We start from the raw sequence: 57,671 nt of genomic DNA, 5'->3' as shown, positions 1-57,671 counted from the left end.
ATCCAGAAGTGCAGCAAGATCCCGCTTTTCAAAAAATTGTTGCTACGTCTGATGGACTAGCTAAAGCAACAAGTATTTTAAATAATAGCCAACAACAATTAACACAAGGTGCGCAGAAGCTTGCAAATGGTCAGCATAAGGTTGAAGAAGGTATGAATACATTCGGAGTTAAGTTAAATGAAGCTACTGCTGGAACGAAAAAAATAGCAGATGGTGCTACAAATTTAGCTAGTGGATTTACGAAATGGGGAGCTGGATTTACATCATTACAAGAAGGTGTAAATCAACTTGCGAGTGGCGGAACAGAGCTGAATCATGGTGCTGATCAGTTAACGAACGGACTTGTTAAACTTGATGATGGTGCGAAAGAACTTTCTAGGAAATTAGGAGAGGGCGCAGAGAAGATAGCGGATATTCGTAATGATGATGCACGCAATACGATGTTCTCAGAGCCAGTTCAGTTAGTGAAGTCAACAGTTTCTGACGTGCCTAATTACGGTTCAGGTATTGCACCATATTTCTTATCGCTTGCATTTTATGTTGGCGGAATTATGGCATCGAATATTTTACCGCTTGGTCGCAGACAAAATATGAAGGTAAGCGGAACGGTACATTTTATTAATAAACTAGGATTGGTATATTTAATTGGACTTATTCAAGCGCTACTCGTAGATGTAGTTGTGCTAGGTGTTATGAAATTAGAAGTCGCAAGTGTGCCACTTTTTGTTTTATCAAGTATTGTTATTTCCTTTACGTTCATGACATTTATTCTTATGCTAGTAACAGTATTTGGTCTTGTTGGAAAGTTCTTAGCGGTAACCCTTCTTGTCCTGCAATTAGCGACGAGCGGAGGTACTTTCCCAGGAGAATTAAATATAGCTGTTCTTAGTAAAATTGGACAATTTCTCCCAATGTCTCATTCTCTTAGAGGATTACAAGATGTTATTTCTTTAGGAGATTGGTCGCAATTACAAATGCAAATTTTAATATTGTTATGTTATCTCGTTGTTGCCGGTGGAATTGCTTGGATTACGAGTCATATACAGCATAGAGAAACGAATGTAGAACAAGTTTCTTAAGATGAAATAAGCTATCCGATTTTTTCGGATAGCTTATTTTTTATTTACGTTCCATTACTGCAAAGTAATTATTTTCATTATCAGCAAAGTTGAATGCTCTACCAGTAGGTAAATCTACAACCTGTCCAACTGTGACATTTTTCTCAGAAAGATCTTTATATAGACGGTCTAAGTCATTTGAGAAGAACATAAGTGAAGGTGTATTTAGGTTTAGTTCAGGTTGCATCTTCGCGATTAACGCTTTATCGTGAAGGACGATGCTTGTTCCTGCTTCTTTCGCCGGTGCAATTTCAATCCAGCGGAATCCGTTTCCGTTATTTTCTTCCGCAATGATTTGGAACCCTACTTTTTCTGTCCAAAATTGTACTGTTTCGTCTTGGTTATTTACATATAGCATAATTTGTCCAACTTGATTAATCATAGGTGTCTCTCGCTTTCTTTTTATATGCGTATTATTATATCAAATATATGGCTTGAATAGTTTTTTATGATTTTTTCGGAATACAACCTTCGTCCATTTCACCTTTGTTGTAGGAGAAGGCCCTGTAATCCAAATATGAAATGGTATTGTGCTACAAATGACCATTGTTGAAATAGAGATAATGGCCGTTAACACAAATAGTAATAGGGTATATAATATAGTATTTTCTTGCAGCGTGAATAAGGAAAGAAGTTTTGTACATAGTTGCAAGAAGAATAAATGAGCTAAATAAGCACCATACGTGTAATTTCCAATGAAACGTAACGTTTTATATAAGAAACCACGACGCTGTACTATCATAATAGATAACACATACAGTATGATAATTTCGCATACGATATATAAAAACATAGATGGTTTTAAATAGGTAGAAACAGTTAAATGAATAGAGTTTGCTCCGTAAAAACTAAACAACTCATAATTGATGAATAAAAATAAGATGAAAAATAATATTGTTATAAGCGGGATATGTTTCATGACGAATAGCCGCCAAGTTTTTAGTGCTACAGCGGCGATGCCGCCCATAACGAAATAGAATGAGTAGAATAGAAATGATCGATCTGTATAATGTAAAATTGTTGAACTTGTTAATTTTTCTCCATTAAAAATATAGTGAGAAGAGAACCACATTAATAGAAAATATAGGCAAGCGAAAAAGGTCATATATTTATATATGTCTTTTTTATTTTCTGTTCGTTTTTGAAACCAATAAAAAAGTGTGCATAGTAAAGGGAACAATAAGTGAATTTGGAACATCATAATAACGTACCAAAGATGGGGCGCGGCTGTTCCGAGTAATAAACTTTTTATTCCGCCTTGTAACGTAATAAGATCATTTGTTGTTAATAAGTAAAGAATAGACCAAAAGAAATAAGGAATGAGTAAGTGTGTCGCTTTTTCAGAAATATATTCTTTATATACTAATTGCTTCGTATAGTGACGAATTAAGTGAAATCCAACGATAAATATGAATGCTGGTGCTGAGAATTTTGCAATATTAAATAGCATGCCCATAATGAGGGATTGCTCAAGTAAGACATTTCCTTGCTTCATTGTATATAATAACGAACTTTGCAAAACGACAGCGAGAAATGCAATGCTTTGCAAAACTTTAAATTCAGGTGCGCTTTGTGTCATCGTGTTCATCTCCTTTTCCATACATGATTATAGTACGGAGAATGGATAATGGATGTGGAATATTTGTGAAGATTGTAACAAATTTGTGGCGAGAGGAGCTATCAACTTATCAACAAATAACGAAAGAAAGAGGATGCTCTAAACGAGCATCCTCTTTCTATTAAGCAAATTTGTTTTTGATCCAATTCTTACCTTCTACAAGGCGAGCTGTCATTACCGCACAAGCGTTATCTGCTGTTACGTTTAACATCGTTGCAGGTGGATCAATGATTGTACTAATTGCTGCGATAATTGGCAGTGCTTCTGGCGGGAAACCGTATAGAGATACAATTAACATTTCACCGATCATACCGCCGCCGGGAATAGCACCCATTACTGTTCCTACTAATAGAGAAACAACAAGTGCGATTGCTAATGTTTTCGGTCCTTCGAATTCCATGTTGAAAATACCGAATAAGAAAGCAATTTTTAATACGCCACCTAAAACAGAGCCGTCTTTATGAAGTGTAGAACCAAGAAGGACAACTGTTTCACGAACGTCTGAAGAAATACCCATTTTCTTCGTTGCTTCTAAGTTCGCTGGAATACTTGCGGCACTACTACAAGTTGCAAGTGATGTAACTGTAGGAGAGACCATGTTCTTCCAAAATACTTGTACACCTTGTTTGCGACCTGCAAGGTATGCATAGAATGTGAAGAATACAAAGAAATAAATGAGAGAAGCAGGATAGTATACCATTGCTGCTCGGAAGTAAGTTCCAAGAAGTTGTGGTCCGAATTCGCCAACTAATGCTGCAAAGTAAGCAGCAAGTCCGATTGGGGCGTAGTACATAATGAAAGATACAACCTTCATTGAAATCTCTGCACCAGCCTGTAGGAATGTAGCGAATGGCTTTCCTTTTTCGCCAACTGCTGAAGTTGCAATCCCCATTAAGATAGAGAAGAAAATAAGAGCTAACATATTTTCACGAGATAGTAACTTCGAGAAGTCAGATACTGTTAAAATACCGACGATTTGATCTGCAACACTAACAGCTTTGCCGGCTTTGTCAGGTTGTGTTAGTTCTAGTACAACACCTTGTGCTGGCGGGAATATTTTCACAACAATAATCATAAAAATAGCAGCTAAAATACTTGTAAATAAGAAAGTCCCAGCCATACTAGACATAATTTTACCGAAACGTTTTAATCCATCCATATTAGCAATAGACGATGCGATGCTAAAGAACACTAGAGGTACAACAATCGTAAACATTAAGTTTAAGAAAATGTCACCAAGCGGCTTTAAAGCAACTGCATCGGCACCCATGAAATAACCAATGAAACCACCAATTAGGATAGAAGATAATAAAATAAGTGGAAAGCGATATGCCTTCATAAATATATCCTCCTATCAATTAAAAAAAGTCATACTGAATCATTATAGCGAGTTAGAGTTCTCTTTACTAGGAGAATACGGATAAATGGAATAGCGCGAAAACCAAGAAATTTTTGTTTTTAAGCTCGGCATACAGCAGGAAATCTAGACATATATATTTGTAACCTAGTGGTGGCAAGGAGTGCACCATAATTTAGGTAGAGAAAAAAGGGGAGGGAAGCGGGATGAATATTTTACTTTGCTGTGCAGCGGGAATGTCTTCCAGTTTGATTGTTACAAAGATGGAGAAAGCAGCAGAGACAAGAGGGATAGAAGTAACAATCTGGGCAGTATCAGGTTCTGAAGTGAATAGTCATATTGATAAAGCTGATGTCCTTTTACTTGGACCGCAAGTACGTTATTTATTACCGAAAATGAAAGAATTATGTAAGGATAAAGGGATACCTGTTGATGTCATTCAATCTGTTCATTACGGACTTTGTAATGGAGAAGCTATCTTGCAAGCAGCTTTGTCAATGAAACCATGAGGAGAGTGGGATAGATGATACGGTTTTTAGAGAAGTATGTGATGCCGGTAGCAGGGAAGGTTGCAGAGCAGAGGCATTTACAAGCAATTCGAGATGGAATTATTTTAACGATGCCTTTCTTAATTATTGGATCGTTTTTCCTCATTATTAGTGCACTGCCGATACCCGGATATAACGAGTTTATGGCAGGTTTGTTTGGTGAGAATTGGCAGAGAGCTTTAGGGTATCCAGTTAGTGCAACTTTTAATATAATGGCTTTAATAGCTGTTTTTGGAATCGCTTACAGGCTTGGAGAGTATTATAAAGTGGATGCTTTAGCATCCGGGGCATTGTCGCTTGTGACGTTTTTACTTGCGACGCCATTTCAAGTTGCATATATTATACCAAGTACAAAAGAAAGTGTACTTGTAGAAGGCGCTATCCCAGCTGCATTAATGGGAAGCCAAGGGTTATTTGTAGCAATGATTATTGCACTTATATCTACTGAACTGTATCGATTTATTGTACAAAAAAAGATAATTATAAAGATGCCAGAGACAGTTCCACCAGCTGTCACGCGTTCATTTGCGGCACTTGTTCCAGGATTTATTGTTGTAACAGTTATTTGGATTTTACGCTTAATTATAGAAAATACTTCTTTTGGCAGTATCCATAATATTGTAGGACAAATTTTACAGGAACCACTTAGTGTACTTGGTGCTAGTCTTTGGGGCGCAATAATAGCAGTTATTCTCGTTCATGTTCTTTGGTCGTGTGGAATTCATGGTGCTACTATTGTTGGTGGTGTAATGAGCCCCGTTTGGTTGTCGTTAATGGATCAAAACCGAGTCGCTTTTCAAGCTGGGCAAGATGTACCAAATACGATTACGGCACAGTTTTTTGACTTATGGATTTATATGGGCGGTTCTGGTGCAACGCTTGCTCTAGTTGTCGGAATGTTACTATTTGCACGAAGTCAACAATTAAAAAGTTTAGGGAGATTGTCAATTGCACCTGGTATATTTAATATTAATGAGATGGTAACTTTTGGTATGCCGATTGTAATGAACCCACTTTTACTAATTCCATTCATATTAGTTCCAGTTGTGTTAACAATTGTTTCTTACTTTGCAATGGAATGGGGATGGGTCGCACGTCCGAGTGGGGCCGCTGTACCTTGGACGACACCTATTCTTTTTAGTGGATATTTAGGATCGGGCGGGAAAATTTCAGGTGTTATTTTGCAACTTGTTAACTTTGCGCTAGCATTCTTCATTTATTTACCGTTCTTAAAAATATGGGATAAACAAAAACTGGCGGAAGAAAAGGGGGAGTAAAGAACTAAAATGGATACGATAGAGACGAAAGCTTTTCATTTAATCTTGCATGGGGGGAAACGCGAGAAGTTGTTCAATGGAAGCAATTGATTGTGCGAAGCGTGGGGAGTTTACAGAAGCTGAAGCTAAATTACAAGAAGCACTAGAGGAATTAAAAGAGGCGCACCGTGTACAAACGGAGCTTATCCAGAAAGAAGCTGGTGGCGAAAAGACCGAAGTTACTCTTTTAATGGTACACGCGCAAGATCATTTAATGAATGCAATTACGGTGAAAGAATTAGCGAGTGAGTTTGTAGAGTTATATAGGAAGATGTCGGTGGATGAATGAACCTTGCTTATGCAAGGTTTTTTTATCTTGAATTAACGGGCAGTAAAACACCCACTAATTAAAATTTCATTTTATGTATGTGCCTGTACCATCAGCGAAATGTTCATCCCACTGATGGTATTTTACAATCCTCCTTTTTTCGGATGAGTAAGAGTTATAATTAATCGGCAGTAACAATTTCTCCTATACCACGAATTAATCTTTTTATATGCATCCGCTCCGGTTTTAATATATTTACGATATAATCAATCGATATTTGTGGTTCAACGGTTGTACCGCAAGTATAACAGTCAATAGCTGCAAAATTTTGTTCCGGGTAAGTGTGAATGGAAAGATGGCTTTCTGATAATAACACTAATACAGTAACACCATATGGCTGGAACTCTTTTTTACTTACGTTTAAAACATGGGCACCAGAGTAATCTGCAGCTGTAACTAGATGATATTCTAAAAATTGCATATCATCTAATAGGGAAAAGTCCACTCCCCACAAATCTACTATTATATGCTTGCCAAAAGTAGAATATTCCATAGGGTAGCACTCCTTATTATAATATTGTCAAAACTTCATTTCCTGTTTGTAGCATTGATGTAAGATAAGATTTGATTCTGAATTTAAAAGAGCGAGGTTACGTTGTTCTAAATGTTCTTCTTTAAATTGAAATAAAGGAAAAAGAAGAGCAGGCAATGTTCGAGGAGTTGGTACTACATATAATTGTTCAATTTGATCGAGTACATGTGCAGAATTAGTAGCAAGATGAAATCCCCAGTCAGTTCCGAAAGAAGGAACGATTGTATGATAACTCTTCACAGTTAATCCAGCGTGTTCAATTGTATTACCGATACTCCAATATACTAGAGGTGCATCAGCAGGTGAATTAGATTGACAGACGAAAGCACCATCTTCTGTTAAGAATGTAGCTATACGAGCAAATAGTTCGCTTGTATATAAAGTACTTAATAATTCTGTCGCTGGGTCTGGAAAATCAATAATGATTACATCGTATAAAGATGAAGGTGAATTTAGAAATTCTTTTGCATCGCATACGTGCACGTTCACACGATTATCAAAAAAAGCATTTTTGTTTAAAGATACTATTTCTGGAACATTACGTGCCATATTAATCATTGCCTCGTCTAAATCAACAAGGTCTACATGTAGCACAGTTTCATATTTCAAAACTTCTCGTAAGGCAAGGCCATCGCCACCACCTAATATGAGAACACGTTTTGGATCAATTACTTTTGCCATAATCGGATGTACAAGTGCTTCATGATAAATTTGCTCATCAACGGAACTGAATTGTAGTTGCTTGTCCAAGTATAAGCGAACATCGTTTACTTGGACTAAATTAATATTTTGATAATTACTCTTTTCTTCAAATAGGCTCGTATGTTCACCAGCTTGTATTTCCTTTAGAGAAATTTCATCCCACACATCTAAGCTGTGTGAATCTGTAGGTACTATAGTTACATTTTCCGATTGTACTTGCTTATCTTGCTTATTCTGCTCATCCTGTTTGTCTTGTATATCATGCTTGTCCTGCTGTTCTAGTTCAAATTTGTCAGAGTCTAATTCAGAACGCTTGTCTTTTTTATAGCTTGTTATTCTATAAATCTTTATTTTGCTTTTTTTTCTATGTTTTGGCATAGGAATCCCCTTTCGAATTGTGTTATTTTATTCTATTTTATTTTATGTAATCTAGTAGAGTTTGCTTGGACAATAGAATAGATAGAAGACTGAGCCCAAGAAAATGTTGTTTTTTACTAGATTCCTACGATAAAAAAGTTTTTTTAGTGTTTTTTCATATTAAACACAACTAGACAACTAAACACTAATCTATTTTCATACAGTTATGTGTTAAAAGCGTGTTGTTTTATAACACACTGTGTGTTTTTTGGACGACACACTAATTGAAAGCGTTAACACACAAAGAAAATAGTCGAAAAAGTGCTGATTTTAGTGCTTTTAAAAAGTTGGCACGCTAATTGCATTAATAAATAGCGTAAAGAAAAATAAATAAAACATAAATTTTTTATACTACACAAGGGGGATTTTCAAATGAATATTTTATTATGTTGCTCAGCAGGGATGTCTACAAGTTTACTAGTTACAAAAATGGAAGCGGCTGCAAAAGCTCGCGGTTTAGAAGGCAAGATTTGGGCTGTATCTGGGGATGCAGTAAAAACGAATATCGATCAAGCAGATGTATTATTACTAGGACCACAAGTTCGTTACATGCTTTCTTCAATGAAAACGCTTGCTGATGAGAGAAACGTTGGAATCGACGTTATCAATCCAATGCACTACGGCATGATGAATGGAGAAGCAGTTTTAGATCACGCATTAACACTTAAAAAATAATTAGGGGGGAAGCGAAATGCAAAAGTTTATTGCATTCATGGAGAAATATATTGTTCCTGTCGCTGGTAAAATCGGGTCGCAACGTCATTTAGCTGCGATCCGTGACGGATTTATCGCAGTTATGCCACTTATTTTAGTTGGTGCACTGGCATCACTAATTAATGGTTTTCCATCTGAGGCTTTCCAAGATTTCATGAAAGGTTTGTTTGGTGAAACGTGGAAACAAGTTGGCGGTGGAATGTGGACTGGTTCTTTCGCGATTCTAGCACTAATCATAGCATTTACAACAAGTTATAACTTAGCAAAATCTTACGGCGTTGATGGTTTGTCAGCAGGTATTATTTCATTTGGTGCGTTAATTATTCTTACGCCAACAACACCGAAAGAAGGCGGATTGAACTTAGCTTGGACAGGTGCACAAGGGTTATTCGTAGCAATTATTGTAGCACTCCTTGTTACTGAAGTATTCCGTTTCTTCGTACAAAGAAACATTACTTTTAAAATGCCTGATGGAGTACCACCAGCAGTTTTAAGATCTTTCGCAGCTATAGTTCCAGCATTTGTTATCTTAACAGTAGTTGCAGGTATTCAATTAGCAGTGAAGTTAGCTGGTACAAGTGTTCATGAATTTATCTTTAATACGATTCAATCACCACTGCAAAGTTTAGCAGGGACATTACCAAGTGCAATTGTCATTGTACTCCTTGTTCATCTTCTTTGGTTCTTCGGTTTACATGGTCCAAATATCGTTGGTGGTATTATTGAGCCGTTATACTTACCAGCATTAGAGAAAAATATGAAGTTATTCCAAGGTGGCACATCTGCATTTGATGTTCCAAATATTGTTACAAAACCATTCTTTGATACTTTCGTATATCTTGGTGGTTCTGGTGCAACATTAGCGTTCTTAGTAGTTGTATTACTTGTAGCAAAAAGTGCACAATTACGCGGTGTATCTCGTTTATCAATTGGTCCTGGTGCATTTAACATTAACGAACCAGTAATCTTTGGTACACCAATTATTTTAAATCCAGTTTTATTCTTGCCGTTTATCATAACACCAATTGTATTAGTAATTACTTCTTATACAGCTATATCTATTGGTTGGGTACCAAAAACAGTTGCAATGATTCCATGGGCAACACCACCAATTATTAGTGGTTATCTTGTAACAGGTGGACATCTTTCAGGTGCAATTCTACAGTTATTCAACTTTGTAATTGCGATGGTAATCTACTATCCATTCGTTGTATTATGCGACCGTTCTGTTGTTCGTACTGAAAAAGCAGCAGCACAAGGAAATAATAATTCTGTACCTATGTAACATAGTAATTGTTCTCACAGACAACATAATCTGTGAGAACAATTACCTTTATATCATGTTCAAAAAGATGAAAAACATCTATATGAACACTAAACTATCATTAATAAATTCATACTTTAATAGACATGTTCAAACTGAAGGGGTATTTAAATCGGTTGAACCTTATAGAGAGGGCGGTAATTATGATGACTACAGCAGAACAAATTCCATTCCAATTGATTTTAAATAGTGGTAACGCACGAAGCTTTGCGATGGAGGCACTTCAATTTGCCAAACAGGGGAAAATGGCAGAAGCAGATGAAGCGATGGTAAAGGCAAAAGAAGCGATTAATGAAGCGCATCATTTCCAAACAGAGCTCATACAATCAGAAGCAAGAGGAGAAAAAACAGAGGTTAGTGTTCTTTTAATTCACGCACAAGATCATTTAATGAATGCGATTACAGTGAAAGAATTAGCAGCAGAGTTTATCGATCTTTATAAAAAGCTTGAAGCGAAAGGGGAATAAAGCATGACTGGAATTAAAATTGCTACAATCGGCGGTGGATCTAGTTATACACCAGAGTTAATTGAAGGATTTATTAAGCGTTATGATGAGCTTCCTGTTCGTGAAATTTGGTTAGTAGATATTGAGGCAGGAAAAGAAAAGTTAGAAATCGTTGGTAACTTAGCGAAACGTATGGTGAAAAAATCAGGCTTACCAATCGAGGTACATTTAACACTTGATCGCCGTGAGGCATTAAAAGATGCTGACTTCGTAACAACACAACTTCGCGTTGGTTTATTAGAAGCACGTGCAAAAGATGAAGCAATTCCGTTAAAGTATGATGTAATCGGTCAGGAAACGAATGGTCCTGGTGGTTTATTCAAAGCATTGAGAACGATTCCTGTTATTTTAGATATTTGTAAGGATATGGAGGAGCTCTGTCCAAATGCATGGTTAATTAACTTTGCAAATCCAGCTGGTATGGTAACAGAGGCTGTCCTTCGTTATACAAATATTCAAAGAGTAGTTGGTCTATGTAACGTTCCAATCGGAATTCGTATGGGTCTTGCAAGATTACTTGAAGTAGATGCAAGTCGTGTTCACGTTGATTTCGCAGGTTTAAATCATATGGTATACGGACTAGATGTATACTTAGATGGCGTAAGTGTAATGGACCGTGTGTTAGAGCTTGTGACAGATCCAGAAAAACAAATTACGATGGAAAATATCGCAGCGCTTAACTGGGAGCCAGACTTTATTCGCGGACTTCGTGCGATTCCATGTCCATACCATCGTTATTACTACAAAACACGTGAAATGTTAGAAGAAGAGAAAGAAGCTTCTGTTGAAAAAGGTACACGTGCAGAAGTAGTAAAACAATTAGAAAATGATTTATTTGAGTTATATAAAGACCCGAACTTAGATATTAAACCACCACAATTAGAAAAACGTGGCGGAGCTTATTATAGTGATGCAGCATGTAGCTTAATTACGTCTATTTACAATAATAAAGGTGATATCCAGCCTGTTAATACACGAAACAACGGAACAATTGCAAGCTTACCACATGATTCAGCTGTTGAAGTGAACTGTATTATTACGAAAGAAGGCCCAAAACCAATTGCAGTTGGAGACCTTCCAGTACCAGTTCGCGGTTTAGTACAACAAATTAAATCATTCGAGCGCACAACAATTGAAGCTGCTGTTACAGGGGATTATCATAAGGCGCTGCTTGCTATGACAATCAATCCACTTGTACCATCAGATAAAGTTGCAAAACAAATTTTAGATGAAATGTTGGAAGCACATAAAGAGTATCTTCCACAGTTCTTTAAAAAGGTAGAGAAGTAAAAGCGGCGCTATTTAGCCCGCTTTTTTTATTCTATTAGGAGGTATTATGATGATTAAGTTAATTGTAAATGCAGATGATTTCGGTCTTACAGAAGGTACAAATTACGGCATTATTGATGGGCATATAAATGGACTTGTAAATTCAACGACGATGATGATGAATATGCCAGGAACAGAGCATGCGGTACGCTTAGCGAAAGAGTATAACCTACTCGGAGTAGGCGTACATCTCGTATTAACGGCAGGAGAACCACTGTTAAAGGATGTACCGTCACTCGTAGGGGAAAACGGATCGTTTCATAAACAAAGTGTTGTAAGGGAAGGGAATATAAATCCAGAAGAAGTTGAGAGAGAATGGACTGCTCAAATTGAGAAGTTTTTATCTTACGGATTAACACCAACTCATTTAGATAGTCATCATCATGTGCATGGTTTACCGATTTTACATGATGTTCTTGAGAGATTAGCGGCTAAATATAATGTTCCGATTCGTCGTTGTGAGGAAGATAGAGCGGTGCATCCATTTTCTGATGTGTTTTACAGTGACTTTTATGCGGATGGTGTGACGGAAGATTACTTTGTGAAGTTAAAAGAAAGAGTACAAGGTGAACAAACGGTAGAAATTATGGTTCATCCAGCTTATATTGATCCAGAGCTTGTGAAGCGTTCTTCTTACGTAATGGATCGTGTGAAGGAATTGCGTATTTTAACAGAGAGTGAGTTGCCAGAAGGCATAGAGCTTGTGAAGTTTTAATAGAAAAAACGACGGCTACATCATGCCGTCGTTTTTTCTATTTATAAAATGGACAGAATATATCCGCCAAAGGCTCCCAGTATAACGATAACCCAAGGTGGTGTTTTCCAAAAAGCTAGTAAGCAAAAAAGAAGCGAAGCGAAAACGAAATCTGAAGCATTTATAACTGTACTCGTCCAAATAGGATCATAAAAAGCGGCAATTAAAATACCAACAACTGCGGCGTTAACACCAAGTAGTGCGCCTTGTATGAATGATATTTTTCTCACACTGTTCCAAAATGGTAAAACACCAATAACGAGTAAGAAAGCAGGGAGGAAAATCGCAATTGTTGCGAGTATTGCCCCAAGCGTCCCGTTTAACACTGCTCCTATATACGAGGCGAATGTAAATAGTGGTCCTGGTACTGCTTGTGTTAATCCGTATCCAGCTAGGAACTGTTCTTTCGTCATCATTCCGTTTTGTACGAACTCACCTTCAAGAAGGGGCAGCACGACGTGTCCTCCTCCAAATACAAGTGCGCCAGAGCGATAGAAACTATCAAATAAAGCGATGTAATAAGAAAACGGTCTTAATATCGGTAGCAGTAGTAATAGTCCAAAGAATAAGACGAGACAAGAAACTGCTATCTTTTTTGAAATAGGTACTTTTATATTTTGAGATTGGCTAATTGGTTGGTTGCGATATAAAAACCAACCGATAAAGCCACATATTATAATAAGGATGACTTGTGTCCAACTACTTGGCCATAATAAGGCAATTGCGGCAGTTACAATCGCAATCGTCGCACGGTTGCGATCTGGAGTTAACTTTCGCGCCATTCCCCATATGGCATGAGCGACAATAGCTACTGCTACAAGTTTTAGTCCATGAATCCAGCCAGCACTTCCAAGATCGAACTGATTAAGGAATGAGGCGAAGAAAACCAAAACAAGTACAGACGGTAAAGTGAATCCAATCCATGAAATAATAGCTCCTAATAGTCCGCCTCTTAATAATCCAACCCCCATACCGACTTGACTGCTGGCAGGACCAGGAAGGAATTGACATAGCGCTACTAAATCTCCATAGCTTCGTTCATCCATCCATTTTCTTTTTTGCACGTATTCGTGGTGAAAATAGCCGAGATGAGCGACAGGACCGCCGAATGAAGTAAGTCCTAATTTAAATGAGACGAGAAAAATCTCTAATAATGTGTGAAAGATGTGTTTGTTTTTTTTCAAAATAACCTCCTATAATGTTTTTCTATGTGCATTATACAAGAGACTTTCAATCTACAGGAATGATTTTAATGTAAAGATTTTGTGAATCTTTTCTTTGTAATTAAAATTGAAAAAGTCATAAATGATTATGTCTAAACCATAAAGTAGTAGAAGTAGTGCTGGGAAATTTATATAAGGAGAATGCCTTATGACAACACATTTCTTTGCCAGGTTAACAGGTAAGAGGGAAGTGCCTCCTGTAAATACAGAAGCTTTTGGGGTAGCAGAGTTTATTTTTAGTGATGATTTAACGAAATTGCATTACAGAGTAATACTAAAAAATATAGAAAAGGTTACATCGTGTCAAATTCATTTAGGGAAGTCTACTCAAATTGGTCCTGTTGTTTTATATTTGTATGGTCCACTGGAGCAAGGGATTAGTTTGAACGAGGGAAGTATTACTGGTGTAGTGAATGTAGAGGATTTTGAGGGACCTTTACAAGGGAAATCATTTGTACATTTACTTCAAGAAATTATTCAAGCAAATGTATATGTTAATGTCCATACGAAATCACAAAAAAGAGGAGAAATAAGAGGGCGAGTTAGAAAAGTAAAGAAGTAGAGGAAAAGGCTGTCCATATGTTGGAACAGCCTTTTCTCATTATATAAGGTGCTAGTTTTAGCGATTATTGTCGGTAAATCGATATGTTTTGAAAATCGCCGATATAACTCACGTTACGGTCGATATTTTTAAAAACGGCCTCAATTAATTTTTAACAGGCTGATTTTTAATAAAGAAGTCCATAACGTAAAATACTTCGTCATCAGGTATTTGTATTTCAAATGTATTTTCAATCGGTTGCAATGCTTTTTTTACTTTCATATACATCCAGTATTCATCTTGTCTTCTTTTCTCTTTATCAGGGTGAGGAAGAAGGCTTTCTCCTTTTTGAAGACGGTCAACCATACAGCTCATATGCAGAATAACCCCCATTAAGCTATCAGGAGTTAGCTGTAAGGAAATTAATTCTTGAATTGTATTTAATGCGTAACGAATTGTTTTAATCAGTAATGCCCCATCGTTACGCTGCATTTGTTGTTCAAGAATATCCGCCATTTTTGCATATGTTTCTTCATACGTAATTAATTCTTGAATGGGCTGAATCGCTGTGTAGTTTACGATGTCTTGGAAATGATATGTTAAGCACGGCACTTGCACATCGAAATTCGTGACGATACAAATGATATTACGCTCTTTTTTTATGTTCTCGATCATTTTCGTTAAATCTTTTTCATGGACGATACTAATCGGAATAATTTCAATTAAGTCTTTATCAAATCGTAAATAGTTCTCTAACATTTTTTGAATAGCTAAAGCACTTCCTTCACCAGTTAAACAAGCTGTTAAAATAACAGATTTCATTGGAGAGAGAGGTTTTTTCTTTTCTTCTTGTACGTTTAAGTAAAACGGTGTTAAATTTTTTACTGTTTCATACAGCGCATCTAATGAATAACCGAGCTGAGCTTTTCGAGCTGCTTCTAGTGCATGTGGTGTGCTCGTCATCGAGAGAACACGTACAGGGATTTTGAACTCCGTTTCTAATATGTCACCGATATAAGCAAGTGACCCCATATCGACAAGTAAGAGAAGCCCATTTACATTTTGTAGTGTTTTCATATACACTTTCACACGTTCCAAGAAATCTTTCGGTGATTCGTGTAACGGCATATCAATACCGGTTACTTCCTCAATGCCGAGAAGTTCGTTTGCAACGTTTGCCATTTCAGTTGCGATACCATTACCGTGTGCTAATATTAATACTTTTACTTCTGTTTGTGAGGCAGGAATTGGATCAACAACGAAGAACATTGTTAAAAAGCCAGCTTCATCAATAGGCATTGTTATTTGTAATTCTTCCTCCAGTAGTTGAATGCATTGCATAGCTACGGAAAAAGCTTCTTTATATTTCGTACGAATTTGATTTAATTGTGGGTGATGTATTTGTTTTCCGCTTTGTAAACGTTGTAGAGTTGTCTGTACATGTAAACTTAAAGCAAGAAATACTTTTTCATCAAACGTCTTAGATAAATGCTTTTCAGCAAGTTCCGCTATTTTTTCACATACGGAAACGATATTACGATCCACAATTTTAAAAACATTTTCATGGCTTGTTTTTTTGGATATTTGGTTAAAATATTGTACGAAAAAGCTTTGAACATCATTTTCTATTAGTAATTCTAATTCTTCCTCTTCAATACCACGTGCTTGAAGTTCTTCGTATTTATAATCAATATAATCGTAAATAGAAGAGCGTTTTTCATCTTCTGTTTTATGATTACTCCAACCTTCCTCACCTGTAAATACAAATGTTTCATTTGGTATTTGGTATAAGTGACGGCTCTTTCTTTCAATGAACAACCCTTCTTTCATATACCAAGGTAAATCTGTACTTGAAACATAGACAGAATCACGTTTCTTTGTGACCAAATCAGAATAGGCTTTCGCACATGCAATTTGAACATCTGTTTTTAATTGACCGATGTTATTGGGACAATTGTAAAAGACGAAAGCACGCATTGCATTTGGGCTAACGTGAATGTCTTTTCGCAGACGAATTGCTTCATTTGTGAAAAATAGCTGTAGTAAAGCAAAGCGCTCTTTATGTGTACGCTCACGAAGTGGTGGCAGCGTAACAGTCATCGGTATACGTCTTGTAAATGTTTTTAATAAAAATGAATTTGGTTCTTCTGTTGTTGCAGTAATGATTAATACTTGTGCTTTACGTTCGTTCTCTGTTTCTCCAAGGCGGCGGTATACTCCGCGGTCAATAAAGGTGAAAAGCATTTCTTGTCCCTCTGGAGGCAGGCGATGTACTTCATCTAAGAAAAGAATTCCTTCATGTGCTTTTTCAATTAACCCTTTTTGATCACTTGCTCCTGTATAAGCTCCTTTTTTAATCCCAAATAATTGCCCGAGTAGTAACTGGGGATTATTTGCATAATCAGCACAGTTAAAGACGATAAATGGTGCATCTTTGGGAAGCTGTTCAACTTCAATTGCATATTCGTGCATTAAAGAAGCAAACATAGACTTTCCGACCCCTGTTTCTCCCAGTAGTAAAGTATGCATACCGTTTGGAGGATAGAGAATAGAAGCTTTCGCTTTTTCAATTGCAATTTTAAGGCTCGTATTTTCAATTGCAAATGTATCTAATGAAGTTATGCCTTTTGAATGCGTTTCCAACGAAGTGTTCGTTTCTATGTAAAAACGAACAGGTCGCGTATTTGTTTTTAATAAACGTTTATCTTTTACAAGTTTGTTTAAATCGCTACTTACATTGGCACGATCTAGTTGCAGAAATGTAGCGAGTTCTGATGCGGTTACACCTTCTGTATAATTGCCTTTTTGTATTGCGTTAAAAATGAGATCTATTCGTTTCATTTCTATTCACCTCGAAACTTCATCACTATTTAAAATTTTACACAAAAATGGGAAGGGTGGGAAGAGAAAAATAAAACAGCTTTAGCACATAGGCACTAAAGCTGTTACAATCTTGTGTCTTTCCAAAAATTTACCTTGAGATGAGAAGAAGGATTATAGGGAAGAAGTTTGTATCCTTGTGACTGTAAATAATCAATTACTTTTGGCAGTATTTGTACGGTTACACTCGAATCATGCATTAAAATGACTTCGACTTGTTCATCACTTTGATTACGTACTCTTTCGAGTATGGCAGAAGGGTTGTCATAGCTTTTCCAGTCGTATGTATCGATCGTCCAATCCCACATTTTATACTGGGCCGATACAAGTGCGTCACGGTAATTCTTTTTTAAGTAAGGCATACTACCATATGGAACGCGAACGAGATGTGTATTTAATTTCGTAACTTGCTGGACAATGCTTTGTGTTTGCTCCATTTCTGCAATTAAAGTGGAAGGGTCACCAGTGTAAAGGCGTTTTACATCATGTGACATACTGTGAAGTCCGATATAATGTCCGTCTTTAATTAATCGTTGCATTGTCTTTTTATAATGTGGTACTTTTCCACCAATAACAAAGAAAGTTGCTTTTCCGTTCTTTTCTTTTAAGATGTTTAAAATTTGTGTAGTATATTTGTTTGGTCCGTCATCAAATGTTAAGTACGCAATTTTTTGTGTAGGAGAAGTTGTTCCAGTATTTGGATGATATTCAGCAGGAATAATAGTTGTTGCTTCAGTATTAGATGATACGTACATAGTAATCGTTAAAAATAAAATAATACATTGAAATACTCGCTTGATCATAACATTCACCCTCAGTTTGACAATCAAGATGTAAAAAAGAAAACTTGATACTTTTCTTATTATGTATATCTTTCTCCAATAGAGGAACTCTCAAACAATCTATATTTTGGAAATATAAAATGAGAATAAAAAATAGCATCCTCTTATAAGAAAGAGGATGCTATTTGAATATTTCATAATTGAAAAGGCTATACTACAATTAGTCTTCGCGTTTTTTCACTTTTTTATAAAAGGAAATGATTGGTTTGTAGCGTTCATGTACAAGCCCGATTATTTCAGCAATGATTTCTGTGAAGAAAATCAAAGCGAAAAGAAGAATAATGGATAGCCATAACGTTGCACTAGTGAAAATAATGGCATTTACACTAAAGAAAATACCGAATGCGTATATAATTAGTACCGTTTTGCGATGAGAGAATCCCATTGCAAGTAAGCGGTGATGTAAATGCGATTTATCTGGTGCTGAAATAGGTTTTTTATTTACGATACGACGGATGATTGCAAAGATCGTATCAAATATAGGTACACCTAAAATGATAATTGGAACGATAAAACTGAATAACGTTACACTTTTGTATAATCCAAGTAACGATATAACAGAAATACAGTATCCTAAAAATAGTGCTCCTGTATCTCCCATGAAAATTTTTGCTGGATGGAAGTTGTAGAATAAAAATCCAATTGTACTTGCTAATATAATTAATGCGAGTGGCAAGATAATAGCTGTTCCAGTACCCCATGGGCTAGTGAAGGCCATATATGCTAGCGTTGCAAGTACGATAGATGAAATCCCAGCAGATAATCCATCTAAGCCGTCAATTAAGTTGATTGCATTTGTAATACCTACAAGCCAAAATACTGTAATTGGATAAGCAAGCCATCCAAGTTCAGTATCCCCAAGGAATGGGATATATAATACTTGCACTAATAATCCACTTTTTACAATCATAATGGCAACTAACAGTTGTCCACCGAATTTTACTCTCGCAGATAACTCGTACATATCATCTAAAATTCCGATGATTACAATGATAATCGCACCTAGCGTTATCGATAACATTCTTTGCTCATATAAGCCGCCGACAACAAATCCTACAGCTACACCAATAAATATTGCTAACCCGCCAAGACGTGGCATAATCTTTTGGTGCACTTTACGTGCGTTTGGCTTATCTGTCGCTCCTATTTTAAAAGCTAATTTAATAACTAAAGGAGTAACGACGAGTACAGTGATGAAAGATGCCAAAATGGCATAAATCACTTGTGAGTCCATTAATACCCCACCCTTTATAGTCTAACGTAATTTTTTTTTGAAAATATATTTATCTGAAAATTATGATGTTTATTTACAGGCTCATAACATATGGTATCACAAAAAGATTAGAATTCAATCTTTTTTTCTTTTTACGGTTAATGGAAGCGAATAGAATATATGACAATTGTATATAGAATGTTGAATCATATGAGAAGGTTAATCGTACTGGACTTCGGAATGTGACATTTCCTCTTTTTCTTCGATAGTGAATACTTTTATTTCAGTATTATAAGTGTTGCACGTAGAAATGAGTAAGTTTCGTGTTAAAATGTGGGAATTTATTACGCGTGACCTGGCAGCCTAATTCTCACTGATTAAGTTTTACTTTATAGTGCATTTAATTTTACAAAAACTTTAAAAAAAGTAAGGGAAGTAATTCATATAATGAAGAAGGAAAAGGGTTTTCTCATTTTTAATATGAGAGGGGGAAGCGCAGGGAGAGTTCTATATTTCATATCTTTTCTATTGTGAATTCCTGTGCGAAAAGGAAATGAAAATTACGATAGTAGGTACTGGATATGTTGGATTGATTACAGGAGTAGGATTGGCAAAATTAGGGCATTCAGTTACATGTTTTGATATAGATGATGAAAAAATTGAACGGATAAAACAAGGGGATTTACCTATTTATGAGGTTAGATTACATGAATTAATAAATTATGCATATGAGAATAATGCTTTAACTTTTACATCAAATAAAGAAGAGGCATTTGATGATGTAGAGTTTATATTTATTGCAGTTGGAACACCACCTTTATTAGATGGGACGGCAGATTTAACGTATATTCAGAGTGCTTGTAACGATATTGGATTATATGCGACGAACGATATTATTGTTGTTACGAAAAGTACAGTTCCAGTAGGTACAAATGATGTAATGAAGGGATGGATTGAGGAGAAGTTAAAAGGGAGGCATACAGTACATATCGTATCGAATCCAGAGTTTTTGCGTGAAGGTTCAGGTATTTATGATTTCTTTCATGGAGATCGTATTGTAATTGGAGCGGATAGTGAGGAAGTAGCAAGAAGAGTAGAGAGTTTGTATAGTGAATTATGTTTAGAGACGTATGTTACAGATATTAAAAGTGCAGAGATGATTAAATACGCGTCGAATGCCTTTTTAGCTACAAAGATTAGTTTCATTAATGAAATTTCAAATATATGTGAGAAGGTAGGCGCGAATGTATTGGATGTTGCCAAAGGGATGGGAATGGATAAGAGAATTGGTGCATCTTTTTTAAATGCGGGCATTGGCTACGGAGGATCGTGTTTTCCGAAAGATACGAAAGCGCTGGTGCAAATTGCGGGAAATGTTGCTCATGATTTTCGTTTGTTAAAAGCGGTTATTGAAGTAAATAATAAGCAACAGCTGCTATTGATTGAAAAAGCGAAAAAAGTTATGAATATGAATAAAAAGCGGATTGCAGTTCTTGGCGCATCCTTTAAACCGAATACGGATGATATTAGAGAGGCATCATCTCTTATTATAATAGAAGCATTACTTAATATAGGTGCAGATATTGTTCTTTACGACCCAAAAGCAATTCAATATGTGAAAAATATATTTGGAGATGCTATACAATATAGTAGATGTATAGATGAATCGATTAGAGATGCGAGTGCGGTTTTTATCGTAACAGAATGGGAAGATATTCAAGCTTATCCGTTAGGAAAGTACGTACAACTTATGAGGGAGCCTATTTTATTTGATGGGAGAAATTGTTATACTGATGAAGATGTTAAGAAACAAAAGATAGATTATTACTCGGTGGGAAGAAAAAGTATTTGTAATAGAAAAGTTTCTGTTATGCGTTAAAAAAGGATGTACTCATGTATATTTTTATATGTCATAATAGAAGCTGTAATTAGTGAAAGAAAAGAGGCAATCACATGACTGAACGTTTAAAAGTAATGACAATTTTCGGGACACGTCCAGAAGCAATTAAAATGGCACCTCTTGTATTAGAGTTGCAAAAACACCCAGAAAAAATTGAATCGATTGTGACTGTAACAGCACAGCATCGCCAAATGTTAGATCAAGTATTAAGTATCTTTGGAATTACGCCAGATTTCGATTTAAATATCATGAAAGACCGCCAAACTTTAATTGATGTTACAACGCGTGGTTTAGAAGGTTTGGATAAAGTAATGAAAGAAGCGAAGCCGGATATTGTACTTGTACATGGTGATACAACAACAACATTTATTGCAAGCTTAGCTGCTTTTTATAATCAAATTCCAGTAGGTCATGTTGAGGCGGGCCTTCGTACGTGGGATAAGTATTCTCCATACCCAGAAGAGATGAATCGTCAATTAACAGGTGTAATGGCGGATCTTCATTTCTCACCAACAGCAAAATCAGCAACGAACTTACAGAAGGAAAATAAAGATGAGTCACGTATTTTCATTACAGGAAATACAGCGATTGACGCGCTACAAACGACTGTAAAAGAAACATATAGTCATCCTGTACTAGAGAAACTTGGGAATGATCGTCTTGTACTTATGACAGCTCACCGTCGTGAAAACTTAGGTGAACCGATGCGTAATATGTTCCGTGCAATTAAGCGTCTTGTTGATAAGCATGAAGATGTACAAGTTGTGTACCCTGTTCATATGAACCCTGTTGTTCGTGAAATAGCAAATGAAATTTTAGGTGAACATAACCGTATTCATTTAATTGAGCCGCTAGATGTAATTGATTTCCACAATGTTGCAGCTCGTTCATACTTAATGTTAACGGATTCTGGTGGTGTACAAGAAGAAGCTCCATCACTTGGGGTACCAGTTCTTGTTCTTCGTGATACAACAGAGCGCCCTGAAGGTATTGAAGCAGGTACGCTGAAATTAGCAGGAACAGACGAAGAGACAATCTTTGGTCTTGCTGATGAGTTGTTATCAGATAAAGAAGCCCATGATAAGATGGCGAAAGCATCTAACCCTTATGGTGATGGTCGTGCATCAGAGCGTATTGTAGAAGCGATTTTACAACACTTTAATAAGTAAATAAAAAGGGCCCAATCGGATAGATTGGGCCCTTTTTTTTACGGCTGATTGCGCATAATCCACTCTGCATGAGCATTTGTAGAAGGTGGCGGATCAGTTGGTGTTTTATTTTGGTTTGTCTCTTTTTTTGTTTGTTCGTTAGAGTTAGAACTTGAATTTAAATCAGGATTTGAGTTGTTTTTTGTAGTTGGATTTTTTGCTTTTTCTCCTAATTCTTTTTCAATTTCGTTACGCACCGTTTCTACACTGATTGGATCTGGAAGGAAGTAATAAATACCGCCTATCTTTTTGTCTTCGCCTTCAAGCTTTAACGTTTGCATTGTAGAAGGATCAAATCCAGAAAGTTTATTGTAAAGAGCAAGTCCGTCTGAAATAGGAATGTCGGTTTTTATATATTTTCCAACGACAGCTGTTAAATCTTTAATTTTAAATACAGTAGAGGTGGAGTTTAGTTTATGAGCAACAGCGGCCAGTAATTGTCTTTGTCTAGCAGCTCGACCATAATCGCCATTTGGATCTTGCTTTCGCATACGGACGTAAGCAAGTGCTTCTTCACCGTTTAAGTTTTGCTGTCCTTGCTTAAATTGAATTTTTTTGTAGTAATCCACGTCAGAGCGCTCCCAGAAATCGAAGGGTACGTCAACGGTAACGCCGCCAACAGCATCAACGATACCTTTAAAGCCTTGGAAATCAATTTTCAGATAATGGTCTACAGGAACTTTTAGAAAGCCTTCGACAGTTTTGATTGCCATTTCTTCTCCGCCGTAAGCATGGGCAGCGTTAATTTTGTCTTCCTTATTTTTGCCAACAATTTTAACTCGAGAATCACGAGGAATACTCATAAGTGAAATCTTTTGCGTTTTTGGATTGACTGTTGCAAACATTAATGAGTCTGTACGACCATTTTGACCATCTGTCGCATAATCTTCTATACCCATAATGAGAATTGTAAAAGGTTCTTTTGTAATTTCTACATCTTTGTTTCTTAAATCTGATTTTTCACGAGTAAAACCACTATACATCCCCATAAGAGAAGAGTAAGAATTTAACACATAAACTCCTATGCTGCCAAATAAAAATGCGAAAATAAGGAAGAAGAAAAGTTTCCTTCTTCGCTTCTTTTTTATTCTGCTATTTTGGAGATGATAATAACGTTCTTCCATATATAATCTCCTTAGTTCGTTAGTTCATTTGTAGGGAAGTAATTCACTACATTAATCTTTGAAGGTGATAAATTGGTTATGCTTAGATAACATCTTGTTCCAAGTACAACATATCTCCTTCTGTAATTGTACATTTCCCGTTTGTTAATTCAATCATCCAATCTGTAAATGCTTGTTTGCCGTCTTCTTCTACATACGTATCAAATGTGACATTTTCTAGATAATGTATATCTTTAATGGCATATTTTGAATTGCGTAATTCATTTTCCACTTTGCCAAGTAATGTGTAATCAATCTCGGTTTGCATCACACGCATTAGTTTTCGCTGGACAACACCGACATGATTAACGCCTTCGCTTGTACACTTTCCATATGCACGAATTAATCCACCTGCACCAAGTTTAATGCCACCAAAATAGCGTGTTACGACAACGACGGTATCTTTTAGTCCACGTTTTTTAAGTACTTCCAGCATTGGTACGCCAGCTGTACCGCTAGGCTCACCGTCATCATTTGCTTTTTGAATATGATCTTGTTCGCCAATTAAATAAGCGGAACAATTATGTGTTGCATTCCAATGTTGTTTTTTTATTTTTTGTATAAATTCTTGAGCCTCTTCCTCAGTCGTTGCTCGGCTAATATAACAAATAAATCTTGATTTTTGAATGACGATTTCGTGTTCGCCGTAGTCTTTGATTGTTAAATATTGTAATAGCACTTGTGTACGCCCCTATCTATCAAAATGACTAGTACTTTCCATTTTAAAAGCGAGCCTTTTTATATTCAAACATTTTTTCTAAATATGCTGAAGTTTTTGGTGAGTATTTTATCTTTTTGTTGTAATTTGTCGAGATGGTAGGTATAATTTCAACCGGCATTTTCATGTATGGATGCACCATTTGTAGTTTTCGTGTAAAATTAGGAAATAAAACTTTTTATAAGGCAGGTACGAAAATGAAAATAGCTATTGTTACTGATAGTACGGCATATATACCGAAGCAAATTCGTGATGAACTCAATATATATATGATTCCATTAAACGTTGTGTTTGGAACAGAATCTTATCAAGAAGAAGCTGAAATTTCAGCAGATGATTTTTATGTGAAAGTACGTGAACAAGAGGAACTTCCAAAAACTTCTCAACCAGCAATCGGAAAGTTTGTTGAGCTATATGAAGAACTAGCTAAAGATTATGATGCAGTTATTAGTATTCACCTATCAAGTGGAATTAGTGGTACATATCAAACATCAACGACAGCTGGACAGATGGTAGAGGGTATTGATGTATACACGTATGACTCTGAAATTAGTTGTGAAGTACAAGGATTTTATGTGCGTGAAGGTGCAAAGTTAGCAAGTGAAGGAAAGAACCCAAAAGAAATTATCGCTCGTTTTGATGAAATGAAGAAAACGATGGACGCCTATTTTGTAGTTGATGATTTACATCATTTACAGCGTGGTGGTCGATTGAATAGCGCGCAAGCTTTCATCGGCAGTCTGTTACAAGTGAAGCCAGTTTTATATTTTAGAGATAAAATCATTATTCCGTTTGAAAAGATTCGTACACGTAAAAAAGCATTAAAACGTATCATTGAAATTTTTGATGAACAAGCAAGTAAAGGTGTACCTATGGAAGCAGTTATCATTCATGCGCAACGTGAAGAGGAAGCGAATGAATGGAAGAAAGAATTAGAAGCAAAATATCCTCACGTCACAATTCGTACAGGTTATTTTGGAGCTGTAATTGGTACACACTTAGGTGAAGGTGCATTAGGTCTTGGATGGTATACGAAGTAATAAAGATATAAAAAGCTCTCTTTTTAAGAGGGTTTTTTTACGGGTATGTTACGTTTAGTTGACAAGTTAATATTTGGAAATGGTAAAATGTACGTAAAATAAAATAATGAGGAAAGTTTTATAACTTACTTTTTACAAGAAACTATATTATAATAGAAGAGAGGTGAAACATATGGAGCATAATTCTTGTTTATGTCCAAAGTTTGAGTCAGCTTTTACTCTGCTTAGTAAGAAGTGGACTGGCTTAATTATTAAATCTTTGCTTGAAGAGTCGAAACGTTTTAGAGAAATCGCAGATATTATCCCAAATATGAGCGATCGTATGTTGTCAGAGCGTTTAAAGGAATTGGAAAGCGAGGGCATTGTAGTTCGTAATGTCTATCCAGAAGTACCAGTTCGAATCGAGTATGGCTTAACTGACAAGGGAAAAGCGTTAGAAAGTGTTATGGATGAGGTCCAAAATTGGGCTGAGAAATGGATGAAGTAGTATTTCATTTGTATTCGTATTCGTATTCGTATATTTAATAAAACGTAAGGGATTCCTTACGTTTTTTCTTTGTTTATAGAAGTGAGAAAAGTATATAAATTTCTACACATACATACAAAAATATACGCATTTTGCGCTAGAGCTACATATAATATTACATTTGTTTTACAAAAACGTAACATTAGCAAAAAAAATCCCGAATTATGGTATAAATTTTATAGGTTATATACGGAAAAAGAAAAAAGAAAGCGGTGTAAAAAATAAAATGAAAAAGCTAAAAATGGCATCTTGTGCATTAGTTGCAGGATTAATGTTTTCTGGGCTAACACCAAATGTATTTGCAGAAGATAAAATTTCTGACGTGAAATCACAAATTAACACACAAAATGACACTTTACATAAACAACAACAAGAACGTGATGAATTACAAAAGCAAATGAATGACTTAAACAAAACAATTCAAGGTTTAGATAAATCTGTTCAAGAGAATGCTGCAAAGCTTGATGAAACAATGAAAAAAGTTTCTGATACTGAGCAATTAATTGAAAAGAAAAATAAAGATATTGCAGAATTACAAACAAAGATTGCAAAACGTGAAGAACTATTAAGAAAGCGTTTAGTTGCACTTCAAGAACAACCAAATACGAACGTTGTAACAGAAGTTCTTGTAAACTCTAAAAACATTGCAGATTTAGTTGATCGTTTAACTTCTGTTTCTAAAATTCTTGAGTCTGATGAAGATATCATGAAAACACAACAAGAAGATCAAGCTAGTGTGAAAAAAGATGTTGCAACGGTAAAAGAGAAACAAAAAGAATTAAAAGAAGCACAAGCTCAAATTGAAACTGCTAAGAAAGATCTTGACGCTGAAAAAGCGAAAAAAGAAACTGCAGTAAATGATTTAAGCGGTAAAATGGAAACAGTTGTAACTACAATGACAAGTACGGAAAGCCAATTAAAAGAGCTTGAACAACAGGCATTAAAATTACAACAAATTGCTGAAAAAGAAGCGCAAGAAAAAGCTGCACAAGAAGCTGCTGCTCAAAAGCAAGCAGAGCAAGCTGCTAAAGACGCGCAAGCTCAGCCAGCACAGCAACCAGCGGCGGCTCAACCAGCACAAACGCAAGCTCAACCAGCAGCTCCAGCAAATAATGCTGTACAAGCTCCAAAAGAAGAGTCTAAAAAAGAAGAACCTAAAAAAGAAGAAGCGAAAAAACCAGCACCAGTAGTAACAAATGATGGTGGCGGAAGACAAGATGTTGTTGAAAAAGCTAAAGGCTTAGTAGGTCTAAAATACGTATGGGGTAGTGCGTCAATTTCAAACGGTGGTTTTGACTGCAGTGGTTTAATCTCTTACGTTTACGGTTTAGGTCGTCAAGATACTAGAAGTCTATGGAGTTCTGTACAAAAAATCAGCCCATCTGAAGCAAAACCAGGAGACCTTATCTTCTTACAAGGCACATATAGAGCGGGCGTATCTCACGTTGGAATTTACATTGGTGGCGGTCAAATGATTCATGCTGCTGATGAGTCAACAGGCGTTGCTTATGGTAGCGTAAATAGCTCTTACAACCAAAAACATTTCTTAGGTTACGGAAGATTATAGAATTATAATTCAATAAAAAAAGTGTATAAAGTCGATAGCTTACTATTTTATAAGTAGGTTATCGGCTTTTTTGAGTTTTTACGAGATGATGAGAAAGGTTTATAGTAGTGCTGGAGGTGATTGTTGATGGTAGCGGGGAAACAGTTGCTATTAGAAGAACTTTCTTCAGATTTACAGAGGAAATTAAACGATTTGAAAAAGAAGGGAGAGATCGTATGTGTACAAGGTGTAAAAAAGAAGAATTCTAAATATATGTGCCAACGCTGTGGAAATGTAGATCGGCGGCTATTTGCGTCGTTTTTATGTAAAAGGTGCAGTAAAGTGTGCACATATTGCCGGAAGTGTATAACGATGGGGAGAGTAAGTGAATGTACTGTACTTGTTCGCGGGATTGCTGAAAGAAAGAGAGAAAAGAATTCAAATTTGTTACAGTGGAACGGGACGTTGTCTACTGGCCAGAATTTGGCGGCGCAAGGAGTTATAGAGGCTATTAAGCAAAAAGAATCATTTTTTATTTGGGCTGTATGCGGGGCTGGGAAAACAGAGATGTTGTTTTACGGTATTAACGAAGCGCTTCAAAAAGGAGAAAGAGTTTGTATCGCAACGCCAAGAACGGATGTTGTTTTGGAATTAGCACCGAGATTACAAGAAGTATTTCCATATATAAAGGTAGTGGCTTTATATGGAGGGAGTGTAGATAAAGAAAAAGATGCAGTATTAGTCGTTGCGACCACGCATCAATTATTACGTTATTATAGGGCGTTTCATGTCATAGTTGTAGATGAGATAGATGCTTTTCCATATTGTGCAGATCAAATGTTACAGTACGCGGTAAAACAAGCGATGAAAGAAAAAGCGGCGCGTATTTATTTAACTGCGACTCCAGATGAAACGTGGAAGCGAAAATTTAGAAAAGGTGAACAAAAAGGTGTTATTGTTTCTGGACGATATCACCGTCATCCGTTGCCAGTTCCTCTATTTTGCTGGTGCGGAAATTGGAAGAAAAGCCTCAACCGTGAAAGAATTCCTCGAGTTTTACTACAATGGTTAAAGATGCACTTAAACAAAAAGTATCCTGTTTTTTTATTCGTTCCCCATGTACGATATATAGAAGAAATAAGCTCGTTATTGAAATCATTGCATAATAAAGTTGAAGGGGTACATGCAGAAGATCCGATGAGAAAAGAGAAAGTCGCAGCGTTCAGAAAGGGAGAAATCCCATTATTAGTTACAACGACAATTTTAGAGCGAGGCGTAACGGTGAAAAATTTGCAAGTTGCAGTTTTAGGGGCGGAAGAAGAAATATTTTCAGAAAGTGCGCTCGTACAAATTGCGGGCCGAGCAGGGCGGAGCTTTGAAGCACCGTATGGAGAGGTCATTTATTTTCACTATGGCAAGACAAAGGCGATGGTGCGCGCGAAAAAACATATTCAAGGTATGAATAAAAATGCGAAAGAACAAGGATTGATCGATTAATGCATTGTTTACTTTGTGATGAGTGTTTTGTAGAAAAGGTTAGTTGGTACACTTTTTTTGTAAAGTGTCATAGAAAATATATATGTGATAGATGTGAGCAGAAACTTTCCTATATTATAGGAGAAATTTGCATGGAGTGCGGGCGACCTTTAGAATTTGTTCCTGCCTCATTTCAAGAAGACGGTATTTGTATAGATTGTATAAGGTGGATGAAAGAGGAGAAGTATCGTTCTTTTAAAAACCGTTCGTTATATATGTATGATGAGATGAAAGAAATAGTAGCGCAGTTTAAGTTTCGGGGGGATGCAGAGTTAGTGCACATTTTTTATCGTCCTTTTCGAAGTTTATTTCAAAAGTGTTTTGCCAATGTTTCAACTGTTATCGCTGTTCCGCTTAGTAAGGAAAGGGAAGTTGAACGTGGTTTTAATCAAGCTGAGTTATTAGCAACTTGTTTGCCTGTCAAAATTTCTTATCCATCATTAAGAAGAAGGGAAACAGAAAAGCAAAGTAAGAAGACACGTAAAGAAAGGGTGTCAGGAAGCAATCCTTTTTATTTTCAGGGAGAAGAGATGTTTTCTGGGCAACATATTTTACTCGTTGATGACGTGTATACGACAGGGATTACGGTCAGGCAAATCGGAAGTTTGTTATATGAAAGAGGGGCAAGGGAAGTATCTAGTTTGACACTTTGTAGAAGTTAATATGGCAGTGTCGAAAGGGATAAGAAAAAGGCGATAAGTCTTCTTTGACTTCATATGTTGTCATTCGTTATAGTCAAAATATGGGGCGAATACCCTGATTTTTAGAGTGAAGGGAATGGAATGAACATGCAAGGAAGAGTGAAATGGTTCAATGCAGAAAAGGGATTTGGGTTTATTGAGCGTGAAGATGGTGACGATGTATTTGTCCATTTTTCTGCTATTCAACAAGATGGGTATAAGTCATTGGAAGAAGGGCAACAAGTAGAGTTTGACATTGTAGATGGAGCACGTGGACCACAAGCAGCTAATGTTGTGAAACTGTAGGGTATATTGTTTTGGGAAGAGAAAGCTGCGTTTGTGGCAACGTTATATATATGTAGTAGAACCTCTTGTTTTTCGCAAGGGGTTTTTGTTATAGGGTAAGTTGTCAAAAAGTTGTTTCTTTTCTGTAACGAATTGTCCACAGAAATATTCGTTATTCACGATGTTAATAGGATAAAATAAAGATAGAAACGATGCATCTTTTCATTTCAACAAAAAACGATAAAAAAATCGCAATTCCACTAATTTTTTTAAAAAAGTTAGAAGGAGTTTTTAAGCCAATGTCGAAATTATAGTACATAGGCTTGAAAGGAGGAATTCATCTATGAAATTCAACATTCGTGGTGAAAATATTGAAGTAACTCCAGCATTAAAGGAATATGTAGAGAAAAAACTAAGTAAGTTAGAGCGTTATTTTGATACATTCCCAGAGATTAAAGTTAATTTAAAAGTATACTCTGACAAGCAACGTGTCGAGGTAACAATTCCATTTACTGATTTATTACTTCGTGCAGAAGAAACTAATAGCGATATGTACGCTGCTATCGATTTAGTAGTTGATAAAATTGAGCGACAAATTCGTAAACATAAAACAAAAGTAAATCGTAAGTTACGTGAGAAAGGTTCTATAAAAACGAACTTTATCCTTCCAGAAGCAGTAGCTGTTTTGGATGAGGTAGAAGAAGATGAATTAGAACTTGTACGTACAAAACGATTCGATTTAAAGCCGATGGACGTTGAAGAGGCAATCCTACAAATGGATATGCTAGGACATAATTTCTTCGTCTTCACAAATGCTGATACAAACGAAACTAATGTTGTATATGGCCGTAAGGATGGGAAATACGGTTTAATCGAAACTAAATAATAATTCGAAAGCGCAGCCAAATGAGGCTGCGCTTTTTTTGCTGAAAATAGATTTTTAAAAAACTTTTCTTAATTTAGAACGAGACAATCGGCCGATTGTTGTCATAGTTATAAGACAAGTGTTACAATTATCATTAGGTATATACATTTTAGTTTTTTTAATTAGGAGAAAAATTGGCATAACATACATTTGATTTTTATAACGACTGATTGTAATAGAGAAAAAGAAAAACAATCGGAAGTTTTATTTTAATAAAAAGAGGAGCGTATTTCCTATGATCGGTATTTTAAAAAAGGTGTTTGATGTAAATCAACGCCAAATTAAACGTATGCAAAAGACAGTTGAGCAAATTGATGCATTAGAGTCATCTATTAAGCCACTAACTGATGAACAATTAAAAGGAAAGACGCTTGAATTTAAAGAACGTCTAACAAAAGGTGAAACAGTAGATGATTTACTACCTGAAGCTTTTGCAGTTGTTCGCGAAGCGGCAACTCGTGTTCTTGGAATGCGTCCATATGGCGTACAGTTAATGGGTGGTATTGCCTTACATGAAGGGAATATTTCTGAGATGAAAACGGGTGAAGGTAAAACGTTAACATCTACATTACCTGTATATTTAAATGCTTTAACAGGAAAAGGTGTTCACGTTGTTACAGTCAATGAATATTTAGCACAACGTGATGCGAGCGAAATGGGACAACTTCATGAGTTCCTTGGCTTAACGGTAGGAATTAACTTAAATAGTATGTCACGCGAAGAGAAACAAGAGGCTTATGCTGCTGATATTACGTATAGCACAAATAATGAGCTTGGATTCGATTACTTACGTGATAACATGGTTTTATATAAAGAGCAGTGCGTTCAACGTCCACTTCACTTTGCTATTATCGATGAAGTCGATTCTATTTTAGTCGATGAAGCACGTACGCCGCTTATTATTTCAGGACAAGCTCAAAAATCAACAGAGCTATACATGTTTGCAAATGCATTTGTTCGTACGTTAGAAAATGAAAAAGATTATTCATTTGATGTGAAAACGAAAAATGTAATGCTAACAGAAGATGGTATTACGAAAGCAGAGAAAGCTTTCCATATTGAAAACTTATTCGATTTAAAACATGTAGCACTTCTTCACCATATTAATCAGGGGCTTCGTGCACACGTTGTTATGCATCGTGATACAGATTATGTTGTACAAGAAGGCGAAATCGTAATTGTAGACCAATTCACTGGTCGTCTTATGAAAGGTCGTCGTTATAGCGAAGGATTACACCAAGCGATTGAAGCAAAAGAAGGTGTAGAAATTCAAAATGAAAGCATGACGCTTGCAACAATTACATTCCAGAACTACTTCCGTATGTATGAAAAATTATCTGGTATGACTGGTACAGCGAAAACAGAGGAAGAGGAATTCCGTAACATTTACAATATGAACGTTATTGTAATTCCGACAAACAAACCGATTATTCGTGATGATCGTGCCGATTTAATCTTTAAATCAATGGAAGGTAAGTTCAATGCTGTTGTTGAGGATATTGTAAATCGTCATAAAAAAGGACAACCTGTTCTTGTAGGTACAGTTGCAATTGAAACTTCAGAGCTTATTTCAAAAATGTTAACGCGTAAAGGTGTACGTCATAACATCTTAAATGCGAAAAACCATGCTCGTGAAGCAGATATCATTGCAGAGGCTGGTATGAAAGGTGCTGTAACAATCGCGACGAACATGGCAGGTCGTGGTACAGATATTAAGCTTGGAGACGATGTGAAAAACGTTGGTTTAGCAGTTATCGGTACAGAGCGTCACGAAAGTCGTCGTATTGATAATCAGTTACGTGGTCGTGCTGGTCGTCAAGGGGACCCTGGTGTTACGCAATTCTACTTATCGATGGAAGATGAATTAATGCGCCGATTTGGTTCAGATAATATGAAAGCAATGATGGACCGCCTTGGTATGGATGATTCTCAGCCGATTGAAAGTAAAATGGTTTCTCGTGCGGTAGAATCTGCACAAAAACGTGTTGAAGGAAATAACTATGATGCACGTAAGCAGTTACTGCAATATGATGATGTACTTCGTCAGCAACGTGAAGTTATTTACAAACAGCGTCAAGAGGTAATGGAGTCTGACAACTTACGCGGCATTATTGAAGGTATGATGAAATCTACAGTAGAACGTGCTGTTGCTCTTCATACACAAGAGGAAATTGAAGAAGATTGGAACATTAAAGGTCTTGTTGACTACTTAAATACAAACCTTCTTCAAGACGGAGATGTAAAAGAAGAAGAATTACGTCGCCTTGCTCCTGAGGAAATGAGCGAGCCAATTATTGCGAAATTAATTGAGCGATACAATGAAAAAGAAAAGCTTATGCCAGAAGAGCAAATGCGTGAGTTTGAGAAGGTTGTTGTATTCCGCGTTGTAGATACGAAATGGACAGAGCATATTGATGCGATGGATCACCTTCGTGAAGGTATTCATTTACGTGCTTACGGTCAAATCGATCCACTTCGTGAGTACCAAATGGAAGGATTCGCGATGTTCGAGTCAATGGTTGCTTCTATTGAAGAGGAAATTTCTCGTTACATTATGAAAGCTGAAATTGAACAAAACTTAGAACGTCAAGAAGTTGTTCAAGGTGAAGCTGTTCATCCTTCTAGCGATGGCGAAGAAGCAAAGAAAAAGCCAGTTGTAAAAGGTGACCAAGTGGGCCGCAACGATTTATGTAAATGTGGTAGCGGTAAAAAATATAAAAACTGCTGTGGTATCGTTCAGTAATATAGGACGGTAGCTTAGGCTGTTTTGCAAACTTTTATATCAAAAATGTATAATTAAGAAGGATTAAACTCTCTCCGTAATAAGTGGAGAGAGTTTCCCTTGTTTTCATACGAAAGTAACAGCAATTACATAGAGGTGAAGGAAATGGAATTAGTAGAAATTAGACAGGAATTAGAGAAAATGGCTAAGCGATTAGCGGCTTTTAGGGGGTCTCTTTGACCTCCCTACTAAGGAGAAACAAATTGCAGAATTAGAAGAGAAAATGATGGGCGCAGGATTTTGGGATGACCAACAAGGCGCACAAGCTGTAATTAATGAAGCGAATGCGTTAAAAGATATGGTTGGAAAGTTCCGTCAGTTAGATGAGACGTTCGAAAATTTAGAAATCACGCATGAGCTTTTAAAAGAAGAGTATGATGAAGATTTACATGAGGAATTAGAATCAGAAGTAAAAGGCTTAATTCAAGAAATGAATGAGTATGAGCTTCAGTTACTATTAAGTGATCCTTATGATAAAAATAATGCGATTTTAGAATTACATCCAGGTGCAGGTGGAACTGAGTCACAAGACTGGGGTTCTATGCTATTACGTATGTACACACGCTGGGCTGAAAAACGCGGATTCAAAGTAGAAACGGTTGACTATTTACCAGGTGATGAAGCTGGTATTAAGAGTGTAACTTTATTAATTAAAGGTCATAACGCTTACGGTTACTTAAAAGCAGAGAAAGGTGTACATCGTCTTGTACGTATTTCACCATTCGATTCTTCAGGGCGTCGTCATACATCATTCGTATCTTGTGAAGTTGTACCAGAGTTCAATGATGAAGTTGAAATCGAAGTACGTACAGAAGATTTAAAAATTGATACGTACCGAGCAAGTGGAGCTGGTGGACAGCACGTAAATACGACAGATTCAGCAGTTCGTATTACACATACACCGACAAATACGGTTGTAACATGTCAGTCGGAGCGTTCTCAAATTAAAAACCGTGAGCATGCGATGAAAATGTTAAAAGCGAAATTATATCAAAAGAAACTAGAAGAGCAACAAGCAGAATTAGATGAAATTCGCGGAGAGCAAAAAGAAATCGGATGGGGTAGCCAAATCCGTTCTTACGTATTCCACCCGTATTCTCTTGTAAAAGACCATCGTACAAATACGGAGGTTGGTAACGTACAAGCTGTTATGGATGGAGAGATTGATCCATTTATTGATGCTTACTTACGTTCTCGCATCTAATAAGCGAAAAAAAGCCAACGAAATTGTTGGCGCATGCTGAGGACAATAGAGGATATAAAGAATTTGATTTTATTTTTATAGATGAAGTAAAGAGGAAGAGAAGTTGGAAACGACAACTTCTCTTTTTGATGGGATTATATGTAGATTACAATGCTGTATATTGTTTTGTAAAAAGTAGAGAATAGTAAAATAGAGCGGTAATATGGTAAAGATTTATATAGAACTTTTCTAATTTTCCTTTTAAAAAGGATGCTTTATAGAAGTTTTTTAAGTTGTTCACAGAATTGAAACAACTTATGAAAGCTTTATTTTATCAAGGTTCTCACTGTATTTTTGAGGAATATGAAATACACCTTAGTTTTTCTATATAAAGATAATGCTTATAATGAAAATGAGTGTGTTAGGAATAAAAAGAATATCAACAATGGGGAGCGATAGAAGTGAAAAAGAAATTGTTGGCTATTGCGCTAGGGACATCGGTTGTTTTTGCTTTAGGAGCATGCGGAAATAAAGAAGAGAGTAAGTCTTCGAAACAGTCTGCAAGTACAGACAGCGCAGAACAAATTTTCCAAAGAAGTTGTGCGGGATGTCACGCAACAGATTTATCAGGGGCAACTGGACCTGATTTAAGAAAAGTAGGCGGTAAGTACGACGCTGCAGATATCGAAGAGATTATTAAAAAAGGCCGCGGTTCAATGTCACCAGGACTTATTCAAGGTGAAGATGCGAAAAAAGTGTCTGAATGGTTAGCTGAACATAAATAAAAGAGGTGAAATGGACGAGTTGATAATATAGTCAACTCGTTTTCCTTTTTTCTGGTATGTAACATAACTGTAACAAAAATGTATCCAAATTGGAAACCGTTTGATGTTACAATGGGGTTTGTAGAATTTTGCTGAAATATATTACATAGAGTGGTATTGCTTATGAGAAAGCATAAGTAAACTATCTTCAACAAGGATGACTAAATGAAAATGAAGGATGTCTTTTGTTTTCAGATGTACAGAAAAGTATTTCGAAAAAAATCATTAAGTATTGGGTGATAAATAATGATAAAAATGACGAATGTTTATAAGGAGTACCCGAATGGTATGAAAGCCATTGCTGGTCTTACAGTTAACATTAAACAAGGTGAATTCGTATACGTAGTTGGACCGAGTGGAGCCGGAAAATCTACATTTATTAAAATGATGTATCGTGAAGAGAAACCATCTACAGGATCTATTAATGTAAATGGACTTACTATCGAAACATTGGCAGAAAGAGACGTTCCGTATTTTCGTCGTCAATTAGGCGTGATTTTCCAAGATTTCAAATTGCTACCTAAATTAACGGTATATGAGAATGTTTCGTTTGCTTTAGAAGTAATTGAAGAAGAACCGGATGCAATTCGTGAGCGTGTAACAGAAGTTCTAGGTCTTGTAGGCCTTGAAGATCGTGCAGACGCACTTCCAAGTGAGCTTTCGGGCGGGGAGCAACAACGTGTGGCTATTGCAAGAGCAATTGTAAATAGACCAAAGGTTGTAATTGCCGATGAGCCAACAGGTAACTTAGATATTGAAACAGCTCTTGATATTATGAATATTTTTACTCGCATTAATGAGCGCGGCACAACGATTGTTATGGCGACGCATAATGCAGATATCGTAAATACAATCCGTCATCGTGTGATCGCGATTGAAGGCGGAAAAATTGTTCGAGATGAGATTGAGGGAGGATACGGATATGAAGGCTAAGACCCTTAGTCGACATTTGCGAGAAGGTGTAAAGAATCTATCACGTAACGGATGGATGACATTTGCTTCTGTTAGTGCAGTAACAGTTACATTATTACTTGTAGGTGTCTTTTTAACAGCGATTATGAATATGAACCATTTTGCGACGAAAGTAGAGCAAGATGTAGAGATTCGTGTACACATTGATCCAGCTGCAAAAGAAGCGGATCAAAAGAAATTAGAAGAAGATATGAGTAAGATTGCAAAAGTAGATTCTATTAAATATTCTTCTAAAGAAGAAGAGTTAAAACGTTTAATTAAAAGCTTAGGTGATAGTGGAAAAACGTTTGAGTTATTTGAACAAGATAACCCACTTAAAAACGTATTCGTTGTAAAAGCGAAAGAACCAACCGATACAGCGACAATCGCGAAGAAGGTTGAAAAAATGCAGTTTGTTAGTAATGTTCAGTACGGAAAAGGACAAGTTGAACGATTATTTGATACTGTAAAAACTGGTCGTAACATTGGGATTGCGTTAATTGCTGGTCTTTTATTCACAGCGATGTTCTTAATCTCTAATACAATTAAAATTACAATTTATGCTCGTAGTACAGAAATTGAAATTATGAAACTTGTTGGTGCAACAAACTGGTTTATTCGTTGGCCATTCTTGCTAGAGGGATTATTCTTAGGAGTATTAGGATCAATTATTCCAATTGGCCTAATTCTAATTACGTATAATTCGTTGCAAGGTGTGTTTAATGAAAAACTTGGCGGAACAATTTTCGAGCTTCTACCATACAGTCCGTTCGTATTCCAATTAGCTGGTTTACTAGTGTTAATCGGTGCTTTAATCGGTATGTGGGGAAGTGTAATGTCAATTCGTCGCTTCTTAAAAGTATAAAAAGTTGCAAACATAATTCGTACAAGCTTATCATATAGTAGAAATAGGTAAAGGCATCACACACTGTGTGATGCCTTTTGCTACACCACCTGTGTGTTTTGGAAAGGGGAATTCCGCATTGAAACGTAGAGTTGCAATTATTGGAATGGTTGTTGCATTTTTAATTGGTGCTGGCGGAATGTTTGCAGGCATGTCTGTATTTGGGGTTAACCCATCAGAAGTAACGCAAACAATTTCGAGTGGGAATGCTAGCACTGCGCAAGGGAATTTGGCAAAAATTAATGAGGCGTATGCACTAATTGATTCACGTTATGTGGAAGACGTGAAAGATGAAAAGTTAGTTGAAGGTGCAATACAAGGTATGTTGTCTACGCTGAAGGACCCTTATTCCACGTATATGGATAAAGAAACAGCCAAACAGTTTAGTGAATCGCTTGATCCCGAATTAGAGGGGATTGGGGCTGAGGTGAACAAGACGGACGGTAAGCTTATTATCGTATCGCCAATTAAAGGTTCACCAGCAGAAAAGATAGGAATTAAACCGAATGACCAAATTTTATCTGTAGATGGAAACAGTGTGAAAGACTTATCACGTGAAGAAGCAGTATTAAAAATTCGTGGTAAAAAGGGAACGACTGTCGCAATTGAAATTAAACGTGCGGGAGTAACTGATCCGATTGTATTTAAAATTAAGCGTGAAAAGATTCCGATCTTTACAGTGTTTAGTTCTGTGAAGCAAGAGAGCGGAAAAGATATCGGTTATATGCAAATCACTTCTTTTGCTGAAAATACAGCGAAAGAATTTAAGGATCAGTTAAAAGAGTTAGAGAAGAAGAATATAAAAGGCTTAGTTATTGACGTGCGTGGTAATCCTGGTGGCTACTTAAATAGTGTAGAAGATATACTAGGGGAAATTATGACGAATAAAAAGCCGATGCTACAAGTAGAGCAGCGAAATGGTGAGAAGAAGAAATTCTCTACGGAACTGAAAGAGAGAAAACCATATCCAATTTCAGTATTAATTGATAATGGAAGTGCTTCTGCTTCAGAGATTTTAGCGGGTGCGCTAAAAGAAGGGGAAGGATACGATTTAATTGGTGAAAAGACATTTGGTAAAGGTACTGTCCAGCAAGCTGTTCCATTTAAAGACGGCAGCAACATTAAATTAACGATGTTTAAATGGTTAACACCGGATGGGAACTGGATTCATAAAAAAGGAATCGCGCCAACAGTAGAAGTGAAGCAACCAAATTATTATCATGCGACACCAATTCAAATTGAAAAAACACTTTCATACAATTCAAATGATGTACAAGTAAAACATGCTCAAGAAATGCTTAAGAGCTTAGGTTATGTACCAGGTCGTGAAGATGGATACTTTAGTAAAGAGACAGAATCGGCTTTGAAAGCATTCCAAAATGCAAATGAAATGGAAGCGACAGGACAGCTTGATAAAAAGACAGCTGAAGCGATTCAAACTAAAATTATCGAAAAAATCCGTTCTGGAGAAAATGATCTACAATTACAGTCAGCATTAAAATTAATGGCAAAATAAGAAGAAATACAGGCAGTTTGCTGCCTGTATTTTTTTGTGTTAAACAAACGTTTGTTTAGTTATGATAATATAAAAAGAAAGAATGATATAAATGGTGGTGAATGAGTTCGTGGAGGCGTGGATTTTTGAAATAATGCGGGCAGTTGGACGTTTTTTCTTACACCCTGCTGTCTATATATTTGTAATAAGTAGTATCTTCGTTGGATACTTACGTATGTTAAGAGAACGAAAAGATTTTTCTTTTAAAGTTTATGATATTTGGTTTGAACTGCGAACCTCTCTATTTGCAGGGATTGGATACGGATTAGTAGTATCTATTATCACGATTGGGCTTGGACTTGTTGTTTCTAAAGCAAGCTTATGGGCCATTTTAATTTGGACGTTACTATTTGGATTAACGGCTATGTATCGATATTTATCGGCGGCTTATACATTTAGCATTGCGATTGTATGTGTTCTATTATCTTCTAAGCTACCAGTTTCCTTTTTACAGCTTCGAGAAGGTGAAGAGAGTACCATTGTATCCCTTGTTATTTTACTAGGCGTTATGCTTATTGTAGAAGGCTTATTGATTTCGAAAAACGCAGTAGGATATTCGACGCCGAGGCTTAGGCAGGGGAAGCGTGGATTAAAGATTGGTTTACACGAATCAAAGCGTTTATGGATCGTTCCTATTTTTATTCTTGTACCGGGTGATGCGGTAACGCAGTTTATTTCATGGTGGCCTGTCGTTTCAATAGGTTCAAATACATATTCTCTATTCCTCGTTCCATTTTTAATTGGATTTATGAGAAGGATTAGAAGTTATGAGCCGACGGAAGCTTTATTATTTACAGGAAGACGTGTGTACGGATTAGCAGGACTTGTGCTCGTTTTAGGAATCGCAAGTTACTGGTGGCACGTACTTGCAATTATCGCGATGGGAGTCGCTATGCTTGGGCGTTTCACAATTTCGATGCAAGAAAAAATTGCCGATGAAACAAGACCAGCGTATTTTGCTGCACGCAATGATGGGCTCGTTGTACTAGATACAATTCCAAATACAATTGGAGCAGAGCTGAAATTACTGCCTGGAGAAATTATTACGAAAGTAAATGGAGTCATCCCAAAAAGCGCCGAGGAATTTTATGATGCGCTTCAAACGAAGACGACAGGAGCATTTTGTAAATTAGAAGTATTAGATACAAATGGTGAGCTTCGTCTTGCACAAACTGCATTATATGCTGGTGGACATCACGAATTAGGTATTGTATTCGTTGAACAGGAGCATGAGTGGGATTCGGAAGCGATGTAATAGAAGGAATGGTATCACCTTGTGGTGGTACCTTTTTTGTTTTTGGGAGATGGGAGAGTAGTTAGTAAATGAAATTTATATCGGCGATTTTCCGAATATATCAGCGCAACTTGAAATATATCGGCGATTTTGCAAATATATCAGCGCAACTCGAAATATATCGGGGATTATTCGAATATATCGACTTTCCAGCAAAAAACGACAACTATCGCAAAGCTTATTTTCAGTTTCATAGACGGATAACTTGAATAATTATTTGATAATGGTTATCATTTAGGGAGTCTTTTTAATTTTGGAAAATGGAGGTAAGATATGCTGCGTAAATTTTTCTCGTACTATAAACCGTATAAAGGTTTATTTATACTCGACTTTTCTTGTGCGGTTGTCGCAGGATTATTAGAACTCGGCTTCCCGCTTATCGTAAATCAATTTATTGATAAGTTATTGCCAGGGCAAAACTGGACGCTTATTTTATGGGCTTGTTTCGGTTTACTCGCAGTTTATATGTTAAATGCAGGCTTACAATATGTCGTTACATATTGGGGACATATGCTTGGTGTTAACATTGAAACAGATATGAGGCAGAAATTATTTGATCATATTCAAAAGCTATCATTCAGATTTTTTGATAATAATAAAACAGGTCATTTAATTTCACGCCTTACAAACGATTTAATGGAAATTGGGGAAATTGCTCACCATGGACCAGAAGATCTATTTATCGCCGTAATGACTTTAGTTGGGGCATTCTCATTTATGATGATGATCAACTGGAAGTTAGCGTTATTAACGTTCTTCGTCATTCCATTCCTATTATGGTTAGCACTTTACTTTAATAAAAAAATGACAGGTACATTTAGACGTTTATTCTCAGACGTTGCTGATTTTAATGCATGCATTGAGAACAATGTTGGTGGTATTCGCGTTGTACAAGCATTCGGAAATGAAAAGTTTGAGAAAGAGCAATTTGCTGTTAACAACGCTCGTTTCCGTACAACAAAATTAATGGCGTATAAAATTATGGCGTTAAATTCGTCGATTAGTTATATGCTCATGCGTCTCGTAACGCTCTTCGTCTTAATATGCGGTACATGGTTTGTGCTGCAAGGAGAATTAACGTACGGTGGATTTATCGGATTCGTTCTATTAACGAATATTTTCTTCCGCCCAATTGAAAAAATTAACGCGGTAATCGAAAGCTATCCGAAAGGAATCGCCGGTTTTAAAAGATATGTAGAGCTTCTTGAAACAGAGCCTGACATTGTAGACTCTAAAGATGCAATGGAAGTGAAGCATGTACACGGTGATATTCAATATAACAACATTACGTTTGGATATGAAAACAAAGAACCGATTTTAAATGACATTAGTTTGAAAATACATGCAGGTGAAACAGTTGCGTTCGTTGGACCATCAGGAGCTGGGAAAACGACGTTATGTAGCCTATTACCACGTTTTTATGAACAATCATCTGGATCGATTCAAATTGATGGAATTGATACGAAAGATATGACATTATCTTCACTTCGTAAGCAAATTGGAATTGTGCAGCAAGACGTGTTCTTATTCTCAGGAACAATTCGTGAAAATATCGCTTACGGAAATTTAAAAGCATCAGAAGCTGAAATTTGGCAGGCAGTAAAACGTGCGCAATTAGAAGATTTAATTTACTCACAGCCAGACGGTTTAGATACTGTTATCGGTGAGCGCGGCGTGAAACTTTCAGGTGGACAAAAGCAGCGTCTAGCTATTGCTCGTATGTTCTTGAAAAACCCTCCAATTTTAATATTGGATGAAGCAACTTCTGCATTAGATACAGAGACAGAACTTGCGATTCAAAAATCGCTTGCGGAGCTATCTGTTGGCCGTACAACATTAGTTATCGCTCACAGACTTGCAACGATTAAAAATGCAGATCGCATCGTCGTTGTAAATAAAGATGGTATTGCAGAACAAGGTTCACATAATGAATTAATTGAGCAAGGTGGAGGATACAGTAGGTTATACGAAGCTCAGTTTAGTTCGTAAATATAATTTGTACAGAATTAGTGCACCATAAGTAGGTGAAAATCTCATATGGGAGGCTATAAAGTATGATTGTAACAACAACGTCTACAATTCAAGGAAAAGAAATTATTGAGTACATCGATATTGTCAATGGAGAAGCGATTATGGGCGCGAATATCGTTCGTGACCTTTTCGCCTCCGTCCGTGACGTTGTCGGCGGTCGTGCGGGTGCTTATGAAAGTAAATTAAAAGAAGCACGCGACATCGCAATGGAAGAAATGAAAACTTTTGCAAGACAAAAAAATGCAAATGCAATTGTTGGTATCGACGTGGATTACGAGGTAGTTCGCGAAGGAATGCTAATGGTTGCTGTGAGCGGGACTGCTGTCCGTATCTAAAATGAAAAGCCGTGCTGATGCACGGCTTTTTGTATTCTATGTCGAAGATTCAATATTTCTTGGGAAATGTGGAATGCCCCGTCGATATATAGGGAAGACATTAGAGTGCTTCTTTACATTTTTGAATTTGAGTTAATAATTTTGCGTATTCTTGTTCGAGAGATGTGATGTCATCGTGATGATTTGGAATGGAAATCCGGCCGATGACTTCTGTTAATTTTGTTTGTAATCGTAACATTTCTTGCTCAGTAACGTTTACAGAATCTCCGGTGGTTCTTTTTGTGTATTGCTCGTAATTACCGTGGAAGATTCTTGGTTCATTCTCATCTACGTGTAGAATATGGTCTGCAACAGAGCGAATAAAGGCACGGTCATGGCTAATGAAAAGTATTGTGCCAGGATATTCTTGTAACATGGTTTCTAATTCTTCTTGCGTCGCTAAGTCTAAATAGTTTGTCGGTTCATCTAGCAGAAGCATATTATAGTTTCCTAAAAATACTTTTGCGAGTGCAACCTTCATTCGTTCACCCCCGCTTAGAACGTGCACAGGTTTATGAACATCCTCACGGCGGAATAGAAGTCGTGCAAGTATTGTGCGAACGAATGCTTCTGTATAGTTTGTTTCTTCTAGAACATTTTCTAAAATGGTTTTATCTGTTTTTAAAATAGATAATGTTTGTTCGAAGTATCCAATTTTACAACTTTTCGATAGCTGCATGCCACGCTCGTTTGTGAGAAGCATGTTGAACAAAGTGGTTTTGCCGCTTCCATTTGCCCCTAAAACGGCAAGCTTTGCACCAGGGGCAATAGTTCCATTCATATTTTTAAATAGTATACGGTCGCCTATTTTCTTTGTTGCTTTATTGAATTGTACTGCCACCTTACTATGAATGGGTGTATGGTATTGCACGTCAAATTGAGCTTGAGAAAGATCCTTTGGCTTTTCCTTCTTTTCTAGTTTTTCGAGACGTGTCTCTAATGCTTTTGCTGCTTTACTAACCTGTTCTTGGCCATGAGCCCCACTTAACCTATAAAGTCTAGATTCAGATGAACTGAACCGTGTTGGGATTTTTGTCATGTTAGAAGCACGTTGCTTTCTTTGTAGAATGGACTGTTCTAAACGATTTTTTTCTTGTATATATTGCTCATATTCTGCTTGTTTTTGTATTCGTTCACGTTCTTTTTGTTTTCGATAGTTTGAATAATTACCTTTGTACTCTTGAATAATACCGTCTTCAATTTCAATAATTTTGGTACATATATTATCTAGAAATTCACGGTCATGCGATATTAAAACAAGTGCCCCTTTATAAGATGAAAGTGCCTTTTCTAATTGCTCTGTACCGACCATATCTAAGTGGCTTGTTGGTTCATCAGCGAATAAAATGCCTGCATTTTGTTCGAGAGCATGCGCAATCTTTAGTCGCATTCGTTCACCGCCGCTCATTGCGTCGGTAACGTTTGAAATACTCCATTTTCCTTTTGCGAGAGAAGAAGCGGTTTCTGGTAGTTCTTCGCTGAGCTGAGGAATGATGGCGATAGAACTATGATGAGTTACTATGCCTCTGTCAGCTTCTATTTCTTTACTTAATATTTGTAATAACGTAGATTTACCAGCTCCGTTGACTCCGACAATTCCTATGCGATCCTGTGCTTGAATTTCCAGTGATGGTAATGTAAATAGTGTGCGATCACCAAAGCTCTTTTCAATATTACGTGCGAATAAAATAGTCATAAAAAAACCTCCCTAGTTTCACTAGAGAGGATAAACGTCGCCCTTGTATGTAAAAAATCGTACATAAATAAACGATTTTTTACATGATCGTTTCGAAAGAAAGTATCGACAAATGGACAGACTAATCCCCTGCTAGTTTTCATCATTTTTGTTCACTATTTGTGATGGATGAAATAAATAAGAGAATTAGAACTTCATTGGTCAAAGTACCTTCCTTTCATAATATTACTTTTATTGTATGCGCATACAAAAGGGTTTGTCAAACTTATTTCTGTTCGCTATTTTTGAATTTATTATTATACAATTGTGCTTTTGCCAGCGCCTCAGCATCGTTTTTAATTTCATCCAGTCCATTCGCATCTCCAATAACATAACCTTCAAATGAAGAACCAACAAAATCAAAGATATATTGGAATTGAGCAATAAGCGGTAATGCTTTTAGCTTTGGATTATCCCCGCCAACGATGACAACATACATTTTTTTGCCTTTCATTTTTTCTTTGAAATGAAGAGATGTATCGCGCAAGCTTTGTGACCAGCGATCAACAAAGTTTTTCATATGTCCACTCATTCCGTACCAATATAATGGTGTAGCAAAGATAATCGTGTCGTGCTCTAGCATGCGTTTGGTTAACTGCTCATAGTCATCATTTACGGATTGGAATCCTTCTGCATCATGACGTTGGTCTGTAATAGGATAGACGGTATGATCACGCAAATAAATTTGTTCTGTTTCAATGTCCTCTATCATCATATGTGTTAAAGCTTCTGTATTTCCGTTTTGTCTTGAACTGCCATGTATAACAAACATGTAATCATTCCTTTTCTTTTGCATGTTTTAGGAGTGAAACGTGTTTTTGCAAATTCGTTTGGATGTTGGAAAGTAATGTGATTTGCTTTGTTACTTCATTGAGTTTATCTTCGTAAAGCGTAAGGATACTGCTGCACGGATTGTCGTACAGGTGCGGTTCAATTTCAAGGCAGCGCAACATCCTTGCCGTCTCTTCTAAATTTAAGCCAATTTGTAAGTACATTTGAATAAGCTCCACTTTTTCGATGGCACTTTCATCAAAATCACGGTAGCCATTTGCAAGGCGCTTAGAAGGGAGTAAGCCCTTTTCTTCGTAATGTCTTAGTGATCTTTCACTAACGCCAGTTTCTTTTGATAATTCTCCAATTCGCAATGTATTTCACTCCTTTTACATGTATTGTAAACCTTCACACTAATGTGAAGGTCAACTCTGTTTTTTCGCAAAAGAATCTACATGATTTAAGAACACTTGAATGGCTTTAGATGGAATGAAATATTTACCGCGCACGATGGAAAACGGACGGATTAGTTGTTCATTTGGAACTTCGACGTGGAATAGTTCTTTTGCTAATAGCTCTTTCCGTACAGTCCAATCAGAAAGGATAGCGATGCCAAGCCCGGCACTAACAGCTTCCTTTACGCTTTGGATACTACTGAATGTAAAGAATCGTTTCATTTTTAAATGGTGTTGATGAATAAAGCGGTCACTATAAGCGCGTGTACCAGAACCACTTTCTCTTAATACCCATACTTGATCTTGGAGTGTACTTTCATTTATTTCATTTGTGCGGAGTAATGGATGATTTGGCGGGACGACGAGCTTCATTTCATCTTGCATAAATGTTTCAACATCTACGTCGGCGTATACGACTTGTCCTTCCACTAGGCCGATATCAATTTGATTAGAGCGAAGGCTTTGCAAAACGTCTTCTGTATTTGAGATGAAAGTATGAACTTCGACGTGTGGATTTTCATTCGCATAGTTAGCCAGTATTTTTGGAAGTAAGTATTCGCCAATTGTAAAACTAGCACCAATGCGAAGTGTTCCTGTTACAACGTTATGTAGTTCATTAATTTCTTGTTTAGCATCTTCGTAAAGAGAGAGCATTTGCTTTGCATGTATATATAATATGTTTCCAGCTTCAGTAACTTGGACGTGCTTCGGGGAGCGTTGAATAAGCGTAGTGCCAAATTCGTTTTCTAAGTTGCGTATATGCATACTTACTCCAGGCTGTGAAAGGTTTAATAATTCTGCTGCACGGGAGAAGTGTTTCTGTTCAACGACAGTAACAAAAATTTTTAAAATGTCTACGTTCATATAATGGGCTCCTTTCTTTTTCTATCATCTTATCATAAGTATTTCTGATGATAGAGATTTGGTATTGGTATTAAACTTATTATAGAAACTCTCTTATAATGTAAGTAGAAAGAACATGCATGTTCCAATACGATTATTGGAGTGGTTCAAAATGGAACAAACACTTGTTATACAAAAGAAGAAGCGTTTTGGATTTTCGCAAGGAATTGGGATTACATTATTAATCGCAATTGCCGCGAAATATTTAGCAGAGCTTCCATTTTTAAATATTATGGGACAATTAGTAATTGCTATTCTAATTGGGATGGTTTGGCGCGCTGCAATTGGAGTTCCTCACGATGCGATAGCAGGAACGAACTTTGCGAGTAAGAAGTTGCTGCGCTTTGGGATCATCTTACTTGGAATGCGATTAAATCTTGTTGATATTGCGAAGGCGGGACCGAAAGTATTGGTCATCGCGGCGGTTGTTATTACATTTACTATTTTTGTTGTATACGGACTAACGAAAGTATTTAAAGTAGAAAAGAAACTTGGGATTTTAACAGCATGCGGTACGGCAATTTGCGGCGCAGCCGCGGTCGTGGCAATTGCACCGCAAGTGAAAGCGAAGGACGATGAAACAGCAGTTGGGGCAGCAATCATCGCGATTTTAGGTACCATATTTACGCTTATTTATACGTTATTATATCCAGTGCTTGGTTTATCTCCGTACGGTTATGGTGTATTCTCAGGTGCGACGCTTCATGAAATCGCTCATGTCATCGCAGCTGCGGCGCCAGGAGGAAGTACTGCTGTAGACATCGCAGTTATTGTGAAGTTAACGCGCGTAGCAATGCTTGTGCCAGTAGCGATTTTAATTGGTCTATGGTTTGGTAAGAGTGAAGGTAGCAAAGAAAAGAAATCGTGGCGCGAACTTCCAATACCATGGTTCATTTTCGGGTTCTTAGCGATGAGTGCAGTGCATTCACTCGGGATTATTCCAGAAGTTGTTGCGGGATACATTGTTGTTCTTGCTTACATGCTTATCGCAATGGCGATGGCAGGGCTCGGTTTAAATGTAGAGTTTAAAACGTTCCGTAAATTAGGAAGTAAAGCATTCGTGGCAGGGCTGATTGGCTCGGTTTGCTTATCGGTTCTTGGATACGTTCTTGTATATGCGTTAGGATTTATGTAGTAGAGGAGAAAGCTGTTCCCGAAGGTATTTGGGGACAGCTTTTTCTTATGATTATAGTAGCGCTACGGATGTCGATATATTTGAAAAATCGCCGATATAAATGGAGTTGCGCTGATATATTTGGGAAATCGCCGATATAATTTAAGTTGCGCTGATATATTTAAAAAATCGCTGATATAAATTGAATTACTCTTGTACTTTGTTAGAGTAGATGTTCAATGAAATGTTTTTCTAAAATTTGTAAAGATATCTTTACTTGTAACTGGAAAATATTTATAATTCAAGTAAAGATATCTTTACTTTTGAAGGTGGATCCTATGGGTGTAAAAAATAAAATAAAAGAGTTAAGAAAGCAACATCATATAACGCAAGTTGAAATGGCAAAGGCGATGCAAGTGACGCGGCAGACGATAGTGGCGATTGAAAATCATCATTACAATCCGAGTCTAGAGTTATCTTTAAAAATTGCCAAATATTTTGGAGTGAAGGTGGAGGAAATATTTACGCTGGAGTAAGGGGAGAGAAATGGTAGGAAAACGAGCATAGCGATAGGGGGAATAAAAAATGCAGGATGAGTTTGAGAGATTTCAGTCAGATAAAGCGTTTAAATATGTAGGATTATTTTTTACGATTAGTTTAGCGATATGGAGTTTATATAATTTAATTGTTGATGGAAATGCTGGTATGCCGTTTGTTTTATTTGTACTAGGGCAGTGGGGGTATTTTCTTGTGAACTATTGGCCGAAGTGGAAATATAGAAATCGAAAAGAGGCTGATCATGTATGAGTAAGAGAGGTCATGAGATTCGTAGAGAGTTTGCTTGTAGCAGGAATTCTTTTAAATACGAGTTTAATGATTTTAAGTATTTCGTGGGGAACTATTTTTATATCGAATGTAGCGCTAGTCATTTTATATGGAATTTCGGAATATAAAGAGCAGAAGCGTTTGAAAGAAGAGGGAGTACCATCAATTGATGAGCGAGTTGTGAACAAGATGAAGTCATATTTTATGATTTGTATTACAAGCTTCGTTTTCTTGTTTATTATGTATCTTTGTGTAAATAAGTATTTAGATAGGCAAGCAGTACATGTAACTGAGCTATTATATATTGCTATTTTTGGTGTATTAATTAGTATCGCATCAACGAGTGTGTTAGCAACAAGGAATAATAGATAGAAAAAGGGGAACTGGGATGGGATTACCGGTGTTATGTGTCGCTACAGCTATATTTTCGCTTCTTTGGGGAATGCAAAACTTTTCTCGTAATCCAGTGCCGAGCATTTGTATTATGATTGGTACTGTAGGTTTATCGTATTATTTATTATTATTAGCCCATTATCATAAAACGGCAACGAGTGTTGTTGTTGGAGCACTTATTTTATTTTGTGGGCGCGCCATACAAAAGGGGTTATTTCCATAAAAGCTGTTTATACATTTTGTATAAACAGCTTTTTGTATTTTTTTTACAAAACGCTTGAAAGTTACGTAACGTCATCTTTTATAATGAAAGGGAAGAGGTGAGGGTAGTGATTTCAATACAACAATTTACGAGAGAAACAGGGGTTACAGTACGTACACTACGTTATTATGATCAAATAGATTTATTAAAGCCGAGCGGAAAAACAGAGGGTGGACATCGGTTATATAGTGAAAATGACGTTATTCGTTTGCAACAAATTTTATTTTTAAAAGAAATGGGATTTTCATTAAAAGAAACTGCGAATATGTTAGTAAAAGGTGAGCTGGATTTAAAAAATTCGCTTGAAAAACAACTTCGGTTTGTACAGGAAGAACAAAAGAAATTTAATCGAATGGAGAGTGTTTTACAAGCAGTTGTTTATTCGGTAGATGTGGAGGGAGAACTCGATTGGAAAGTTATGTTTGAACTGATTCAGCTTTCGAAGCAGTCTTCTCGTATACGTGAAATATTTCAAAATGAAGTGTTTTCAAAGGAAGAACAAAAATTGCTTCATAATTTACCAAACATGAGTAAGGAAGATCCGAATGTTTTAGAATGGGTAGATTTATTAAAGCAATTACGCACTTTTATGAAAGACGGTAAAGAAGCTGCTAGTGATGAAGTACAAGGGGCAATAAAGAGATTAATGCAGAAGTGTTTAGAAATGGCCAATGGTGATGAAGCGTTTTTAGATAAGTTATGGGAAGTTAGAAAATCGAAGGAAGATTCACAGAAAATGAGCATGTATCCAATTGAAGAAGAACTTTTAGTGTATATGGATGAGGCTTTTCGTATTTATGATGAAAGGGAGAAGGATAAATGAGTATACTCGCAGAATATCGTTGGTATTTTTTAATTGGGGCAGAAATTGTATTTTGGTTATCAGCTATCGGTTTCTTTTTACTTCGCTACGGATTCCGTTTGAAAAAGGCGAGTTTTATTATCGGAATTGTACTCCTCGTAAATGAAGTGTTTATTTTAACTTTAGGAGTAGTGGACTATTATCAAACAGGAAAGTTCTCTAACTTTCAAATTATTACTGTAATTATTTTATTGTATGCAGTTTTCTACGGGAAAAAGGATTTGAAGAAGCTTGATATATTTGCACAAAAATCAGTTGCGAAATGGCGTAATGAACCGGCGCCTATTATTGAAGAACAGGTAGAATTAACAGGCATGGCCTATGCAAAGCAGGAAATAAAAAATTGGGTATTACATCTTGTTTTATTCGTTGGTGTGCACATATTCTTTTTCTTCGCGTATGGATTTATTCCATTTGAACAATGGGGTAATTGGTTAGAATCGGGAATCGTTTTAAATAAAGCTGCAAGTCGCGTGAGCCAAGTGTGGGCGATTGTATTTTTAGTTGATACAGCAATTTCATTTTCATATGTGATTTTTCCGAAGAAGGAGAAAGGAAAAGAAAAGCTACTTTCATAGTTGAAAGTAGCTTTTCTGGTATACAAATAATTTTTATAGGAGAGGATGACAATAGAAAAAGAATCAGCTGTATATGTCTATTTCTCTTTAGTTTAGTAGCATGTTCACCATCTAGCACTACAATTGATAAGAAGAATGATGTCATTGTAAAGGGAGTAGGAACTTCCAATCTAGATAAATTCGAACAGTTCGTTATGAACGTTGATCAAGGGGAAGTTGATAAAATAAGAATTGTACAGTATACCGATGAAGGTGACCCGGTTTTTCAAACGTTAGAGCATAGTGGGAAAGATATCCTTTATGTGTTAGATAGTAGACAAGACAAGTTTGCTGGTGACCATAAAGGATTACATAAAGATAGTTGTAAAAGTATTGTTAAAGAGCAGCGCGAATCAGAAAGTACTTATCGGTTAACAGATTGTACGAATGAAGATGGACGCAATGGATATGACTTAGTATATGTATCAAAAAAATAGAGTTAGTAGAGGAAGGAAGTATTTACTCCTTCCTTTTTCTATGTGTATATTGTCGAAAACTTTACCGAATATCTGTTCGTTTTTTTAGGTTTTTTATAGGTATTCGTGGTAAAATAATAATACAGATTTTTATGAGGAGGTCGGATTTTCTTGGAACGTCAATTTGAAATTGTCTCAGCGTATTCCCCGCAAGGTGATCAGCCGGTAGCTATAGAGAAGCTTGTAGAGGGAATTAATAGTGGAAAGAAAAAGCAAGTGTTGCTTGGAGCAACAGGAACGGGTAAGACATTTACGATTTCAAATGTCATTAAAGAAGTGCAAAAGCCAACACTTGTTATGGCTCATAATAAAACGTTAGCAGGGCAGTTATATAGTGAGTTGAAAGACTTTTTCCCGAATAATGCAGTTGAATATTTTGTTAGTTACTACGATTATTATCAGCCAGAAGCGTATGTACCACAAACAGATACGTTTATTGAAAAAGATGCGCAGATTAATGATGAAATTGATAAATTGCGTCACTCGGCAACGTCTGCATTATTTGAACGGGACGATGTAATTATCGTTGCGAGTGTTTCGTGTATATATGGCTTAGGTTCTCCAGAAGAATACCGCGAGCTAGTTGTTTCGCTTCGAGTTGGTATGGAAAAAGACCGTAATCAATTGCTTCGTGAACTTGTTGATGTACAGTATGGACGTAATGATATTGATTTCAAGCGTGGTACATTCCGTGTGCGAGGAGATGTAGTTGAAATCTTCCCGGCATCACTTGATGAGCATTGTATTCGAATCGAATTTTTCGGTGATGAAATCGATCGTATTCGTGAAGTAAATGCGTTAACAGGTGAAGTATTAGCAGAACGTGATCATGTAGCAATCTTCCCAGCATCTCACTTCGTTACACGTGAAGAAAAGATGAAGGTCGCTATTGAAAATATCGAAAAAGAATTAGAAGAGCGTTTAAAGGAATTAAATGATAACGGCAAGTTGTTAGAAGCGCAGCGTATAGAACAGCGTACACGTTATGATTTAGAAATGATGCGCGAGATGGGATTTTGTTCAGGTATTGAAAACTACTCCCGTCATTTAACACTTCGTCCAGCGGGGGCAACGCCGTATACGCTATTAGACTATTTCCCGAAAGATTTCTTAATCGTTATGGATGAATCGCACGTATCAGTACCGCAAGTAAGAGCGATGTATAACGGGGACCAAGCGCGTAAGCAAGTGCTTGTGGATCATGGATTCCGTCTGCCGTCAGCTTTAGATAATAGACCGCTCACATTCGATGAGTTTGAAGAGAAAACGAATCAAGTTATTTATGTTTCAGCAACGCCAGGACCGTATGAGTTAGAGCAGTCGCCAGAAGTAATAGAACAAATTATTCGTCCAACAGGGCTTTTAGATCCACCAATTGATATACGACCAATTGAAGGGCAAATTGACGATTTATTAGGAGAGATTCAAGATCGTATTGCAAAAAATGAACGTGTATTAATTACGACTTTAACGAAGAAAATGTCAGAGGATTTAACGGATTACTTAAAAGATGTAGGAATTAAAGTTAACTATCTTCACTCTGAAATTAAAACGTTAGAACGTATTGAAATTATCCGCGATCTTCGCCTCGGTAAATTTGATGTACTTGTCGGCATTAACTTATTGCGAGAAGGATTAGATATTCCGGAAGTATCACTTGTAGCTATTTTAGATGCTGATAAGGAAGGGTTCTTGCGTTCAGAACGTTCATTAATTCAAACAATCGGTCGTGCCGCGCGTAATGAAAACGGCCGCGTTATTATGTATGCAGATCGTATAACAAAATCTATGGGAATTGCGATTGAAGAAACGAAGCGTCGTCGTAGTATACAAGAAGCTTACAATGAAGAGCATGGTATTACGCCGAAAACGATTCAAAAAGGCGTTCGTGATGTTATCCGTGCAACGACAGCTGCTGAAGAGACAGAAACATACGAAGCAACTCCTGCTAAGAAAATGACGAAAAAAGAGCGCGAAAAGACAATTGCGAAGATGGAAGCAGAGATGAAAGAAGCAGCAAAAGCGTTAGACTTCGAGCGTGCAGCTGAACTAAGAGATTTACTATTAGAATTAAAAGCGGAAGGGTGAAAAAAGTGAGTAAGAGCAAGGATTTTATCGTTGTAAAAGGTGCTAGAGCACATAACTTAAAAAATATTGATGTAACCATTCCGAGAAATCAGCTTGTCGTTGTAACGGGATTGTCTGGTTCGGGGAAATCATCATTAGCATTTGATACGATTTATGCAGAAGGGCAGCGCAGATACGTAGAATCATTATCTGCGTATGCGCGCCAGTTTTTAGGACAAATGGATAAGCCGGATGTGGACACGATTGAAGGATTGTCACCAGCAATTTCAATCGATCAAAAAACGACGAGTCGTAACCCACGTTCAACTGTTGGAACGGTAACGGAGATTTATGATTACTTACGTTTATTATTTGCACGAATTGGTACGCCAATTTGTCCGAATCATGGCATTGAAATTACGTCACAAACAGTAGAGCAGATGGTAGACCGTGTTCTTGAATATCCTGAACGTACGAAATTACAAGTGTTAGCGCCTATCGTTTCTGGGCGTAAAGGTGCGCATGTAAAAGTACTTGAAGATATTAAGAAGCAAGGATATGTTCGTGTTCGCGTTGACGGTGAAATGCTTGATGTATCTGAAGATATTGCGTTAGATAAAAACAAGAAGCATTCCATTGAAGTTGTAATTGACCGTATTGTTGTAAAAGAAGGGATCGCAAGCCGTCTTGCTGATTCACTTGAAAGTGCATTAAAGCTTGGCGGGGGACGAGTGTTAATCGATGTTATGGGAGAAGAGGAACTTCTGTTTAGTGAACATCACGCTTGTCCGCATTGTGGTTTTTCAATTGGAGAATTAGAGCCGCGTATGTTCTCATTCAATAGTCCGTTCGGAGCATGTCCTTCTTGTGATGGACTTGGTTCAAAGCTAGAGGTAGATTTAGAGCTTGTTATCCCGAACTGGGATTTATCATTAAATGAACATGCGATTGCACCTTGGGAACCGACAAGTTCACAATACTATCCACAACTTTTACAATCTGTATGTAATCACTACGGCGTTGATATGGATATGCCTGTAAAAGATATACCGAAAGATTTATTTGATAAAGTGTTGTACGGAAGCGGGGAAGAGAAAGTTTATTTCCGCTATGTAAATGAATTTGGTCAAGTAAAGGAAAATGAGATTTTATTTGAAGGTGTTATTCCAAACATTGAACGTCGTTATCGTGAAACGAGTTCTGATTACATTCGTGAGCAAATGGAAAAGTATATGGCAGAACAAGCTTGTCCAAAGTGTAAAGGTGGACGCTTAAAGCCTGAGAGTTTAGCTGTATTTGTTGGCAATAAAACGATTGCTGACGTAACGAAGTATTCAGTTCAAGAAGTACAAGAATTCTTCTCGAATGTAGAGCTAACGGAGAAGCAACAAAAAATAGCTCATTTAATTTTAAGAGAAATTCAGGAGCGCGTTGGGTTCTTAGTGAACGTTGGTTTAGATTATTTAACGTTAAGTCGTGCCGCAGGAACTTTATCAGGTGGTGAGGCGCAGCGTATTCGTTTAGCGACGCAAATTGGTTCTCGTCTAACTGGCGTACTTTATATTCTTGATGAGCCTTCAATTGGTTTACACCAGCGTGATAACGATCGTCTTATTCGTACATTGCAAGAAATGCGTGATTTAGGCAATACGTTAATTGTTGTTGAACATGATGAAGATACGATGATGGCTGCTGACTATTTACTTGATATAGGGCCTGGTGCAGGTATTCATGGTGGACAGGTCGTTTCAGCGGGGACGCCGGCTGAAGTTATGCAAGATGAGAATTCATTAACAGGGAAGTATTTAAGTGGTAAAGAGTTTATTCCAGTTCCACTTGAAAGACGTAAAGGTGATGGACGTAAAGTAGAGATTGTCGGCGCAAAAGAGAATAACTTAAAGAATGCGAAAATGTCATTCCCACTCGGTACGTTTGTAGCGGTAACAGGGGTATCTGGTTCTGGTAAAAGTACGATGATTAATGAAGTACTATATAAATCGTTAGCTCAAAAGTTATATAAAGCGAAAGCGAAGCCAGGTACTCATAAAGAGATTAAAGGTCTTGAACATTTAGATAAGGTAATTGATATTGATCAATCACCAATTGGTCGTACACCACGTTCTAATCCAGCGACGTACACAGGTGTATTCGATGATATTCGTGATGTGTTTGCACAAACGAATGAAGCAAAAGTGCGCGGATATCAAAAAGGACGTTTCAGCTTTAACGTAAAAGGTGGCCGTTGTGAAGCGTGCCGTGGTGATGGAATTATTAAAATCGAAATGCATTTCCTACCAGATGTGTATGTTCCGTGTGAAGTTTGTCACGGTAAACGATATAATCGTGAAACGTTAGAAGTGAAATATAAAGATAAGAATATTTCTGAAGTGTTAGGGATGACAATTGAAGATGGAGTAGAATTCTTCGCCAATATTCCTAAAATTAAGCGTAAACTTCAAACGCTTGTAGATGTTGGGCTTGGTTATATGAAATTAGGTCAACCAGCAACAACATTATCTGGTGGGGAAGCACAGCGTGTGAAATTAGCTTCTGAATTACACCGTCGTTCTACAGGTCGTACGTTATACATTTTAGATGAGCCAACGACTGGTTTGCATGCGCATGATATTGCACGTCTTCTAGAAGTGCTGCAACGTCTTGTTGAGAGCGGTGAGACGGTACTTGTAATTGAACATAATTTAGATGTAATTAAAACAGCTGATTATATCGTTGACCTTGGACCAGAGGGCGGAGATAAAGGTGGACAAATCGTTGCTTCCGGAACGCCAGAGCAAGTAGTGAAAGAAGAGCGCTCATACACAGGTAAGTATTTAAAAGAGATTTTAAATCGTGATAAAGCAAGAATGAAAGAGAAAATAAAAGAAGTAGAGTTATCGCAATAAGTTTATTGATGAAAACCGAGTGGAAATGACGCTCGGTTTTTATTGTATAGGGGGAGAAGATGGAGTTTTTAGAGGTGTTAAGGAAGAAACATATGAAGGTAAGAGAGTTTCAAAGTTGGGGTGTATATTTTCGCAAGCGCTGGGAGGATCACTTTGCAAATCATTTAAGTGATAAAGAAAAAGAAGATATTTTTCTTTATGGAGATAAGTATGCATGTGGTTATCTATGGCACATATTTAGTTATGAGAAAAAGAAGTGTTTAGAGGGTAAAGAAGCGGAAAACGCGTTTCATAATGAAGTGAAAAAGGATTGCTATATATTCTATCAACATTGTGAAGATGTACTGCTAATAAAAGATGCGAGTTTATTACATATGGATGATATATTACGGGAGACAGACGATATGTATAAAGGCGATATCTATATTGTAGATAAAGATTTCACTTGGACTTTTGTAAAAACACATGAGCATAGATGGTGTGGTCCTTATTTTGCGAGGAAGTGTTAGTAGGTATACAAGCATGAAAGATAGAATAAGTTGATATAAGTGTTCGTATCATACTTGCGTTTATTATCTATTAGCGTATGATGAAATATATATGTTTAAAAGGATGTGTGACGAAATGAGATGGATTGTATCACTTCTTGTAAATAGCGTTGTGTTAATCGCTGTATCGGGACTTTTAAAAGGGATTGCACCAGATGCATTTTACGTAGCAAATATACAAACTGCAATTATTGCTAGTATTATATTGGCGGTTTTAAATGTGTTCGTAAAGCCGTTTTTAATTTTAATTACGCTACCAATTACTGTTGTAACTTTCGGCTTCTTCTTAATTGTTATTAATGCGATTACGTTAAAAATAGCAGATTCATTATTAGGAGATGCTTTTAATATATCAGGATTTGGTGTAGCGATTGTTGCGGCAATTTGTATTTCAATTTTTAATATGATAATTGAAAAGGCAATTGTTGAACCTCTATATGAAAAAAAGAGAAAGTGACAAAAAGAAAAACATTTCATTATTCGTATGAAATGTTTTTTTCTATTTATTAGAAACCGTATTTCTTGTTTCCAGAAAAAAATGGTACAATATCCGATAGAATGGAATTTTACATCAAACGAGACTGAACCCGCAGCGGAGTGGAGGTTTATACATATGCCGAAAGTAAGGACAAAAGATTTAATTGAACAATTTCAATTGGAGTTAATCAGTGGTGAAGAAGGCATTCATCGTCCGATTGATACAAGTGATTTATCACGACCTGGAATTGAAATGGCAGGATTTTTTACATATTATCCAGCAGATCGTGTGCAGCTTCTTGGAAAGACGGAGCTTACGTTCTTTGACACGTTAACATCAGAGCAAAAACAAGAGAGAATGAAAGCGCTTTGTACTGAGGAGACGCCATGTATTATTGTAACTCGTAATCAAGATGTACCAGATGAGTTATTACAAGCATCACGTGAATCAGGTATGCCTTTATTACGTTCTTCTCAAACGACAACTAGATTATCAAGTCGTTTAACAAACTATTTAGAAGGTAAGTTAGCACCAACAACTGCTGTTCATGGTGTGTTAGTAGATATTTACGGCGT

Annotated in this window: 55 protein-coding genes and 1 pseudogene (2 of these 56 only partly in view); 41 read left to right on the top strand and 15 right to left on the bottom strand. The window is 36.7% G+C overall.

What is annotated here, in order from left to right; translation table 11 throughout:
* A protein-coding gene (locus tag NST90_RS24735; RefSeq protein ID WP_000676364.1) for a YhgE/Pip domain-containing protein crosses the window boundary here: on the top strand, positions 1-1,079 show its 3' portion. The gene continues 922 nt to the left of window position 1, outside the view; the window shows 1,079 of its 2,001 coding nt (coding positions 923-2,001); its start codon lies off the left edge, out of view; the stop codon is at positions 1,077-1,079.
* Positions 1,080-1,119: 40 nt separating this feature from the next.
* On the opposite strand, the gene NST90_RS24730 is transcribed toward NST90_RS24735, so the two are convergent.
* From NST90_RS24730 to NST90_RS24720, 3 genes are all read right to left on the bottom strand, one after another.
* Positions 1,120-1,500: a VOC family protein gene (locus tag NST90_RS24730; RefSeq protein ID WP_000610162.1), complete on the bottom strand. Its 381-nt coding sequence runs from the start codon at positions 1,498-1,500 to the stop codon at positions 1,120-1,122.
* Positions 1,501-1,539: 39 nt separating this feature from the next.
* The gene (locus NST90_RS24725; protein WP_283748278.1) at positions 1,540-2,697 is read right to left on the bottom strand and encodes an acyltransferase; all 1,158 of its coding nucleotides are present in this window, start codon (positions 2,695-2,697) and stop codon (positions 1,540-1,542) included.
* Positions 2,698-2,857: 160 nt separating this feature from the next.
* A complete protein-coding gene (locus NST90_RS24720) occupies positions 2,858-4,075 on the bottom strand; it encodes a dicarboxylate/amino acid:cation symporter (RefSeq protein WP_000649362.1) in 1,218 nt (405 codons plus the stop codon).
* A 224-nt stretch (positions 4,076-4,299) separates the two neighbouring features.
* Between NST90_RS24720 and NST90_RS24715 the strand changes: the two genes are divergently transcribed.
* The 3 genes and pseudogenes from NST90_RS24715 to NST90_RS24705 all read left to right on the top strand — a co-directional run bounded on the left by NST90_RS24715 (position 4,300) and on the right by NST90_RS24705 (position 6,246).
* The gene (locus tag NST90_RS24715; protein WP_001023557.1) at positions 4,300-4,602 is read left to right on the top strand and encodes a PTS sugar transporter subunit IIB; all 303 of its coding nucleotides are present in this window, start codon (positions 4,300-4,302) and stop codon (positions 4,600-4,602) included.
* Between the two features lie 14 nt (positions 4,603-4,616).
* Positions 4,617-5,918, top strand: a complete 1,302-nt coding sequence (gene celB, locus NST90_RS24710) for a PTS cellobiose transporter subunit IIC (protein WP_000617789.1) — start codon at positions 4,617-4,619, stop codon at positions 5,916-5,918.
* A gap of 9 nt (positions 5,919-5,927) precedes the next feature.
* Positions 5,928-6,246, top strand: a pseudogene (locus tag NST90_RS24705) (PTS lactose/cellobiose transporter subunit IIA).
* Positions 6,247-6,406: 160 nt separating this feature from the next.
* Here the strand turns inward: NST90_RS24705 and speD are convergent.
* Entirely contained in the window at positions 6,407-6,778 is a 372-nt protein-coding gene (gene speD / locus NST90_RS24700; protein WP_000456823.1) for an adenosylmethionine decarboxylase, read from the bottom strand.
* A gap of 27 nt (positions 6,779-6,805) precedes the next feature.
* Positions 6,806-7,897: a polyamine aminopropyltransferase gene (locus NST90_RS24695; protein ID WP_044306535.1), complete on the bottom strand. Its 1,092-nt coding sequence runs from the start codon at positions 7,895-7,897 to the stop codon at positions 6,806-6,808.
* A 411-nt stretch (positions 7,898-8,308) separates the two neighbouring features.
* Between NST90_RS24695 and NST90_RS24690 the strand changes: the two genes are divergently transcribed.
* From NST90_RS24690 to chbG, 5 genes are all read left to right on the top strand, one after another.
* The gene (locus NST90_RS24690) at positions 8,309-8,611 is read left to right on the top strand and encodes a PTS sugar transporter subunit IIB (protein ID WP_001023569.1); all 303 of its coding nucleotides are present in this window, start codon (positions 8,309-8,311) and stop codon (positions 8,609-8,611) included.
* 16 nt (positions 8,612-8,627) lie between these two features.
* Positions 8,628-9,935 (top strand): PTS cellobiose transporter subunit IIC, encoded by a 1,308-nt coding sequence (celB, locus tag NST90_RS24685; protein ID WP_001168822.1) that lies wholly within the window; start codon positions 8,628-8,630, stop codon positions 9,933-9,935.
* Between the two features lie 182 nt (positions 9,936-10,117).
* Positions 10,118-10,441: a PTS lactose/cellobiose transporter subunit IIA gene (locus tag NST90_RS24680; RefSeq protein WP_000989055.1), complete on the top strand. Its 324-nt coding sequence runs from the start codon at positions 10,118-10,120 to the stop codon at positions 10,439-10,441.
* Between the two features lie 3 nt (positions 10,442-10,444).
* Positions 10,445-11,770 (top strand): 6-phospho-beta-glucosidase, encoded by a 1,326-nt coding sequence (celF, locus tag NST90_RS24675; RefSeq protein ID WP_000145762.1) that lies wholly within the window; start codon positions 10,445-10,447, stop codon positions 11,768-11,770.
* 49 nt (positions 11,771-11,819) lie between these two features.
* Positions 11,820-12,524, top strand: coding sequence for a chitin disaccharide deacetylase (gene chbG / locus NST90_RS24670; protein ID WP_000593496.1), 705 nt, complete (start codon positions 11,820-11,822; stop codon positions 12,522-12,524).
* A 41-nt stretch (positions 12,525-12,565) separates the two neighbouring features.
* Here the strand turns inward: chbG and NST90_RS24665 are convergent, their stop codons facing one another.
* Positions 12,566-13,747, bottom strand: coding sequence for a chromate transporter (locus NST90_RS24665; protein ID WP_025710210.1), 1,182 nt, complete (start codon positions 13,745-13,747; stop codon positions 12,566-12,568).
* Between the two features lie 187 nt (positions 13,748-13,934).
* Between NST90_RS24665 and exsM the strand changes: the two genes are divergently transcribed.
* Entirely contained in the window at positions 13,935-14,348 is a 414-nt protein-coding gene (gene exsM / locus NST90_RS24660; protein WP_000207046.1) for an exosporium regulatory protein ExsM, read from the top strand.
* A gap of 144 nt (positions 14,349-14,492) precedes the next feature.
* On the opposite strand, the gene NST90_RS24655 is transcribed toward exsM, so the two are convergent.
* From NST90_RS24655 to NST90_RS24645, 3 genes are all read right to left on the bottom strand, one after another.
* Positions 14,493-17,168, bottom strand: a complete 2,676-nt coding sequence (locus NST90_RS24655; protein ID WP_000820971.1) for a sigma-54-dependent transcriptional regulator — start codon at positions 17,166-17,168, stop codon at positions 14,493-14,495.
* Positions 17,169-17,272: 104 nt separating this feature from the next.
* Positions 17,273-18,010, bottom strand: coding sequence for a polysaccharide deacetylase family protein (locus NST90_RS24650; RefSeq protein WP_000597148.1), 738 nt, complete (start codon positions 18,008-18,010; stop codon positions 17,273-17,275).
* 199 nt (positions 18,011-18,209) lie between these two features.
* A complete protein-coding gene (locus NST90_RS24645) occupies positions 18,210-19,283 on the bottom strand; it encodes an MraY family glycosyltransferase (RefSeq protein WP_000378319.1) in 1,074 nt (357 codons plus the stop codon).
* Positions 19,284-19,815: 532 nt separating this feature from the next.
* On the opposite strand from NST90_RS24645, the gene NST90_RS24640 reads away from it, so the two are divergent.
* On the top strand, positions 19,816-21,141 hold the full coding sequence (locus NST90_RS24640; RefSeq protein ID WP_000704933.1) for a UDP-glucose/GDP-mannose dehydrogenase family protein: 1,326 nt from the start codon (positions 19,816-19,818) through the stop codon (positions 21,139-21,141).
* 74 nt (positions 21,142-21,215) lie between these two features.
* A complete protein-coding gene (wecB, locus tag NST90_RS24635) occupies positions 21,216-22,331 on the top strand; it encodes a UDP-N-acetylglucosamine 2-epimerase (non-hydrolyzing) (protein ID WP_000140145.1) in 1,116 nt (371 codons plus the stop codon).
* Between the two features lie 38 nt (positions 22,332-22,369).
* Here wecB and NST90_RS24630 read toward each other — a convergent pair whose 3' ends face one another.
* Both NST90_RS24630 and NST90_RS24625 read right to left on the bottom strand, forming a co-directional pair.
* Positions 22,370-23,494 (bottom strand): LCP family protein, encoded by a 1,125-nt coding sequence (locus tag NST90_RS24630; RefSeq protein WP_000392794.1) that lies wholly within the window; start codon positions 23,492-23,494, stop codon positions 22,370-22,372.
* 82 nt (positions 23,495-23,576) lie between these two features.
* A complete protein-coding gene (locus NST90_RS24625; RefSeq protein ID WP_000926672.1) occupies positions 23,577-24,212 on the bottom strand; it encodes a YigZ family protein in 636 nt (211 codons plus the stop codon).
* A 236-nt stretch (positions 24,213-24,448) separates the two neighbouring features.
* Between NST90_RS24625 and NST90_RS24620 the strand changes: the two genes are divergently transcribed.
* From NST90_RS24620 to NST90_RS24545, 16 genes are all read left to right on the top strand, one after another.
* Positions 24,449-25,291 carry a DegV family protein gene (locus tag NST90_RS24620; protein ID WP_000684725.1) on the top strand — a complete coding sequence of 281 codons (843 nt, stop codon included), beginning with the start codon at positions 24,449-24,451 and terminating at the stop codon, positions 25,289-25,291.
* Positions 25,292-25,463: 172 nt separating this feature from the next.
* Entirely contained in the window at positions 25,464-25,778 is a 315-nt protein-coding gene (locus NST90_RS24615) for a helix-turn-helix domain-containing protein (RefSeq protein WP_000400857.1), read from the top strand.
* A 160-nt stretch (positions 25,779-25,938) separates the two neighbouring features.
* Positions 25,939-27,384, top strand: coding sequence for a C40 family peptidase (locus tag NST90_RS24610; RefSeq protein WP_016123771.1), 1,446 nt, complete (start codon positions 25,939-25,941; stop codon positions 27,382-27,384).
* Positions 27,385-27,510: 126 nt separating this feature from the next.
* Positions 27,511-28,860, top strand: a complete 1,350-nt coding sequence (gene comFA, locus NST90_RS24605; protein ID WP_000225361.1) for an ATP-dependent helicase ComFA — start codon at positions 27,511-27,513, stop codon at positions 28,858-28,860.
* A complete protein-coding gene (locus tag NST90_RS24600) occupies positions 28,860-29,561 on the top strand; it encodes a ComF family protein (RefSeq protein WP_033687567.1) in 702 nt (233 codons plus the stop codon). The genes comFA and NST90_RS24600 overlap by 1 nt, the downstream gene beginning before the upstream one ends.
* Positions 29,562-29,687: 126 nt before the next feature.
* Entirely contained in the window at positions 29,688-29,885 is a 198-nt protein-coding gene (cspC, locus tag NST90_RS24595; RefSeq protein ID WP_001990088.1) for a cold shock protein CspC, read from the top strand.
* A gap of 322 nt (positions 29,886-30,207) precedes the next feature.
* On the top strand, positions 30,208-30,750 hold the full coding sequence (gene raiA / locus NST90_RS24590; RefSeq protein WP_000671185.1) for a ribosome-associated translation inhibitor RaiA: 543 nt from the start codon (positions 30,208-30,210) through the stop codon (positions 30,748-30,750).
* Between the two features lie 274 nt (positions 30,751-31,024).
* The gene (secA, locus tag NST90_RS24585) at positions 31,025-33,532 is read left to right on the top strand and encodes a preprotein translocase subunit SecA (protein WP_000579387.1); all 2,508 of its coding nucleotides are present in this window, start codon (positions 31,025-31,027) and stop codon (positions 33,530-33,532) included.
* Positions 33,533-33,676: 144 nt separating this feature from the next.
* A protein-coding gene (gene prfB / locus NST90_RS24580) for a peptide chain release factor 2 (protein WP_096001716.1) occupies positions 33,677-34,775 on the top strand; the annotation gives its coding sequence in 2 pieces (ribosomal slippage) (positions 33,677-33,748 and positions 33,750-34,775; 1,098 coding nt in all).
* A gap of 440 nt (positions 34,776-35,215) precedes the next feature.
* Positions 35,216-35,539 carry a cytochrome c551 gene (gene cccB, locus NST90_RS24575; RefSeq protein ID WP_000727971.1) on the top strand — a complete coding sequence of 108 codons (324 nt, stop codon included), beginning with the start codon at positions 35,216-35,218 and terminating at the stop codon, positions 35,537-35,539.
* Positions 35,540-35,824: 285 nt separating this feature from the next.
* Positions 35,825-36,511 (top strand): cell division ATP-binding protein FtsE, encoded by a 687-nt coding sequence (ftsE, locus tag NST90_RS24570; protein WP_000594321.1) that lies wholly within the window; start codon positions 35,825-35,827, stop codon positions 36,509-36,511.
* Entirely contained in the window at positions 36,501-37,394 is an 894-nt protein-coding gene (gene ftsX, locus NST90_RS24565) for a permease-like cell division protein FtsX (protein ID WP_000645027.1), read from the top strand. Before ftsE ends, ftsX begins: the two co-directional genes overlap by 11 nt.
* Positions 37,395-37,464: 70 nt before the next feature.
* Positions 37,465-38,949, top strand: a complete 1,485-nt coding sequence (locus NST90_RS24560) for a S41 family peptidase (protein ID WP_002005957.1) — start codon at positions 37,465-37,467, stop codon at positions 38,947-38,949.
* A 91-nt stretch (positions 38,950-39,040) separates the two neighbouring features.
* Positions 39,041-40,243, top strand: coding sequence for a PDZ domain-containing protein (locus NST90_RS24555; RefSeq protein WP_033687562.1), 1,203 nt, complete (start codon positions 39,041-39,043; stop codon positions 40,241-40,243).
* A 312-nt stretch (positions 40,244-40,555) separates the two neighbouring features.
* Entirely contained in the window at positions 40,556-42,271 is a 1,716-nt protein-coding gene (locus tag NST90_RS24550; RefSeq protein WP_000944620.1) for an ABC transporter ATP-binding protein, read from the top strand.
* 65 nt (positions 42,272-42,336) lie between these two features.
* Positions 42,337-42,648 (top strand): heavy metal-binding domain-containing protein, encoded by a 312-nt coding sequence (locus NST90_RS24545; protein ID WP_000637523.1) that lies wholly within the window; start codon positions 42,337-42,339, stop codon positions 42,646-42,648.
* Positions 42,649-42,748: 100 nt separating this feature from the next.
* Here the strand turns inward: NST90_RS24545 and abc-f are convergent, their stop codons facing one another.
* The 4 genes from abc-f to NST90_RS24525 form a co-directional block, all read right to left on the bottom strand.
* Positions 42,749-44,383 carry an ABC-F type ribosomal protection protein gene (gene abc-f / locus NST90_RS24540; protein ID WP_016123767.1) on the bottom strand — a complete coding sequence of 545 codons (1,635 nt, stop codon included), beginning with the start codon at positions 44,381-44,383 and terminating at the stop codon, positions 42,749-42,751.
* Between the two features lie 265 nt (positions 44,384-44,648).
* The gene (locus tag NST90_RS24535) at positions 44,649-45,194 is read right to left on the bottom strand and encodes a flavodoxin family protein (protein ID WP_000497611.1); all 546 of its coding nucleotides are present in this window, start codon (positions 45,192-45,194) and stop codon (positions 44,649-44,651) included.
* A gap of 4 nt (positions 45,195-45,198) precedes the next feature.
* A complete protein-coding gene (locus tag NST90_RS24530; protein WP_001219205.1) occupies positions 45,199-45,567 on the bottom strand; it encodes a MerR family transcriptional regulator in 369 nt (122 codons plus the stop codon).
* 51 nt (positions 45,568-45,618) lie between these two features.
* A complete protein-coding gene (locus NST90_RS24525; RefSeq protein ID WP_001099987.1) occupies positions 45,619-46,512 on the bottom strand; it encodes a LysR family transcriptional regulator in 894 nt (297 codons plus the stop codon).
* Positions 46,513-46,663: 151 nt separating this feature from the next.
* Between NST90_RS24525 and NST90_RS24520 the strand changes: the two genes are divergently transcribed.
* The 13 genes from NST90_RS24520 to hprK all read left to right on the top strand — a co-directional run.
* Positions 46,664-47,686, top strand: a complete 1,023-nt coding sequence (locus NST90_RS24520) for a YeiH family protein (protein WP_000438432.1) — start codon at positions 46,664-46,666, stop codon at positions 47,684-47,686.
* 317 nt (positions 47,687-48,003) lie between these two features.
* Positions 48,004-48,201, top strand: a complete 198-nt coding sequence (locus tag NST90_RS24515) for a helix-turn-helix transcriptional regulator (protein WP_000538359.1) — start codon at positions 48,004-48,006, stop codon at positions 48,199-48,201.
* 49 nt (positions 48,202-48,250) lie between these two features.
* Positions 48,251-48,472, top strand: a complete 222-nt coding sequence (locus NST90_RS24510; RefSeq protein WP_048558326.1) for a hypothetical protein — start codon at positions 48,251-48,253, stop codon at positions 48,470-48,472.
* Between the two features lie 12 nt (positions 48,473-48,484).
* Positions 48,485-48,862, top strand: coding sequence for a hypothetical protein (locus tag NST90_RS24505; RefSeq protein WP_049108173.1), 378 nt, complete (start codon positions 48,485-48,487; stop codon positions 48,860-48,862).
* A 16-nt stretch (positions 48,863-48,878) separates the two neighbouring features.
* The gene (locus NST90_RS24500; protein ID WP_000524139.1) at positions 48,879-49,106 is read left to right on the top strand and encodes a hypothetical protein; all 228 of its coding nucleotides are present in this window, start codon (positions 48,879-48,881) and stop codon (positions 49,104-49,106) included.
* A gap of 106 nt (positions 49,107-49,212) precedes the next feature.
* Positions 49,213-49,968: a MerR family transcriptional regulator gene (locus NST90_RS24495; RefSeq protein ID WP_139338522.1), complete on the top strand. Its 756-nt coding sequence runs from the start codon at positions 49,213-49,215 to the stop codon at positions 49,966-49,968.
* Positions 49,965-50,585, top strand: a complete 621-nt coding sequence (locus tag NST90_RS24490; RefSeq protein WP_076875996.1) for a hypothetical protein — start codon at positions 49,965-49,967, stop codon at positions 50,583-50,585. Before NST90_RS24495 ends, NST90_RS24490 begins: the two co-directional genes overlap by 4 nt.
* 35 nt (positions 50,586-50,620) lie before the next feature.
* The gene (locus NST90_RS24485) at positions 50,621-51,061 is read left to right on the top strand and encodes a DUF4362 domain-containing protein (protein WP_071732338.1); all 441 of its coding nucleotides are present in this window, start codon (positions 50,621-50,623) and stop codon (positions 51,059-51,061) included.
* Positions 51,062-51,211: 150 nt separating this feature from the next.
* Positions 51,212-53,188: an excinuclease ABC subunit B gene (gene uvrB, locus NST90_RS24480; protein WP_000441059.1), complete on the top strand. Its 1,977-nt coding sequence runs from the start codon at positions 51,212-51,214 to the stop codon at positions 53,186-53,188.
* A gap of 5 nt (positions 53,189-53,193) precedes the next feature.
* Complete coding sequence (uvrA, locus tag NST90_RS24475) at positions 53,194-56,070, top strand: excinuclease ABC subunit UvrA (RefSeq protein WP_000045561.1); 2,877 nt, start codon at positions 53,194-53,196, stop codon at positions 56,068-56,070.
* A gap of 59 nt (positions 56,071-56,129) precedes the next feature.
* Positions 56,130-56,579 carry a DUF4275 family protein gene (locus tag NST90_RS24470; RefSeq protein WP_006918453.1) on the top strand — a complete coding sequence of 150 codons (450 nt, stop codon included), beginning with the start codon at positions 56,130-56,132 and terminating at the stop codon, positions 56,577-56,579.
* 115 nt (positions 56,580-56,694) lie between these two features.
* Positions 56,695-57,075: a phage holin family protein gene (locus NST90_RS24465; protein WP_001267308.1), complete on the top strand. Its 381-nt coding sequence runs from the start codon at positions 56,695-56,697 to the stop codon at positions 57,073-57,075.
* A 156-nt stretch (positions 57,076-57,231) separates the two neighbouring features.
* Positions 57,232-57,671: the start of an HPr(Ser) kinase/phosphatase gene (gene hprK / locus NST90_RS24460; RefSeq protein WP_001127250.1), read on the top strand. Its footprint extends 490 nt past the window's final position; 440 of the gene's 930 nt are visible here — the first part of the coding sequence; the start codon lies at positions 57,232-57,234; the stop codon falls past the right edge of the window.

It is taken from the genome of Bacillus sp. FSL E2-8900 (genome assembly GCF_037966225.1).
Taxonomy (GTDB): Bacteria; Bacillota; Bacilli; order Bacillales; family Bacillaceae_G; genus Bacillus_A; species Bacillus_A cereus.
This window is presented reverse-complemented; position numbering and strand designations above follow the sequence as displayed.

Bases quoted from the DNA above. Each gene is read 5' to 3' on its own strand.
- NST90_RS24730 (WP_000610162.1), bottom strand. From the start codon at position 1,500: ATGATTAATCAAGTTGGACAAATTATGCTATATGTAAATAACCAAGAC.
- NST90_RS24725 (WP_283748278.1), bottom strand. From the start codon at position 2,697: ATGACACAAAGCGCACCTGAATTTAAAGTTTTGCAAAGCATTGCATTT.
- NST90_RS24720 (WP_000649362.1), bottom strand. From the start codon at position 4,075: ATGAAGGCATATCGCTTTCCACTTATTTTATTATCTTCTATCCTAATT.
- NST90_RS24715 (WP_001023557.1), top strand. From the start codon at position 4,300: ATGAATATTTTACTTTGCTGTGCAGCGGGAATGTCTTCCAGTTTGATT.
- celB (WP_000617789.1), top strand. From the start codon at position 4,617: ATGATACGGTTTTTAGAGAAGTATGTGATGCCGGTAGCAGGGAAGGTT.
- speD (WP_000456823.1), bottom strand. From the start codon at position 6,778: ATGGAATATTCTACTTTTGGCAAGCATATAATAGTAGATTTGTGGGGA.
- NST90_RS24695 (WP_044306535.1), bottom strand. From the start codon at position 7,897: ATGCCAAAACATAGAAAAAAAAGCAAAATAAAGATTTATAGAATAACA.
- NST90_RS24690 (WP_001023569.1), top strand. From the start codon at position 8,309: ATGAATATTTTATTATGTTGCTCAGCAGGGATGTCTACAAGTTTACTA.
- celB (WP_001168822.1), top strand. From the start codon at position 8,628: ATGCAAAAGTTTATTGCATTCATGGAGAAATATATTGTTCCTGTCGCT.
- NST90_RS24680 (WP_000989055.1), top strand. From the start codon at position 10,118: ATGATGACTACAGCAGAACAAATTCCATTCCAATTGATTTTAAATAGT.
- celF (WP_000145762.1), top strand. From the start codon at position 10,445: ATGACTGGAATTAAAATTGCTACAATCGGCGGTGGATCTAGTTATACA.
- chbG (WP_000593496.1), top strand. From the start codon at position 11,820: ATGATTAAGTTAATTGTAAATGCAGATGATTTCGGTCTTACAGAAGGT.
- exsM (WP_000207046.1), top strand. From the start codon at position 13,935: ATGACAACACATTTCTTTGCCAGGTTAACAGGTAAGAGGGAAGTGCCT.
- NST90_RS24655 (WP_000820971.1), bottom strand. From the start codon at position 17,168: ATGAAACGAATAGATCTCATTTTTAACGCAATACAAAAAGGCAATTAT.
- NST90_RS24650 (WP_000597148.1), bottom strand. From the start codon at position 18,010: ATGATCAAGCGAGTATTTCAATGTATTATTTTATTTTTAACGATTACT.
- NST90_RS24645 (WP_000378319.1), bottom strand. From the start codon at position 19,283: ATGGACTCACAAGTGATTTATGCCATTTTGGCATCTTTCATCACTGTA.
- NST90_RS24640 (WP_000704933.1), top strand. From the start codon at position 19,816: ATGAAAATTACGATAGTAGGTACTGGATATGTTGGATTGATTACAGGA.
- wecB (WP_000140145.1), top strand. From the start codon at position 21,216: ATGACTGAACGTTTAAAAGTAATGACAATTTTCGGGACACGTCCAGAA.
- NST90_RS24630 (WP_000392794.1), bottom strand. From the start codon at position 23,494: ATGGAAGAACGTTATTATCATCTCCAAAATAGCAGAATAAAAAAGAAG.
- NST90_RS24620 (WP_000684725.1), top strand. From the start codon at position 24,449: ATGAAAATAGCTATTGTTACTGATAGTACGGCATATATACCGAAGCAA.
- NST90_RS24615 (WP_000400857.1), top strand. From the start codon at position 25,464: ATGGAGCATAATTCTTGTTTATGTCCAAAGTTTGAGTCAGCTTTTACT.
- comFA (WP_000225361.1), top strand. From the start codon at position 27,511: ATGGTAGCGGGGAAACAGTTGCTATTAGAAGAACTTTCTTCAGATTTA.
- NST90_RS24600 (WP_033687567.1), top strand. From the start codon at position 28,860: ATGCATTGTTTACTTTGTGATGAGTGTTTTGTAGAAAAGGTTAGTTGG.
- cspC (WP_001990088.1), top strand. From the start codon at position 29,688: ATGCAAGGAAGAGTGAAATGGTTCAATGCAGAAAAGGGATTTGGGTTT.
- raiA (WP_000671185.1), top strand. From the start codon at position 30,208: ATGAAATTCAACATTCGTGGTGAAAATATTGAAGTAACTCCAGCATTA.
- secA (WP_000579387.1), top strand. From the start codon at position 31,025: ATGATCGGTATTTTAAAAAAGGTGTTTGATGTAAATCAACGCCAAATT.
- ftsE (WP_000594321.1), top strand. From the start codon at position 35,825: ATGATAAAAATGACGAATGTTTATAAGGAGTACCCGAATGGTATGAAA.
- ftsX (WP_000645027.1), top strand. From the start codon at position 36,501: ATGAAGGCTAAGACCCTTAGTCGACATTTGCGAGAAGGTGTAAAGAAT.
- NST90_RS24560 (WP_002005957.1), top strand. From the start codon at position 37,465: ATGCCTTTTGCTACACCACCTGTGTGTTTTGGAAAGGGGAATTCCGCA.
- NST90_RS24555 (WP_033687562.1), top strand. From the start codon at position 39,041: ATGGTGGTGAATGAGTTCGTGGAGGCGTGGATTTTTGAAATAATGCGG.
- NST90_RS24550 (WP_000944620.1), top strand. From the start codon at position 40,556: ATGCTGCGTAAATTTTTCTCGTACTATAAACCGTATAAAGGTTTATTT.
- NST90_RS24545 (WP_000637523.1), top strand. From the start codon at position 42,337: ATGATTGTAACAACAACGTCTACAATTCAAGGAAAAGAAATTATTGAG.
- abc-f (WP_016123767.1), bottom strand. From the start codon at position 44,383: ATGACTATTTTATTCGCACGTAATATTGAAAAGAGCTTTGGTGATCGC.
- NST90_RS24535 (WP_000497611.1), bottom strand. From the start codon at position 45,194: ATGTTTGTTATACATGGCAGTTCAAGACAAAACGGAAATACAGAAGCT.
- NST90_RS24525 (WP_001099987.1), bottom strand. From the start codon at position 46,512: ATGAACGTAGACATTTTAAAAATTTTTGTTACTGTCGTTGAACAGAAA.
- NST90_RS24520 (WP_000438432.1), top strand. From the start codon at position 46,664: ATGGAACAAACACTTGTTATACAAAAGAAGAAGCGTTTTGGATTTTCG.
- NST90_RS24515 (WP_000538359.1), top strand. From the start codon at position 48,004: ATGGGTGTAAAAAATAAAATAAAAGAGTTAAGAAAGCAACATCATATA.
- NST90_RS24510 (WP_048558326.1), top strand. From the start codon at position 48,251: ATGCAGGATGAGTTTGAGAGATTTCAGTCAGATAAAGCGTTTAAATAT.
- NST90_RS24505 (WP_049108173.1), top strand. From the start codon at position 48,485: ATGAGATTCGTAGAGAGTTTGCTTGTAGCAGGAATTCTTTTAAATACG.
- NST90_RS24500 (WP_000524139.1), top strand. From the start codon at position 48,879: ATGGGATTACCGGTGTTATGTGTCGCTACAGCTATATTTTCGCTTCTT.
- NST90_RS24490 (WP_076875996.1), top strand. From the start codon at position 49,965: ATGAGTATACTCGCAGAATATCGTTGGTATTTTTTAATTGGGGCAGAA.
- NST90_RS24470 (WP_006918453.1), top strand. From the start codon at position 56,130: ATGGAGTTTTTAGAGGTGTTAAGGAAGAAACATATGAAGGTAAGAGAG.
- NST90_RS24465 (WP_001267308.1), top strand. From the start codon at position 56,695: ATGAGATGGATTGTATCACTTCTTGTAAATAGCGTTGTGTTAATCGCT.